The organism is Mesorhizobium sp. CA16, assembly GCF_020165175.1.
Lineage (GTDB): Bacteria > Pseudomonadota > Alphaproteobacteria > Rhizobiales > Rhizobiaceae > Mesorhizobium.
Map to the genome: position 1 here is coordinate 113,247 of NZ_JAIUHP010000005.1, position 56,168 is coordinate 169,414.

Consider the following 56,168-nt stretch of genomic DNA (forward strand, 5'->3'; position numbering starts at 1 on the left):
TCGCCCGCCTCGCCAACACCGACACGCCGAAATTGCGCACCCATGACCGCCAGGGCCGCCGCCTCGATCTTGTCGAATATCATCCGGCCTATCATGCCTTGATGCGCCGCGCGATCGCCGGCGGCCTGCATTCTTCGGTATGGGAAAACGGCGATGCCGAGATCGGCCGCCGCCATCAGGTGAGGGCGGCACGCTTCTACCTGACCGCTGAGCTCGAGACGGGGCATCTTTGCCCCATTACCATGACCAGCGCTTCGCTGGCGGCCTTGATGGCAAGCCCGAAGCTTTTCCGCGAATGGGCGCCGCGCGTGACGACGCGCAAATACGACCAGGCGCAGAAGCCTCCCGTGCAGAAGACCGGGCTGACGCTCGGCATGGGCATGACCGAGAAGCAGGGCGGCACCGATGTGCGCGCCAACACCACCAGAGCGGAGCGAACCGGCAGTGGTTTTTACCGGTTGACCGGCCACAAATGGTTCATGTCGGCGCCGATGTCGGATGCCTTCCTGGTGCTCGGACAGGTTCCGGAGGGGCTGTCCTGTTTCCTCGTGCCGCGCATCCTGGGCGACGGTTCCGGCAACGGCTTCCGCTTCCAGCGGCTGAAGGACAAGCTCGGCAACCGCTCGAACGCCTCGTCGGAGGTGGAGTTTGTCAACGCGATCGGCGAGATGGTCGGCGACCCGGGCGCGGGCGTGAAGACGATCATGGATATGGTGACGCTGACCAGGCTCGACTGCGCGGTCGCTTCGTCGGCGCTGATGCGGGCGGGCCTCTCCGAGGCCGTCCATCACACGCGTCATCGGCAGGTGTTCGGCTCCAACCTGATCGACCAGCCGCTGATGCAGCGGGTTCTGGCCGACATGGCGCTCGACGTCGCCGCGGCCACGGCGCTGTCGTTCCGGCTGGCGCGCTCTTTCGACGAGGCGGCAAGCGATCGCGGCGAGGCGGCCTTTGCCCGCGCCATGACGCCAGTCGTCAAATACTGGGTCTGCAAGATTGCGCCGCAGCTGCTTTACGAGGCGATGGAATGCCTTGGCGGCAACGGCTATGTCGAGGAAGCGCCGCTTGCCCGCTACTACCGGGAGGCGCCGGTCAACGCGATCTGGGAGGGCTCTGGCAATGTCATGGCGCTCGACGTGCTGCGCGTGCTCGGCCGCGCGCCCGGCCTGTTCGAGGAGGTGCTGACCGGCATCGACCGCGATCTCGGCACCGGCGGACGGGGCACCATCGGCGTGCTGAAGGCCGCCATGCAGGTCGCCGCGACCGACCAGGGCTCGGCGCGCCTGCTCACCGAACAGCTGGCGCTTTCGGCCGCCGCGGCGGAGCTGCGCAGGCTGGGGGCAGGGCGGATCGCCGACGCTTTCGTCGAAACGCGGCTCGGCGGCCAGTGGCGCACCACCTACGGCATGCTCGACTCGCGCCACGACGCGCGCATGATCATCGACACGCTCTATCCACCGGTGACCTGATCCGCCTCTAAATCTCTAAACCAAGAGATTGAGCATCACGTCATCCGAAAACCGCTTCACGCTTTTTCGACATCATACCGTAGAGCGCATCGCGCCGAAACGGATTCGGGTGACGCGCTTAAGTCGTTGTTGTGATGAATGTCGTTATCCCAGAACCGCTGCGCACTTCTGGGCGACATGCATCAACGGCAGATTGCCGATCTGTGGATAGCTGTTAACCTTAACAAATGGTTTCCGTTGCGGCGAGCCGATGCAAAGCCCACTCTCCACTTTGCTGGAGTAGGGAAGGGTTAACCATGACCTCCCCGAACTCCGCCAACGGGAAACGTATGCGGCACGTGTTGAGCTCAGTTCTGGCCTTGCATTGGGCGGTGGTTTTCGCCCTGCTTGCCTATATCTGCATGGACGGCAGCCGCGGCATAGCGACGGCGCTTGGCGTGCTTGGCCTCTCAGTCCAGGCCAACGGGCTTCCCGGGCTTGAAAATGTTGCCGTGCTGGCGCCGCTTTCGATCGCGTTGTTGATCGTCGCGGTGTTGTTCTGTTGGGCCTTCGTCGAAACGCTGCTGAACGCGGCGGCAAGGCCGGACGCGGGCGAGAGCGTGGCCCGGATCGCCTTCATCTCGGCATCTTTCCTGCTTTCGCTGATCCTCATCGGCGGCGTGGTTCAAGGCATTAACGGCCTGTTCATGATCGTCGCCATCCAGATGACGGCGCTGCTTGCCTCTTACATCGCCGTGCTGGCTGAACGCCGCTCCACCTTTGCAGCAATGCACTTGCCCGAGGGTGATATCCGCGCCGCCTCGCGCATGGCGATAGGAGCCGCGCACAGCTCGCTTCTTTCCCGCATATCCGGCCGCCCTGAAAACCCTGGAGGCAGGCGCTGATGCGCACGATATTCACGCTCTGGGCTGCTCCGATGGCAATTTTTTGGGGATGGTTCTTCCTGTCGGCCAACGACATGAATTTCGGCTATGCGATGCTGAGCCGACAGGTGCACGATTTCGCTTTCCAGCTCTACGGCCAGATGCTCGGCGTCGATCCGGCGATCATTCCGGGCATGGTGGCGCGGACCTGCGTTTTCGACTTTTTCCTGCTCATGGGGCTTTGGGCCTTCCGCCGCCGGCGCAACATCGCCGAATGGATCAGGCAGCGCCGGCACGGCGGTATCAGCCCCGATCGGCTCGGCCAAGCGACTGAAGCCGGTCCAACGCTCCCTGCAGAATAAAGGCGGCGGCCGCCGAATCGATCTTGCCGGCGCGCTTCTTGCGCGAGAAATCCATCTCGATCAGCGTCCGTTCGGCCGCAACCGTCGATAGCCGCTCGTCCCACAGCACGAAGGGCAGGTCGGAAAGCGGCGCCATGTTGCGGACGAAGGCGCGGGATTTTTGTGCTCGGGGCCCTTCCGAGCCGTCCATGTTGACCGGGAGGCCGAGTACGACGGCGCCGACATTGTCCTTCTGGAGCTGAGCGAGAAGCTGGGCGGCATCCAGCGAAAATTTCTTGCGCAGGATGACCGGGCGCGGATGGGCGAAGGAAAGCCCGCGATCGGAAACCGCCACGCCGATCGTCTTGTCGCCGAGATCGAGCCCGGCGAGCGTCTTGCCGCCGGCAAGCCGCGCCGGCAATTCCTCGATTGAAATAATGCCCAACGACTTCCTCTGATATCCAGGCGTCACATCCTTTTGACGTGTAGGAGGAGGGCGCCACTTTCAATTTGCGACTAGCGTTCTATCTTCCGGCAACGGAGAAATCGAGGAAAGCGCTCATGAAACTTACCTGGTACGGGCATTCGGCATTTCGCGTCGAGACCAAGGACGCCACCATTCTCATCGACCCCTATCTGGTCGGCAATCCATCGTGGACGGGCGGCTGGGAAGGGCCGGCGGAAGGCGTGACCCATGTTCTCCTGACTCATGGCCACAACGACCATGTCAGCGGCGCGGTCGAAGTGCTGAAGAAAAGCGGCGCCATGCTGGTCGCCAATTTCGAGATCTGCATGTACCTCGTCGGCCAGGGCGTCAGCGGCGACAAGATCAATCCGGGCAATATTGGCGGCACCGTCGATTGCGGCCCTTTCACCACGACCTTCGTCCAGGCGCTGCACTCGTCCTCCTTCGGCGGCGAAGGCGGCACGAACACCTATCTCGGCAATCCGGGCGGGCTTGTCCTGCATTTTCCCGAGGACAAGACGCTCTACCATATGGGCGACACCGATATCTTCTCCGACATGGGGCTGATCAACGAATTGCACGAACCGAAGATCGGCATCGTCCCGATCGGCGACCGCTTCACCATGGGCGGCGCCGTGGCGGCCCTTGCCTGCCGCCGCTTCTTCGGCTTCGATACGGTCGTTCCCTGCCATTTCGGCACCTTCTCGATGATCGACCAGACCGCCGACAAGTTCGTCGCCGGCATGGAAGGCTCGGGCGTAAAGGTGGCGCTGCCGGACATCGGCAAGGCGATCACGATCTAGATTTCTCTGCGTCGCAAGAGCTCTGCTCCCGAGCCAGGAAAAGATACACTGCAGACAGGCCGGCAAACCGTGGCAGCCACTATCACTGCGAGGGCGTGGCATTGCCGCGTAAGCGCCCGGGGAACGACCGCGTGGCGATCGAACCGGCATGATCCGTGTTGCACGCTGAGCGCCGCGCCGCTATAGCCCGAACTGGTTTTCCCGAGGCGATAGAACATGTCCGTTGATCTTCAGACCGTGAAGCGCGTCGCGCACCTTGCCCGCATAGCGGTGAGCGAGGAGGACGCCGAGCGCATGACCGGCGAACTGAACGCCATTCTCGGCTTCGTCGAGCAGTTGAACGAGGTCGATGTTTCGGGCGTCGAGCCGATGACCTCGGTCACGCCGATGGAGATGAAGAAGCGCCAGGATGCCGTCACCGACGGCAACAAGGCCGCCGACATCGTCGCCAACGCGCCGGCGACGGACGAGAACTTCTTCCTCGTTCCGAAGGTGGTGGAGTAGAGCGTGGCTGTCGAGATCGCCGTCGAGACGCCTTTGCAGGACGACGTGCGCGCGCTGGTCGCCGAACTCAACGCCGCGCTGCTCGAACTGACGCCGCCCGAGCACTGCTATCATCTCACCGTCGAGCAGATGGCCGACGAGGATACGACGGTGTTCATCGCTCGCGACAACGGCCTTGCTGTCGGCTGCGGCGCGCTCAAGCGCCATGACGATGCGGTCGGCGAGGTCAAGCGTATGTACACGCGGCCTTCGCATCGCGGCCGCAAGATCGGCGCCGAGATCGTCGCACGTGTCGAGGCGCTTGCCCGGCAGGAAGGGCTGAGGCGCTTGGTTCTCGAAACCGGCGATCGGCACCCCGCCGCTTGGACCGTCTACGAGCGCGCCGGATTCTCGCGTTGCGGACCGGTGCTGGATTATCCCGATTCCGAGTGGTCGGTGTTTTACGAAAAGAGCCTTGCCTGATGAGCGATCTCACACATCTCACCATTTCCGAGGCCCGCGCCAAGCTGCGCGGCAAGGAGATCACCGCGGCCGAGATCACCGAGGCCTATCTCGCGGCGATCGAGCGCGCCAATCCGGTGCTCAATGCCTATGTGACTGTGACCGCCGACAAGGCGCGCGACATGGCCAAGGCTTCCGATGCCAAGTTGGCCACGGGCGAGGGCGGCGCGCTGGAAGGCATTCCGCTCGGCATCAAGGACCTGTTCGCCACCGAAGGCATCCACACCCAGGCCTGCAGCCACGTGCTGGACGGCTTCAAGCCGCGCTACGAGTCGACCGTGACCAGCAATCTGTGGGCCGACGGCGCCATCATGCTCGGCAAGCTCAACATGGACGAGTTCGCCATGGGCTCGTCCAACGAGACCTCCTATTACGGCCCGGTGATCAATCCGTGGCGTCGCTCGCGTATCGAAACGGTGGTCGTGCCAACGACGCATCAGGGCGATGGCGGCTTTGTGTCTGCCGGCGGCACGAAGACGGCGCGGACCTTGGACAACGCCCAGCTGGTACCGGGCGGCTCGTCGGGCGGGTCGGCTTCGTCGGTGGCCGCCTTCCTTTGCGCCGGCGCCACCGCCACCGATACCGGCGGCTCGATCCGCCAGCCAGCCGCCTTGACTGGCACGGTCGGCATCAAACCGACTTACGGGCGCTGCTCGCGCTGGGGCATCGTCGCCTTCGCTTCCTCGCTCGACCAGGCCGGGCCGATCGCGCGCGATGTGCGCGACGCCGCGATCCTGCTGAAGTCGATGGCCTCCGTCGACCCGAAAGACACGACCTCGGTCGACCGTCCGGTGCCGGACTATGAGGCGGCGATCGGCAAGCCGATCAAGGGCATGAAGGTCGGCATTCCGAAGGAGTATCGTGTCGAAGGCATGCCGGAAGACATCGAGGCGCTCTGGCAGAAAGGCATCGCATGGCTGAAGGACGCCGGCGCGGAAATCGTCGACATCTCGCTACCGCACACCAAATACGCCTTGCCGGCCTACTATATCGTGGCTCCTGCCGAAGCTTCGTCGAACCTCGCCCGCTATGACGGCGTGCGCTACGGCCTGCGCGTGCCCGGCAAGGACATCGTCGACATGTACGAAAAGACGCGCGCCGCCGGTTTCGGCCGCGAGGTCAAGCGGCGCATCATGATCGGCACCTATGTGCTGTCGGCGGGCTATTACGACGCCTACTATCTGCAGGCGCAGAAGGTGCGCACGCTGATCAAGCGCGACTTCGAGAACGTCTTTGCCGCCGGCGTCGATGTGATCTTGACGCCGGCGACGCCGTCGGCCGCCTTCGGCATCGCCGACGAGGACATGGCCTCCGATCCGGTCAAGATGTATCTCAATGACATCTTCACCGTGACGGTGAACATGGCCGGCCTTCCCGGCATTTCGGTGCCGGCCGGCCTCGACGGCAAAGGCCTGCCGCTCGGCCTGCAGCTGATCGGCCGCCCCTTCGACGAGGAAACGCTGTTCCAGACGGCCAACGTCATCGAGCAGGCGGCGGGCAGGTTCCAGCCGGAGAAGTGGTGGTAGCGTCGTCCCTCATCTGACAAGGGGCGATGCATGTTCTACTATCTTTCCAAGATTCTCTGGTTCTTCATCCAACCGATCAACCTGGCGATCTTCCTGTTGCTTGCCGGCCTGCTGGCAGCGATGCTCGGGCGCCGGCGGCTGGCGGCCGCGGGCAGTGTGCTCGGCATCGCGATCCTGGTCCTTTCGGCCTGGACGTCGGTCGGCGCGATGATGCTCAATCCGCTCGAAGAACGCTTCCCCAAGCCGCCATTGCCCGAGAAGGTCGACGGCATCGTCGTGCTTGGCGGCGGCTTCGAGGGCGCCATCAATCTGGCGCGCGGCGGTTACGAGCTGAACAGCAGCGGCGACCGCATGGTGGAGACAGCGATCCTTGCGAGGCGCTTTCCCCAAGCGAAGGTCGTCGTATCGGGCGGCAACGGCTCGCTTTTTCTCGACGGCGAGGGCGACGCCGACACGGCGCCGCGGCTGCTCGGCGCCTTAGGCGTTTCCGCCGATCGCCTGATCCTAGAGGATAAATCCCGCAACACTTACGAGAATGCGGTGTTCTCGCGAAAATTGGTCGAGCCGAAGCCGGGCGAGACCTGGCTGTTGGTGACCTCGGCTTTCCACATGCCGCGCGCCAAGGCGCTGTTCGACACGGCGGGTTTTGCGACCGTTCCGTGGCCGGTCGACTATCGCACCTCGGGCAGGGAAGGCGTCGGCCTCTACCGCGACAATCCGGTGGATTCGGTGCAGGCGACCACCATCGCATTGCGCGAATGGATCGGGCTTTTCGCCTACAGGCTGTCCGGCAAGATCGATCAGTTCTTTCCCGGGCCGGGCGGCTGACCGAGCACGGCTTGCCGCGCCGCCGAGAAGAACTGGCGCCGCACCAGCACGGCCAGAAGCACCAGCGTCGATATCACGAAGACGACCGGGTCGACGAACCAGCCGAGATAGCCGATCGAGAAGAAGACGGCGCGCAATCCGGAGTTGAAGTGCTTGCCGGCAAGCACGTTCATGCGCGTCGCTCGCCACACCGCCGTTTCGCTGACCGGGTTGCGCGAAGCCGGGCCATGCGGGGTCGGCACCGCGCCGATCAGGATCGAGCAATAGTTGAACAGGCGGTAGGCCCAGCCGAATTTGAAGAAGGCGAAGGCCAGGACAAGCACCAGGCCGAACACCTTGGTTTGGAAGGCTTCGCGCGACGAAGCCGCGCCGAAAGGCAGGTCGGCCAGAACCTCAAGCACTCGGTCGGAGGCGCCGAGCAGGGCAAAGCAGCCGCCGAGCGCGATCAGAGAAGAAGAAGCGAAGAAGGCGGTGCCTTGCTGCAGGCCGCCCATGATGGCGGTGTCGACGATGCGGATTTCACGCTCGGCCATATTGCGCATCCAGGCCTCGCGCTGGGCATTCATCGCCGTGGTCAGCGACATGCGACGGACCAGCTTGCCGTCCGAGGCGAGCGTGTGCGCAACCCAGACGACCAGGAAGAAAGCCAGCGCCGCCAGATCGGCCGCCGAAAGATGAAGTGAATCGCCCATCCAGTGCTTTTAACACAAGGGGTGCCGGCACTTCGACAGGCGGCAAGCGATGTCGCTGGCGGAGCAAACAAGGTCGGCAGCCGCCGCGCCGCGCCATGCAAAACAGCGGAAACATCCTGGGAATTCCTATATGTAAGCTTTGAGCGGTCCTCAGGAGACGACGCCCCAGTGTTCCTTTCGGTTTTCGACCTGTTCAAGATCGGCATCGGCCCATCGAGCTCGCACACGATGGGGCCGATGACGGCCGCGCGTCGCTTTCTCGACGAGATCCTGGCCGGCGACTGGCCCCGGCCCGCCGACGTCAAGGTTGACCGCATCGGCGCCAGCCTGCACGGCTCGCTTGCCTATACCGGCATCGGCCACGGCTCCGACCGCGCCGTCATCCTCGGCCTGGCCGGCCAGACACCGCAGACGGTCGATCCCGACGAAGCCGACGGCATCGTCGCCCGCATAAGCGCGGAGAAGCGGATTTCGCCGCCTGGGCATCCGACATACCACTTCGATCCCGCCAAGGACCTCGTGCTCGACCGCAAGACGCCGCTGGCCGGCCATGCCAACGGCATGGCCTTCTATGCCTATGATGCGTCCGACCGGCTGCTGCTCAAGCGCATCTATTATTCGATCGGCGGCGGCTTCGTCGTCTCCGAGGAAGAGCTGCAGCGCATGAAGACCAAGGGCTCGGTGACGACCGAAGGCAAGAAAGTACCGTACCCCTTCAAGAACGCCGCCGAAATGCTGGCGATGGCGGCCAAGAGCGGGCTTTCGATCGCCGAGATGAAGCGCGCCAACGAGGAAAAGCATATGCCGCGCGAGGAGCTCGACGAAGGCCTCGACGCGATCTGGGGCGCGATGAAGGGCTGCATCGATCGCGGCTTGTCGCAAGACGGCATAATGCCGGGTGGGTTGAAGGTGCGCCGCCGCGCGCGGCAGCTGCACGACAAATTGCAGGAACAGTGGCAGCAGAACCGGCCAAATCCGTTGCTCGCCAATGATTGGCTGTCGATCTACGCCATGGCTGTCAACGAGGAGAACGCCGCCGGCGGTCGCGTGGTGACCGCCCCGACCAATGGCGCTGCCGGCACGCTGCCTGCGGTGCTGCGCTACTGGCTGCATTTCCATCCCGAAGCCGACCAGCCGAGCATCCGCGATTTCCTGCTGACGGCCGCCGCCGTCGGCGGCATCATCAAGTCCAACGCCTCGATCTCGGGCGCCGAAGTCGGTTGCCAGGGCGAGGTGGGTTCCGCTTCGGCGATGGCCGCCGCCGGGCTGTGCGCCGTCATGGGCGGCACGCCCGAGCAGGTGGAGAACGCCGCCGAGATCGCGCTCGAGCATCATCTCGGCATGACATGCGATCCTGTCGGAGGCCTGGTGCAGGTGCCCTGCATCGAGCGCAATGCGCTGGGGGCGGTGAAGGCAGTGACGGCGGCCTCCTTGGCCATCAAGGGCGACGGCACGCATTTCGTGCCGCTCGATGCCGCGATCGAGACCATGCGCCAGACCGGCCTCGACATGAACGAGAAATACAAGGAAACCAGCCTCGGCGGCCTCGCGGTCAATGTGGTGGAGTGCTGAGGTCTTATCGAGACCCCAGGCTGGCCCTGTGGAGAAGTCGCTCAAGGCGTTGACGCGTCAATCCTTGCGGCTAAATCTTGGGGCATGTCACTCAATCTCATCAAACTGTGCGTCGGTTGCGACAGCGTCGAGGACCTCGAAGAGTGGATCGCCTTCCGCCTCGACGAGCGGCGCCGTGCGGGCGAGCCGGCCGAGCACTGGCACACCACCCGCATGGTGCCGACGCGCGGCGATGAGATCACCGACGGCGGCTCGCTCTATTGGGTGATCAAGGGCAGCGTGCAGTGCCGGCAACTGATCACCGAGATCCGGCCCTTCGTCGACGGCGAGGGCATCGGCCGTTGTCATCTGGTGCTCGACCCTGAGGTGGTGCGCACCGACTGGCAGCCGCGCCGCGCCTTCCAGGGCTGGCGTTATCTGAAGCCCGCCGATGCGCCGGCCGATCTCGGCAAGGGCAGGGCGGCACTCGCCGAAATGCCGCCGAAGCTCAGGCTCGAACTCGCCGAGCTCGGCCTGCTGTAGCGCCGCGCCGGCCGGCAAACCCGCCGCTGGCCCTTCGGCTCGTCCGATGTGGGACTTGCAAGCGCCGGACCTTGGTCCCATCCTATTTGTTATGCTCGGTCATCCGTATGGCGGTGCTAATCGATGGGTGTGATCCTCGCTTTGGCAGCGGTGCTTGTGGTGCTTTTCGGCGCCGCCATGCTCTTTGTGCGCGCTGATCCCGCAAGGATGGCCGATAGTCTGAGATCGCTTGGACCGGCTTTTCTGGGACTGGTCGGGGCGCCCATGCTGATCTTTGGCCGCAGCCTTATCGGCGGACTGCTTTTGCTCGCGGCACTGGCCTGGGTCGGCTGGATACGCACGAGGCGGCCTCCGGCGCGCGCCGCCGCTTCCAAACATTCGACGGTGCGCACTGCCGCGCTCGAAATGGACCTCGACCACGACAGCGGCAAGCTCGAGGGGCTCGTCCTGGCCGGGCGTTATGAAGGCAAGATGCTGGGCGCAATGGGGCTGACGGACCTGCGCCAGCTTCACGGCGAGCTCAGCCCGGACATGGAGAGCCGCCAGCTCCTAGAGACGTATCTTGACGGCCGTTTTCCCGTCTGGCGCAAGGACGCGCAGCCGCACGGTGGCGAAGGGCTGGGTGTTGCGCCAGGTGCGGGCTCCATGACTAAGGAGGAGGCCTACAAGGTCCTTGGTCTTGAAGCGGGGGCTGCCGCGGCGGATATCCGCAAGGCGCACCGCCGCCTGATGCAGCGCCTGAACGCCGATGTCGGCGGCACGTCTGTCCTGGCGGCGCGGATCAATGAAGCCAAGGACGTCCTGCTCTCCAATCACGATTAGTCTCCTTCGACGCGGGTACTTTCCCGGAGATTTCAACAGCCGCCTATTGCTCGACGGCGTAGCACGAGATTTTCTTGCGCTTCAGGGCGTCACAGGCCTTCCAGGCGGCGTCCTTCGAGCCGAAGCCGCCGAAACGGGCGCGGTAATAGGTGGTGCCGTCCTTGTCGAAAGCGACCGTGAAGCCCGAAGCGTCCGCCAGGACCCTCGGCGCCTGCTTGCTCGTCTTTTCGAGCAGCGCCTGGGCTCCGGTTTTCGTCGGCGACGATGCAACCTGAACGACCCAGCCGGAGGGCACCGACGATGTCTTGACCGGATCGATCGCCGGTGCTGCGGGCGATGGGTCGGCATAAGCGGTGACGACCTGGGCCGAGGCTTCCTCGGTTTTGGCGGGCGGCGCCATCGCGGCCACGGCAACCGTCTTCACCTTCTTGATCTGGATCACCGGTTTCGTCTCTTCGGCGACCTGCTGGCTGTCGTCCTGGACGTCATCGTCGGCTGAGGCGACGACAGCGTCATCCGTAGCCGGCTTGGCGTCCGGAGTCGGCGCGTCATGCTTGGGCAAAAAGACCTTGGCCAAGGTCTTGATCGGATTGTCGTTGCCCTTGGCGATGAGATCGCCGCCGCCGCGCGTCGAGGCGCGCGGCAGATAAGTGTTGATCAGCGCGGCCATCTGGTTGTCGCGGCTGCGGCCGGAAGCGCCGCCCATCACCACCGCGACGAGGCGGCGGTCGCCATCGGCAACGGAGGAGACGAGGTTGTAGCCCGAAGCGCGGGTATAGCCGGTCTTGATGCCGTCGACGCCCCTGATGCGGCCGAGCAGACGGTTATGGCCATTGATGCGCTGACGGCCATATAGAAACGAGCGCTGCGAGAAATAACCGTAATATTGCGGATAATGCTCACGCAGCGCGATGCCCAGCATCGCCATGTCGCGAGCCGTGGTGAACTGGCCCGGGTCGGGCAGGCCGTTGGCGTTGCGGAAGACGGTGCCGTTCATGCCGAGCTGGCGCGCCTTGGCCGTCATCATGCGGGCGAAATTGTCCTCGCTGCCGCCGAGCATCTCGCCAAGCGCGGTCGCCGAGTCGTTGGCTGATTTCGTCACGATCGACAGAATCGCGGTCTCGACCGGAACCGAGCCGCCGGCGCGCACGCCGAGCTTGGTCGGCGCCTCGGCGGCGGCATGAGCGGAAAACGGAACCGGGGTGTTCTTGCTGATCCTGCCCTTCGCCAGCGCTTCGAAGGTGAGGTAGAGCGTCATCATCTTGGTAAGCGAGGCGGGATAGCGCCGGCCATTGGCGTCAGCGGAGTAGAGCACCTTGCCGGTCTTGGCGTCCACGACGATGGCCGAGGCTCTTGCTGCCATTGCTGACGCTACGTCGGCGACGACAACCGTCATCGCGAGCGCGGCGATCATAATTGCCCTGAGGGAGAAAGATTTGGAGACTAGCCCCGACAACGCCTGACGCACCGTTACTTACCCTGAATTTTCGTTGCCCCGGAGGCGGCAAAGGGAGTGCCGGCCTCACTTCCAGCCAAGCTATCGCGCCCGGCGTTACCAATCCGTTTATGGTAACCGCCGCGTTCACCATTTTTCGGCAAATCGAGCTTCTCTTTAATCGAATTTTACCGGCTGCCGGCGCTGGACCCCCTGCATATCAAGGGGATTCTTGACTTTTGTGCATCGCACAATATATTGAGGTGCATTGCACAAGGGCGCCCGGGGCAAAAAGGGCGTTTCAACCAAAGGGAAGTATGAAATGACCCAGACCTATGAGGACTTCACGAAATACGGCAAGGAATTTGCCGACACCGGGCTGAAGAGCTTCGCCTCGCTCACCAAGGGCGCGCAGGCGATCGCCACCGAAGCCGGCGAATACACCAAGAAGAGCTTCGAAGCCGGCACCGCCGCCTTCGAGAAGCTGTTCGCAGCCAAGTCGATCGAGAAGGCCGTCGAGATCCAGACCGATTACGCTAAGCAGAGCTATGAGAGCTTCGTGGCTGAGGCCAGCAAGATCGGCAATCTCTATGCCGAACTCGCCAAGGAAGCGTACAAGCCCTTCGAATCGGTGGTCGCCAAGGCGAAGTAATTTCGCCCGATCACGCCGGACATGGCCAGCGGGCCAATCAAAAGGACCCGGTCGCGAAAACGCGGCCGGGTTTTTTCATGCGTGATCGCAACCTGACGCACCTTGCCGCATTCACGATTGAGAAATTCGCTGCAGTTTGCCCACCTAGCCATATTGATCGCAACCTGACGCACCTTGCCGCATTCACGATTGAGAAATTCGCTGCAGTTTGCCCACCTAGCCATATTGTCAGCTAAACAGAAGGGCTTAAAATCGTCCATCGAGAACCTACATGTTGAACTCGCATGAGGATTCGAAAAGGCTGGACTACGTGACGATCGGTTTGACTGCCACGGCAGGCGTGGTGCGAATGCAAAGTGACGGAGACCGCAACGATCCCGGTCGCGGCACCGCTGTCATCACGCGCACCAAAACCAAGACCAAGAAGCCCAGTCTCTACCGGGTCCTCATTCTGAACGACGACTACACCCCGATGGAGTTCGTCGTTCACGTCCTGGAACGATTTTTCCAAAAGGACCGCGAAGCCGCCACACGCATCATGCTTCATGTTCACAATCATGGAGTGGGCGAGTGCGGCATCTACACATTCGAGGTGGCCGAGACCAAAGTGTCCCAGGTCATGGATTTCGCCCGACAGAATCAGCATCCGCTGCAATGCGTGATGGAGAAGAAGTGAGGTAACATGCCGGCTTTCTCCCAAGGCCTGGAAAAGGCGCTACATCAGGCGCTGACATTCGCCAACGAGCGGCATCATGAGTATGCGACGCTCGAACATTTGCTGCTCGCGTTGATCGACGATACCGAGGCCGCCGCCGTCATGCGCGCCTGCAACGTCGATCTCGACGAGCTCAAGCATACGGTTCTCACCTATATCGACACCGAGCTCGACAACCTCGTCACCGGTTATGACGAGGATTCGAAGCCGACGGCAGGTTTCCAGCGCGTCATTCAGCGCGCCGTGATCCATGTGCAGTCATCCGGCCGCGAGGAAGTGTCCGGCGCCAACGTGCTCGTCGCCATCTTCGCCGAGCGCGAGAGCCACGCTGCCTATTTCCTGCAGGAACAGCAGATGACCCGCTACGACGCGGTCAATTACATCTCGCATGGCATTGCCAAGCGCCCAGGCGCTTCGGAATCGCGCACGCCGCGCGGCGCCGAGGACGAGCAGGGCGGCCAGAACGGCGCCGAACCGCAGGAAGAGGGCGGCAAGAAGAAGCAGCAGGACGCGCTGACGGCTTACTGCGTCAACCTCAACAACAAGGCGCGCGCCGGCAAGATCGATCCGCTGATCGGCCGCGACAGCGAGATCAACCGCACCATCCAGGTGCTGTGCCGCCGTTCCAAGAACAACCCGCTCTATGTCGGCGATCCGGGCGTCGGCAAGACGGCGATCGCCGAAGGCCTCGCCAAGCGCATCGTCGAAGGCGATGTGCCGGAAGTGCTGCAGGATGCAACCATCTTCGCGCTCGACATGGGCACGCTGTTGGCCGGCACCCGCTATCGCGGCGACTTCGAGGAGCGGCTGAAGCAGGTCGTCAAGGAGCTCGAGGACTATCCGGGCGCGGTGCTGTTCATCGACGAGATCCACACGGTGATCGGGGCCGGCGCCACCTCGGGCGGCGCCATGGATGCATCGAACCTTCTGAAGCCGGCGCTGTCGTCCGGCGCCATCCGCTGCATCGGCTCGACCACCTACAAGGAGTTCCGCCAGTTCTTCGAGAAGGACCGCGCGCTGGTGCGGCGCTTCCAGAAGATCGATGTCAACGAGCCGACCATCGAGGACGCCATCGAGATCATGAAGGGCTTGAAGCCTTATTTCGAGGAGTTCCACAAGGTCCGCTACACGAGCGAAGCGATCAAGGCCTCGGTCGAGCTGTCGGCGCGCTACATCAACGACCGCAAGCTGCCGGACAAGGCGATCGACGTGATCGACGAAACCGGCGCCTCGCAGATGCTGGTGCCGGAAGCCAAGCGCAAGAAGACGATCGGCATCAAGGAGATCGAGGCGACGATCGCCACCATGGCGCGCATCCCGCCGAAGACGGTCTCGGCCGACGACGAGAAGGTGCTGCAGGGGCTCGATATCGAGCTGAAGCGCGTCGTATACGGCCAGGATACGGCCATCACGGCGCTGACCTCGGCGATCAAGCTGGCGCGCGCCGGCCTGCGCGAACCGGAGAAGCCGATCGGCTCCTACCTGTTCTCAGGCCCGACCGGCGTCGGCAAGACGGAAGTCGCCAAGCAACTTGCCGCCTCGCTCGGCGTCGAGCTGATCCGGTTCGACATGTCGGAATACATGGAACGCCACACCGTCTCGCGGCTGATCGGCGCGCCTCCCGGCTATGTCGGCTTCGACCAGGGCGGCCTGCTCACCGACGGCGTCGACCAGCATCCGCATTGTGTGCTGTTGCTCGATGAGGTCGAAAAGGCGCATCCGGACCTGTTCAACATCCTGTTGCAGGTGATGGACCACGGCAAACTGACGGATCACAACGGCAAGCAGATCGACTTCCGCAACGTGATCTTGATCATGACCACCAATGCGGGCGCCTCGGACGCGCAGCGTGCGGCGATCGGCTTCGGCTCGACCAAGCGCGAGGGCGACGACGTCGAGGCGATCAACCGGCTCTTCACGCCGGAGTTCCGCAACCGCCTGGACGCGATCATCCCGTTCGGTTCGCTGCCGGTGCCGGTTATCCATCAGGTGGTGCAGAAGTTCGTCATGCAGCTTGAGGCCCAGCTCTCCGAGCGGGGCGTCACCTTCGACCTGTCGCCGGACGCGATCGCCTGGCTGGCCGATAAGGGCTATGACGAGCGCATGGGCGCGCGTCCGCTCGGCCGCGTTATCCAGGAGCACATCAAGAAGCCCCTGGCCGACGAGGTGCTGTTTGGCAAGCTCAAGAAGGGCGGCACGGTGCGCGTCACCGTCGAGAAGAAGGAAACCGGCGAGTCCGGCCTGAAGCTCGAATCGCTCGCCGACGAGTCGCCCGTGCAGCCGAAGAAGGAAGAGCCGGAAGACTCGCCGAAGCCGAAGAAGGCGGTGGCCAAGAAGCCGGCGCCCAAGAAGGCCGTGGCGCAGAAGCCGGAGCCGAAGGGCAAGGACGGCAATAAACGCAGCCTTGTGCCGCAACTGCCGCGCAAGGGCTGATCGGCCTTCATTTGAAATGCAAAAGAGCCCCGGCAATGGGGCTCTTTTCTTTTGAGCGGTCAGCGCGCAGTCACCGGGTCGAAGGCTGGGTCAGCTTCCCAGCGCCGCGCGGATCTTGCCGGCGTTCTCGGCCAGCACCTCAGGCTTCTCCATCTGACCGGAATGCGGCTTCAACGGCACGCCTTCGAAGCGCGGCACGACGTGGACATGGAGATGGTAGACGGTCTGCCCGGAGGCCGATTCGTTGAACTGCATGAGGGTGACGCCGTCGGCGTCGAATGCCTTTTTCACTGCCACGGCCACCTTCTGGACGACCGCGAACAGCGGACCGAGCGTTGCCGGATCGGCGTCGAGCATGTTGCGGGACGGCGCCTTGGGCATCACCAGCGTGTGGCCCATGCCTTGCGGCATCACATCCATGAAGGCGACGACCGCATCGTCCTCGTAGACGCGGTGCGACGGAATCTCGCCGCGCAGGATTTTCGCAAAGATATTGCCGGGATCATAGGCTTCGGCCATGGGGTGACACTCCCAATTGCATTCACCGTCCGGTGTAGCGAAGCCGCCGACGGGCGGCAAGGCGCTAAGGCGAGATCGCTAAAGCGCGTCGTAAGGAATGGATTCGGGCGACGCGCTTTAAGTCTCTGTTTTCATGTTTTCATCGCAGCGGCATGGCGCGCGGTGAGGCCGGCTATTCCCCAAGATCCTTGCGGAAGGGCGTGTGCTCTTCGAGATATTCGGCCATGCGTTCGACCTCGCGTCGCTCGCGCCTGAGGTAGTCGGCGACGGCGTTGCGCAAGCCGGGATGCGAGAAGTAGTGCGCCGAATGCATGGTCACCGGCCGGTAGCCGCGCGCCAGCTTGTGCTCGCCCTGCGCGCCTGCCTCCACCACCTTGAGCTTGCGCTCGATGGCGAAATCGATCGCCTGATGGTAGCAGACCTCGAAATGCAGGAAGGGGTGATCCTCGATGCAGCCCCAGTTGCGTCCGTAGAGCGCGTCGGAACCGACGAAGTTGATGGCGCCGGCAATGTAGCGGCCGTTCCGCTTTGCCATCACCAGGAGGATGTCGTCGGCCATGCGCTCCCCGATCAGCGAGAAGAACTGTCGGTTGAGGTAGGGCCGGCCCCATTTCCTCCCGCCGGTATCCATGTAGAAGGCGAAGAAATCGTCCCAGGCGCTTTCAGTGATGTCCTTGCCGGTCAGCCAGTCGATCGAGATGCCGTCGGCAAGCGCTTCCCGGCGCTCCTTCTTCATTGCCTTGCGCTTGCGCGAGGCGAGCGTGGCGAGGAAGTCGTCATAGGTCGAAAAGCCTTCGTTGAAGAAATGGAACTGCTGGTCGGTGCGATGCAGGAAGCCCGCCGCTTCCAGTGTCGCCACATCCGGCTCGGTGGCGAAGGTGACATGCGCGGACGAGACGCCGAGCCTGTCGGTCACCAGCTTCAGGCCTTCCGCCAGTCCGGCCTTCACCGCACTTTCATTCTCGCCTTTGCCGACCAGCAGGCGAGGGCCGGTGACTGGTGAAAACGGCACCGAGCATTGCAACTTGGGATAATAGCGGCCGCCGGCGCGCTCGAAGGCGTCCGACCAGCCGTGGTCGAAGACATATTCGCCCTGGCTGTGCGATTTGAGGTAACAAGGGACGGCGCCGAGAAGCCTGCCTTGCGCGGTTTCCAGCCGCAGGTGATGACCCTGCCAGCCAGTGCGCCGGACAGCGCAGCCGGAATCTTCCAGCGCACTTAGAAAAGCGAATGAAACCAGAGGGTTGTAGCCGTTTTCTTGGTCGCCGCGCGTGGTTCCGGCAAAGCCGTTCCATTCCTCGCAGGTGAAGGCGCCGATGCCCGCCGCGATGCGGATCGCATAATCCGCGTTCGCTGCCCGTCCATCGTCTTCGTCGCCCTGATCCATGGGGCTTATTTAAGCTTCGCAGGGGCAGCTACAAGTCACGTTTGAGGCACTCGGCTCAGCCAACTCTCACCAGGCCGGGCTCGAAACCCTCGAAAGTCATCTGGTCGGCATATTTGAAGGTGAGGTCGACAGCCGGCTGGTCATGCACGGTCCAGGTGATGACCGGCATCTTCAGCTTTTCGCGCACGAAGCTGACGAAGGGGTTGGGCAGATCGCCGGCAGCATAGGAGGTGAAGGCGAGATCGTGCGCGAGCATGGCGAAATGCGCCTCGATCAACTGGTTGTCCCTGCCATAGGCGGTCAGCCCGCCGGGGATGCCGGGGGCGTCCTTGGCGAAGTCGCGGATCAGCCAGTGATCGAACGACATGATCGCCACCTTGCCGTTGTAGCGCTTGAGCAACCGGCCGACGCTGGCCACCAGCCCCGCATCGTGGCCGGGAACGCCTTTCAGCTCGACCACCAGCGGCACACGGCCGTCGATCAGGTCGAGCGCCTCCTCGAGCGTCGGCACGTGGTCCTTGGTGCCGCCGATCTTGAGCGTCGCCAGTTCGGCCGCGGTGCGTTGCCACACGAAGCCATCCTGGCCGGTCAGCCGTTTCAGATCGCCGTCATGGATGATGACCGGGACGCCGTCGGACGAGAGATGCACGTCGCATTCGATGGCATAGCCGCGCTCGGCCGCCGCGGCGAAAGCCGACAGCGTGTTTTCCCAGCGCGTCTTGTTCATGTCGTGTAAGCCGCGATGCGCGACGGGCTGCGCAATCAGCCAGGACAGATCGGTCATGTTGAGCCTCACTCGACTTCGAAGATCGCTTCGATCTCAACCGCGGCGTTGAGCGGCAGCGAGGCGGTGCCGACGGCGGAGCGGGCATGCTTGCCGCGCTCGCCGAGTGCTGCGACCAGGAAGTCGGAGGCGCCGTTGGCGACAAGATGCTGCTCGACGAAATCCGGCGCGGAGGCGACGAAGACGGTGATCTTGACCAGGCGCCGGACCTTTTCGAGATCGCCCAGTGCGGCCTTGGCCTGCGCCAGGAGGTTGATGGCGCAGAATTTCGCGCCTTCCTTGCCTGCAGCGGTGTCGATGTCGCGGCCGAGCAACCCGCTTGCCTGCAGCTTGCCGTCCTTCAGCGGCAACTGGCCGGCGGTGAACAGCGTGTTGCCGGTGCGGCAATAGGGCACGTAGTTGGCGGCGGGCGCGGCGGCGGCCGGGAGGGTGACGCCAAGATCGCTTAGCCGCTTTTCGATTGTTTCGCTCATTGGTTTTCCCTATTGCTGGAAGACGCCGCGTTGGCCGGGCCGAAATTGCTATTTTTGCCTCGCTTCCGCCACGACTTTTTTTAAGCTGGACCATCTTTCCCTGCGGTCTGCCTCGCGGCCGCGACGATCGGAGCAACGCATGCGCGCAACGCGCCTTTTTCTCGCCGCCGCCTGTTTCTCGGCGATGCTCCCGATGGCGCCGGCCCTTGCGGTGCCCGCGCTGCAGGCGCATCGCGCCGTCTACGATCTCACGCTCAACAAGGCCTCCGACCGCTCAGGCATTACCGGCATCACCGGCCGCATGGTCTATGAGTTCAATGGTTCCGCCTGCGAAGGCTATACGGTGAAATTTCGCTTCGTCACCCAGATTGCCACCGCCGACGGCACGAAGCTGACGGACCAGCAGACGACCACGTTCGAGGATGCCGAAGGCAAAACTTTTTCGTTCGTGACGAAATCCTTCACCGACCAGAACCTCGACAAGGAAGTGAAAGGCACCGCGACCCGGGAGCAGAAGGGCCTCAAAGTCGAGATCGACAAGCCTGAGAAGAACAGCCTCGAGCTTGCAGCGACGCAGTTCCCGACCCAGCATCTGGTCGAGCTGATCGGCAAGGCCGAAAAGGGCGAGAATTTCTACCAGACCAATCTGTTCGACGGCTCTGAGGACGCCAACAAGGTGATGACCACCACCGTCATCGTCGGCAAGAAGACCGATGTCCAGAAATCCGACCCGGAGGCGCCGGCGCTGGCCAAGCTCGCGACCGACAAATACTGGCCGGTCGACATCGCCTATTTCGACGATACCGATAACAAAGGCGAAGAGGTGCCCGAATACCGGATCAGCTTCAAGCTGCACGAGAACGGCATCACCCGCGACCTCGTCATGGACTATGGCGAATTCTCGATGACCGGCAAGCTGGTGAACCTGTCGCTGTTCGATCAGACCAAGCCTTGCCCGGCGTCGAAATAGCAATTGCTGACGGCAGCCGGCCCGGATTGCAGGCTTGGCCTCCGAATACCATGGGTGAGGCTCACCGAATGCGGTGGGCCTGATGGCAGTCTATGTCGATGCGGCGATCTGGAAATGGGCCGGCCACCGCTGGTGCCATCTGCTGGCCGACAACACCGACGAACTCCATCGCTTTGCAGCCGAGCTGGGCCTTAAGCGTTCGTCCTATCAGGGGCCACCCAAGACATCGGCGCCGCATTACGATATCACTGGCTTCGAGCGTGATCGCGCGGTCAGGCTTGGGGCGATCGAATGCAGCCGCGAGGACATCGTGGCGATCTTCCGCCGCGTGCGGGTTCCGAACGGGAAGGTAAGACGATGACGATGACGGCGTTCCTGGCTTATTGCGTCGCGATCTCATTGGCCGCCGCCACGCCTGGACCGGCGATGTTCGCGGTCATTACCAATGGTCTGTCGCGTGGGTTCTTGCGGGCTTTCATAGCCGGCATGGGGGTCGCCGCGGGCGACGCCGTCCTGGTCACCCTGGCGTTGCTCGGGTTGGTGGCCTTGGCTCAGACCTTCGAGTGGATTTTTCTTTTGCTGAAATACGCCGGCGCCGCTTACCTGGTCTTTCTCGGCATCAGGATGTGGCGGGCGGCCGCCCAGAAGCCGGACGACTCTCGTCAGACACAGGCGCGGCTGTCGCAGTCATTCTTTCTCGGCGCGTCTATTGCGCTCGGCAATCCGAAGGCCATTCTGTTCCACGCATCCATCATGCCGCTGATCCTCAACCTTGACACCATGACCTTCGCCGATGGCCTGCTCGTGGTCCTTGTCGTGGTCAGCGTCAATATCATCACCATGGGCCTCTATGCCGCGATGGCGGGGCGGGCAGCCGGATGGTTCAAGACCCCGAAGCGCATGCGCCTCATGAACAGGCTCGCTGGCGGCGCGATGATCGGTACCGGTGCGCTGATTGCCGCACGTTGATGCGCGAAGTGACACCCAGCTTGCGTTTGTGACGCTTCCCCTCTATATGCGCGCTCATTCCACACACGGACTTTGGTGTCTGCCCGGGAGAAATCCGGCTGAGACCTCCGGTGGCATCAGGACATAAGTCCGAAATGCCTGTGTCCGTGGAGGCCAACCGGAAAGGAACTAAAGAATGGCTCTGCCAGATTTCAGCATGCGCCAGCTTTTGGAAGCTGGTGTTCACTTCGGCCACCAGACCCACCGCTGGAACCCGAAGATGGCGCCCTACATCTACGGCGCCCGCAACAACATCCACATCATCGACCTGTCGCAGACGGTGCCGCTGCTGCACCAGGCCCTGAAGCAGGTGTCCGACACCGTCGCCAAGGGCGGCCGCGTGCTGTTCGTCGGCACCAAGCGCCAGGCGTCCGACATCGTCGCCGACGCGGCGCAGCGTTCGGCCCAGTATTATGTCAACTCGCGTTGGCTGGGCGGCATGCTCACCAACTGGAAGACGATCTCGAACTCGATCCAGCGCCTGCGCAAGCTCGACGAGACGCTCTCCGGCGAGGCCCAGGGCCTCACCAAGAAGGAGCGCCTGAACCTCGACCGCGAGCGCGAGAAGCTCAACAAGGCTCTCGGCGGCATCAAGGACATGGGCTCGACGCCGGACCTGATGTTCGTCATCGACACCAACAAGGAAGCGATCGCCATCCTCGAGGCCAAGCGCCTCGGCATCCCGGTCGTGGCCATCATCGATTCGAACTGCGACCCGGACAAGATCGACTTCCCGATCCCCGGCAATGACGACGCGGCCCGCGCCATTCAGCTCTATTGCGATCTGATCGCCAAGGCCGCCATCGACGGCATCGCCCGTCAGCAGGGCGCGCTCGGCGTCGACATCGGTGCTTCGGCGGAGGCTCCGGTCGAGCCGGCGCTCGACGCTCCGGCTGCAGAAGCTCCGGAAGCTTGATAAGGAAGGCCGGATCCCGGCCTTCATCTTTCCAATAAGTTGGCGCGCTAAAGCGCTTTTGCCGAGCGCATCACCCGAGTCCCGGTTGGTGCGTCGGCGCATTTGAGACAAAGAGGCGACAATGAGCATTTCGGCTGCACAGGTCAAAGAACTCCGCGACTTGACCGGCGCGGGCATGATGGACTGCAAGGCGGCGTTGAACGAGACCAACGGCGACATGGAAGCGGCCGTCGACTGGCTGCGCAAGAAGGGTATCTCCAAAGCCGACAAGAAGGCCGGGCGCACTGCCGCCGAGGGCCTGATCGGCGTTGACGCCGGCGTGCGTGAAGCCGCCATCGTCGAGGTCAATTCCGAGACCGACTTCGTCGCCCGCAACGAGCAGTTCCAGCAACTGGTCCGCAATGTCGCGAAGGTCGCGCTCGCCTATGGCGCAACCGAAGCGGTTGCCGCCGCCAAGTATCCAGGCTCCGACAAGACGGTCACCGAGACCGTCAAGGACGCGGTCGGCACCATCGGCGAGAACATCAATTTCCGCCGTTCGGCCAAGCTCACCGTGCCGCATGGCGTGGTGGCGACCTATGTCCACAACGCGGTTGCCGATGGGCTGGGCAAGCTCGGCGTGCTGGTCGCGATCGAGACCACCGGCAACGAGCATGCCGCGAACGCCTTTGCCCGCCAGGTTGCCATGCACGTCGCCGCCACCAACCCGGTGGCGCTGACAGCCGAAGAGGTCGACCCGGCGCTGATCGAGCGCGAGAAGGCGATCTTCTCCGACCAGGCGCGCCAGTCGGGCAAGCCGGAAGCCATCATCGAGAAGATGGTCGAGGGCCGCCTGCGCAAGTTCTACGAAGAGGTGGTGCTTCTGAAGCAGGCCTTCGTGCTCAATCCCGACATCACCGTCGAGAAGGCGCTGAAGGATGCCGAGAAGGAGATCGGCGCTCCGGCGAAGATCACCTCCTATCTGCGCTTCGCGCTGGGCGAAGGCATCGAGAAGGAAACGACCGATTTCGCGGCGGAAGTCGCGGCCGCGGTCAAGAAATAGCTCCGATCCGAGGGGAGCGCGCGGCGTTTCCTTAAGGTGACGAGCTCACGAGCTCAGGCGACTCGGCCGGGTGTCCGCATGGACGCCCGGCCGATTTCTTGTGCGGTATCGATAAAGGCCCTGAGCTTCGGCGCCATCGACGCGCGGCGCGGGAAATAAAGGAAGAGCCCGGGCTCTTCGATCGCTGTCTTCGGCAGGATCTGGACGAGGCGCCCGGCGGCAAGGTCGGCGCGCACCAGCGGCTCGAAGACGTAGGCGAGCCCGACGCCGGCCAGCGCCAGATCGACGGCGCCAAGCGAATCTGTGACGACGGTCGTGCCGCGCGTCTCGACAACGACATCCTTGCCGTTGTCGTTCAGGTCCCAGCGGTAAAGCGCGCCTGACCGAACCAGCCGGTAGCCGATGCAGTTGTGATTGGCGAGATCGGCCACGTCGCGCGGACGCCCGCGCTTTGCGACATAGGCGGGAGAAGCAACAATCACGGCTTTGAACGGTGGCGTCATCCTGACGGTGACCATGTCCTGCGCGATCATTTCACCCAGCCGGATGCCGGCGTCAAACCCTTCCCCGACGATATCGATAAGTCCCTGATCGGCAACGATCTCGACCGTCACGTCGGGATAGCGTTCCGCCATCGCCGCGACCACCGGCGTCACCGCCAGGGGGATCGCTATGTTGGAGGCGTTGATCCTGAGCAGGCCGGCGGGCCTTCCCTTCACGCCTCGAATGCGGTCCATCCGCTCGGCGATGTCCTGCAGGGCAGGGCCCGCAGTCTCCACCAGCGCTTTGCCTGCCTCGGTCAGCGAGACGCTGCGCGTCGTGCGCGCAAAGAGCGGCTGGCCGATGCGCTCCTCCACCAGCCGCACCGCATGGCTGACGGCAGACGGGCTCATGCCGAGTTCAGCCGCGGCAAGCGCGAAGCCGCCGCGTCGGGCCACGACGACAATGACCGGAAGGTGTGTGAGCAGATCGCGATTCATTCATGAATGATATCGCACAGTCTTTGCGAACAATGCAATCTTATCGATGCCCCTGAGCCGGCTCATATTGGCTTCAACACATCGGCGGCGGGCTGATGGCCAAGGAGAGACCAAATGAACGCGTTGAGACATGTAACTTTTGCCGCAGGAATGGTGCTGGCGCCGGTCGATGCCGGCGGTGCCGAACCGGCCGGCTGGCAGGCCCTTGCCGACGAGCGCGCCGTCATCCGCATTGCCGACGCCATCGACCGCGCGGTGGATGCACAGGACTGGAAGCTGGCGCGCAGCTATTTCGCCGAGCGTGTCACCGCCGATTTCAGCAGCCTGTCCGGCCAGCCCGCGGCCAACATCGCGTCCGACGACCTGATCGGCGCCTGGGCGGGCAACCTCAAGGGCAGCAAGACCAGCCTGCATCTGCGAACCAACCATCAGGTCGTGCTCGAAGCCGATGCCGCGACTGTCCGCTCCAATGGCTATGCCTGGAACCGGATGGAAGGCAATGGCGATCCGCTCTGGGAAGTCTGGGGCACCTATGAGCACCACCTGACACGCTCAGCCTCCGGCTGGAAGGTCGACGGCTTCACCTTCCGCATGACGCATGAGCGCGGCAATCCCTGGGTCAAGGCCACCCCCGGCCAGTGACCGGCAGGAATCAGTTCAGAATCGGGAGACCACCACCATGACCATGACCTATTACACGCTTGGCAACAGCGGCCTGCGCGTTAGCCGGCTGGCGCTCGGCACCATGACCTTCGGCACCGAATGGGGCTGGGGCGCGGACAGGGACACAGCCCGCGCGATGTTCGACGCCTATGTCGAAGCGGGCGGCAACTTCTTCGACACGGCCGACCTCTATACCGGCGGTACCGCCGAGACTTGGCTCGGCGAGTTCGTCGCCGAGCGCGGCCTGCGCGATAAGGCGGTGATCGCCACAAAATTCACCATGAATTCCGAGGCCGGCAATCCGAATGCCGGCGGCAACGGCCGCAAGAACATCATGCGGGCCCTGGACGCCTCGCTGAAACGGCTCGGCACTGACTATATCGACCTTTACCTTCTGCATGTCTGGGACAGGATTACTCCGGCCGAGGAGGTGCTGCGCACGCTGGACGACCTCGTTCGCGCTGGCAAGGTGCGCCATACCGGCCTCTCCGACGTGCCGGCCTGGTATGCCGGCCGCGCCCAGGCGATCGCCGAACTGCGCGGCTACGAGCCGGTCTCGGCGCTGCAGCTCGAATATTCGCTGGCCGAGCGCGCCATCGAACATGAATATGTGCCTTTCGGCACCCGTCATGGTGCCGGCATCATGGTGTGGAGCCCGCTGGCCAGCGGGCTCCTCAGCGGCAAATACAAGCCGACGCAAGCCGGAAGGGCTGGGCGGCTCGACGGTTTCCGCAACACCACGCATCCCGGCTTCCAGAAGTTCAGCGACCGCAACTGGGCGATCGTGGCGGAACTCGAGAAGGTGGCGGCCGAGCTCGGCCGCAGCATGGCCCAGGTTGCGCTCAACTGGGTGGCGACGCAGCCAGGCATCGCTTCCGTCATCCTTGGAGCGACGAAGCTCACTCAGCTGCAGGACAATCTCGGCGCGCTCGATTTTTCGATTCCCGCCGAGCTTCGGGCGCGGCTGGAAAAGGTCAGCGCCATGCCGGCGCCGTTCCCGCATTCCTATTTCGGCTCCGAGATCCAGGTCCGGGTGACCGGCGGCGCCGTGACCGGCGACAAGCCGGCCGGTTATTCGCCCGCGGTCATGATCGAAGGCGAGGCGGTCAGCGTCTCCAGCCGTTGATCAAAGAGGCGGCAACTGACCGAAAAAGCCTGGAATTTTGCACGAGGGCGCGGCGTGACATCGCCGCGCCCTTCGTGTATCGGGTCAACCCGTCATGACAGCATCGCCGGACGAAGCGGGGGCGGTTTTGCCTCCAAAATTGCCGCGCCGAGATATTCGAGGAATGAGATGACGGTGAAGCCCCTCTATCGACGTGTCGTGCTGAAGGCTTCCGGCGAAGCGTTGATGGGCGAGCAGCATTTCGGCATCGATGTCTCCGTTGTCGACCGCATCGCCGCCGACATTGCCGAGGCGCGCGCACTGGGCGTCGAAGTGGGTGTCGTCATCGGCGGCGGCAACATTTTTCGCGGCGTGGCTGTAGCTTCCAAAGGCGGCGACCGGGTCACCGGCGATCACATGGGCATGCTCGCCACCGTCATCAACTCGCTGGCGCTGCGCACCTCGCTCAACAAGATCGGCGTCGATGCCGTCGTGCTTTCGGCGATCGCCATGCCGGAACTTTGCGAGAGTTTTTCCCAACGCCAGGCGACAGCCTATATGAACCAGGGCAAGGTAGTCATATTCGCCGGCGGCACCGGCAATCCGTTCTTCACCACCGATTCGGCCGCGGCCCTGCGCGCCGCCGAGATCGGCGCCGATGCGCTGTTCAAGGGCACGCAGGTCGACGGGGTCTATTCGGCCGACCCCAAGAAGGACCCGAACGCCGTCCGTTTCGACCGCATCAGCCACGCCGAAGTCATCAAACGCGGGCTTGCGATCATGGACACAGCCGCGATTGCACTTGCGCGTGAAAACAACATTCCGATAATCGTCTATTCGATCCACGAAAAAGGTGGTTTCGGCGATATTCTAAGGGGCGGCGGCCATTGCACGGTCGTCGCGGACAAATAACCGAAGCCGGGATCCGTTGAACGGTACCGCGGACGGGACGACGGCATAAGCAGTGAACCCGGCGAACGGGTCGAGGAGATGATCATGAGTGGCGAGTTCGAAGATCTGAAGCGACGCATGGACGGGGCGATCGCCGCCTTCAAGCACGACTTGGCGTCGCTGCGCACCGGCCGAGCCTCCAGCAACCTGCTCGACGCCGTCCAGGTCCAGGCCTACGGCACGACGATGCCGATCAACCAGGTGGCCAACGTGACGGTGCCGGAGCCGCGCATGATTTCGGTCTCGGTCTGGGACAAGTCGATGGTCAGCGCGGTCGACCGCGCTATCCGCGAAGCCAATCTGGGCTTCAATCCGATCGTCGACGGCACCAATCTCAGGATCCCGCTGCCGGAGCTCAACGAGCAGCGCCGCAAGGAACTGGTCAAGATCTCGCATGGCTATGCCGAGAACGCACGCGTCGCGGTGCGCCATGTCCGCCGCGACGGCATGGATTTCCTCAAGAAGGCTGAGAAGGACGGCACCATCAGCGAGGACGATCAGCGCAAGCGGTCCGACCAGGTCCAGAAGCTGACCGACGAGATGATCAGCACCATCGATCACCTGCTTTCCGATAAGGAAGCTGAAATCATGCAGGTTTAGGGTCGGGGTTTTCCGGCTCGAAAGCGAGACCATGGCAACCCCCGCGCATGTCGCGATCATCATGGATGGAAACGGACGCTGGGCCAAGGCGCGCGGCCTGCCGCGCCTTGCCGGACACCGCGCCGGCGTCGAGGCCTTGCGCAAGACGGTGCGCGCCGCACCCGAGCTCGGCATCTCCTACCTGACCGTTTACGCCTTTTCCTCCGAGAACTGGTCGCGGCCGAAATCCGAGGTCAGCGACCTCATGGGACTTTTGAAGCTGTTCATCCGCCGCGATCTTGCCGAACTGCATCAGAACGGCGTGCGGGTGAGGGTGATCGGCGACAAAGAGGGGCTGCAGCCCGATATCCGGGGGCTGCTGCAGGAGGCCGAATCGCTGACTGCCGGCAATGAGGCGCTGACACTGGTCATCGCCTTCAATTACGGCGGCCGCGACGAGATCGTGCGCACAGCGCGCAAGCTGGCGGAGGCCGTCGCACGCGGCGACATGACGAGCGAGGCGATCACGGCCGAAAGCTTTGCCGCATCGCTCGACACAAAGGGCATTCCCGATCCCGAGCTGGTGATCAGGACCAGCGGCGAGCTCAGGCTGTCGAACTTCCTTCTCTGGCAGGCTGCCTATAGCGAGCTCGTTTTCCTGCCTTGCTATTGGCCGGACTTCAGCCGCGAGCACCTGGCCGACGCCTTGCGCGACTTTGCCGGCCGCGAACGACGCTTTGGCGGGCTCGCCGCCCGCGATGTCGCGCTTTAGGCGCCGCCACGCATGAGCAACCTCCAGCAGCGCGTCATCTCGGCAATCGTGATGGCGGCTCTGACGCTTGGGCTCACCTGGCTCGGCGGATTGCCGTTCCGGCTGTTCTGCGCCGCAATAGCGGCGCTGATCTTCTATGAATGGACGCGCATGGCGCGCGCCGGGAGCGGCGCGGCGCTCGGCTTCCTGCCCGAAGCACTGATTCTGATCTTCGTCGGCGCCCTGATCGCCGGCCTGCCGGCCTTGTGGCTGCTGCTCCTCGTCGCGATCCTGGTGGCGGTCGCGGCCATTGTCGCTCGGACCAAGGGGGCCGCGCCGTGGGAAGCCTCGGGGGTGGCCTACGCAGCACTATCCGGCTTTTCGCTCGCCTATCTCCGTGACGACAATCATTCCGGGCTGATTGCGATTCTCTTCCTGTTCGCCGTGGTCTGGGCAACCGACATAGCTGCCTATTTCGTCGGCCGCGCGGTCGGCGGCCCGAAGCTCGCGCCGTCAATCTCGCCCGGCAAGACGCAGAGCGGCGCGCTGGGCGGCGCCGTCGGCGGCGTTATCGCCGGAGTTTTGCTCTCAATCGCAGCCGGCGCCGGCAATCTCGTTCAGCTTGGCCTGGTGGCGCTTGCTCTGTCGATCGTTTCGCAAGCCGGCGACCTGTTCGAATCATGGGTCAAGCGCCGGCACGGCGCCAAGGATTCGAGCAATCTCATTCCCGGCCATGGCGGGGTCATGGACAGGGTGGACGGGCTTGTCGCGGCCGCGTTCGCACTGTACGTCATGGGCTGGGTCGCGGCGGGCGCCGAGCATCCGGCATTGGGGCTTTTTCCAAACTGAACGACACAGCAGTAAGGCGAAAAATGGCGCGCGCCACCGATTCGCCCGGATTGATGCCACAGTCGCGGTGGAATGTCGTGTGCGGGCGAATTTGAGGGCATGACTTGAACGACATCTTTCACGCGGTTTTCAGCACGCAAGGCTTCGTCCTTGGCACGCTCGTGCCGTTTTTGTTCGTGCTGACCGTCGTCGTGTTCGTCCACGAGATGGGCCACTATCTGATCGGCCGCTGGTGCGGCATCGGCGTGAAGGCTTTTTCCATCGGCTTCGGCCCCGAGCTCTTCGGCTTTTACGACCGCCGCGGCACGCGCTGGAAGCTTTGCGCCATTCCGCTTGGCGGCTACGTCAAATTCGTCGGCGACATGAATGCGACGTCGAGCCAGCCGAGCACGGAGGAGATCGAATCGCTGACGGATGCCGAGCGCGAGGTCGCCTTCCACACGCAACCGATTTGGAAGCGCGCCGCTACCGTCGTTGCGGGGCCGCTGTTCAATTTCCTGCTGACGATCGCCGTATTCGCGGTGCTGTTTTCCCTCTATGGCCGTCCGGTCCTGGAGCCGATGGTGGCCGAGGTGACCGCCGGCAGCCCGGCGGAAAAAGCCGGAATCCGGCCGGGCGACCGATTCGTCAAAGTCGATGGCAGCAAGGTAGAGACCTTCGCCGACGTGCAGCGGCTGGTTTCAGGCCGGGCTGGCGACGCCATCACCTTCACCATGCTGCGCGACGGCAAGGAAATCGACGTTACGGCCGCGCCGGAGCCCATGGAGCAACAGGATGCGCTGGGCAACAAGGTCAAGGTCGCGGTCATCGGCGTCGTCAACAACGCCGAGCTCGGCCAGCCGCGGCTGATCTCCTACACGCCGGCCGGCGCCGTGGTGGCGGCGGTCGAGGAAACCGGGCACGTGATCGAGCGCACCGGCCAGTTCCTGCAACGCTTTGCGCTTGGACGCGAGGACAAATGCCAGTTGGGCGGTCCGATCAAGATCGCGAAGATGTCGGGCCAGGCAGCCAAGCTCGGCTTCGAGTGGCTGGTGCAGCTTGTTGCATTTCTGTCAGTCGGAATAGGATTTCTCAATCTGCTGCCGATTCCCCCCCTCGACGGCGGCCACCTGTTGTTCTACGGCGTGGAGGCCGTCATCAGGCGGCCCGTTTCGGAGCGAACGATGGAGATGGCCTACCGGACCGGGTTGTTCCTGGTGCTCGGATTCATGGGCTTCGTATTTTGGAACGATCTGTTTGGATGCTGAAATCATGAAGAAATTTGGCTTCAGCTTCGGTCATATTGAGATGCCGTTTACCATGCGTGGGGATATGCGTGACGCGAAAGCCACGCGGTACGGTTAAGTAAATACAAATTAACCGGGAGCCTTGCGTGTAGGGAAAATCCGGTTAATACGGTAAGGGAAAATACCGCACGTCCGGTTTTCTCGCCGTGGGGACTACGAGAAAAAGGTACAAAAGCCCGATGAAGGCAGCATCCAAGTTTCTGAGCGCCGCTTCCGCGGCGGCTTTGTCCGCCGCTCTGGTCGTGCCAGGCGCGCTCGCAGTGCAGTTCGCCGCCACGTCGGTGGCCGAGGCCGCGGTCATTTCGCGTGTCGAGGTCAGCGGCAACCAGCGCGTCGATGCGGAAACCATCCGCAATTACATTTCGATCAAGCCGGGCAAGCCTTTCTCCAGCTCCGATATCGACGACGCCGTCAAGGCGCTGTTCGGCACAGGTCTGTTCTCGGACGTTCAGATCAACCAGGTCGGTTCGAGCCTGGTCGTCAAGGTTTCCGAATACAAGGTCGTCAACCAGGTCCTGTTCCAGGGCAACAAGAAGATCAAGGACAACGCGCTTCAGATGGGTATCCAGCTGAAGCCGCGTGCAACCTTCTCGCAGCAGGCGCTGGACGCCGATGTCGAGGCGATCAAGACGGCTTACAAGCGCATTGGCCGCGACGACGCCGCGGTGACCACGCAGGTCATGGATCTCGGCGACAATCGCGTGAACGTTGTCTTCAACATCAACGAAGGCGGCCGCACCCAGATCGCGGCGATCAACTTCGTCGGCAACCACGCTTATTCCAGCCGCCGCCTGTCGGACGTCATCAACACCAAGCGCTCGTCCTGGCTGTCCTTCGTGCTGCGCGACGACGTCTATGACGAGGACAAGCTGCGCGCCGACCAGGAGCTGCTGCGCCGCTTCTACTACAATCACGGCTATGCCGACTTCCAGGTCGTCTCGGCCGTCGGCGAGCTTGACGACGCCACCAACAAATACACGGTCACCATCACCGTGCAGGAAGGCGATCGCTATACGTTCGGCGACGTCAGCGTGGAAAGCACTATCCCGGAGGTCGATTCGAAGTCGCTGGAATCGGCGGTCGAAACCCACAAGGGCGACGTCTACAATGCCAAGGACGTCGAGGATTCGATCGTCGCGCTGACCGAGAAGGTCGCGGGTTCGGGCTACGCCTTCGCCCAGGTGACGCCGCGCGGCGACCGCAATTTCGAGAACCACACCATTTCGGTCGTCTACACCATCGACCAGGGCACCAAGGCCTATGTCGAGCGCATCGAAATCCGCGGCAACGACCGCACGCGCGACTATGTCATCCGTCGCGAATTCGACGTCAGTGAAGGCGATGCCTTCAACCAGGTTCTCATCCAGCGCGCGAAGAAGCGGCTGGAAGCCCTTGATTATTTCCAGTCTGTCGACATTTCGACCGTCCCCGGCTCGGCGCCGGACCAGGTCGTGCTGGTGGTCACCGTGGTCGAGAAGTCGACCGGCGAATTCTCAGTCGGCGCTGGTTATTCCACTGGCGGCGACACGCCCGGCCCGTCGATCGAAGGTTCGATCACGGAGCGTAACTTCCTCGGGCGCGGCCAGTACATCAAGCTGTCGGCTGGCGGCGGCAAGCATTCGCGCGACTTTGCTGTTTCCTTCACTGAGCCGTATTTTCTCGGACGGCGCATCGCGGCCGGCTTCGACATCTACAAGTCGACCCGGGAATACAGCCACTACGATACAGACGTTACTGGGGCGACCGTCCGCTTCGGCCTGCCGATCACTGGCAGCGTCTCGACGCAGCTGGCTTATAACATCTCCCAGGAAAAGTATTCCTATCCGGACAATTGCTTAACCGGCGGCGCGCTGGACCCTGCAAAATGCGACGTGTCTCCGGCAATCCAGGCTGGCATTGCCGAGAGTCCGTGGCTCAAGTCCTCGGTCAGCCTTGGATTGGTTTACAACACCATCGACGACATGAAAAACCCGCATGAGGGTCTGTACGTCACCGGCACGACCGAGTTTGCCGGTCTTGGCGGCGATGCCAAGTGGGTGAAGGTGACCGGGCGCGCCAGTGTTTACCAGACCTTGTCAGAGCAGCTTGATCTGGTCGGTCTGGTTTCGGGCGGCGCGGGCTATCTTGCGGCCTATGGCAGCAACGATCTGCGTGTCTTTGACTATTTCCAGAGCAACGACCGCATGATCCGTGGTTTCGAGTATGGCGGTATTGGCCCCGTGGCTAGCGGAGGCAGCGGCGACCATCTCGGTGGCACGACCTACTTCAATGCCTCGGCTGAAGCGCAGTTCCCGCTGCCCGTAATTCCGGAGAGCTTCGGCCTGCGGGGCGCTGTCTTTGCGGATGCAGCGACGCTTTATGGCAACAAGCTTGTCGGTGTCGACTCGTCCTCAACCGGCATGAAGCTTCGTGCTTCTGTCGGTCTCGGCCTAATGTGGGCTTCGCCGTTCGGCCCGATTCGTATCGACTATGCGATCCCGGTCAAGAAAGAGTCGACTGACAACGTTCAGGAATTCAACTTCGGTATCGCGACCCGCTTCTAACTTTGTGGTTGCGATGGTTCCGGGCCGGATGACGGCCCGGAGTGGACCGATCCAACCCAGCTGGATATTACTTCTGGAATGACCGATCCGGTGTTCTTCGCGCCTTCACGCCGGTACACGGCTGGCGAGGTCGCGAATCTGACCGGCGCCAGCCTGTTCGATTCCGATCAGGCCGAAATTGCCATCGAGGCGCTGGCTCCCGCCAACGAGGGTGGCAACGGCGCGCTCGTCTTTGTCGACGGCAAGCGCAATTTCGCCTTGATGCCGTCGCTCAGGGCGGCCGCGGTGCTATGCCCCGCCGATTTCGCTAGCAAGGCGCCGCCGGGCATCGCGGTGCTGATGCATCCGCGCCCGCAACAAGCTTTCGCGATGGTCGGGCGCCTGTTGTTTCCGCAGGCTGCGACTCCGGGGCCATTGACCGGAGAAACCGGCATATCGCCCCATGCGTTTATCGATCCATCCGCGCATATCGAGGACGGGGCGATCGTAGAGGCAGGCGCCGTGATCGGTGCCGGCGTATCCATCGGCAGCGGCACGGTCGTTGCGCCCCACGCCGTTGTCGGCCGTTCCTGCCAGATCGGCCGCGACGGCTTCATCGGCCCCGGCGTCAGCATTCAATATGCGCTTATCGGCAACCGCGTCATCATCCATGGCGGCGCCAGGATCGGCCAGGATGGTTTCGGCTTTGTCGGCGGCGCCAAAGGGCCTGAACGCGTGCCGCAGATCGGCCGCGTCATCATCCAGGACGATGTCGAGATCGGCTCCAATTCGACTGTCGACCGCGGCGCGATGTCCGACACCGTCATCGGCCAGGGCACCAAGATCGACAATCTGGTGCAGATCGCCCACAATGTTCGCATCGGCCGCAATTGCATTATAGCTGGGCTTTCGGGTATTTCCGGTTCCGTCGTCGTCGGCGACAATGTCACCATGGGCGGCGGTGTCGGCCTCGCCGATCATCTGACCATCGGGCCAGGAGCCAAGCTTGCTGCGAGAAGTGGATTCATGAACAACGTGCCGGCAGGCGAGGTCTGGGGAGGTTACCCGGCGCAACCCATGGCGGAAGCCATGCGCGAGATAGCGATGCTGCGCAGGATGGCCAGGACGCGCAAGCAAGGCGACGGAAATGGCTGATACGGTGGCAACTTCACTCGACGCGGTCGACATCATGGGGCTTATGAAGCTCCTGCCGCACCGCTATCCGTTCCTGCTGATCGATCGCATCGTCGACATAGACGGCGACGAGTCCGCAGTCGGCATCAAGAACGTGACCATCAACGAGCCGCATTTCCAGGGCCACTTTCCCCAGCAGCCAGTCATGCCCGGCGTGCTCATCATCGAGGCGATGGCCCAGACCGCAGGCGCGATCTGCATTCGCAGCCTCAACACCGAGAAGCCGTCGCTGGTTTATTTCATGACCATCGACAACGCGAAATTCCGCAAGCCGGTCGTTCCAGGCGATCAGCTCAGGATCCACGTCAAGAAGATCAAAAAACGCGGCAACCTGCTGAAATTCGCCTGCGAGGCGATGGTTGACGGCGCGAAAGCCGCCGAAGCCGAGGTTTCGGCCATGATGGTTACCGGCTGACGGTTCGAAATGCTCATGAAAGTCGCGACATCCATCCATCCTTCCTCGGTCGTCGAAGAAGGAGCCAAGCTCGGCGAAGGCGTCCGTATCGGACCCTTCTGCCATGTCAGCGCCGATTCGATCCTCGGCGACCGCGTCGAACTGGTCAGCCATGTGTCGGTGATGGGCGCCACGTCCATCGGGGCGGGGACAAAGGTCTATCCGATGGCGACGCTCGGCGCGCCGCCGCAAAACACCAAGCACAAGGGCGGTCGCACTACTCTGGTCATCGGAGCGAACTGCACCATTCGTGAAGGCGTCACAATGCATGTCGGCACCGACACCAGCCGTGGCGAGACGACTGTCGGCGACAACGGCAACTTCCTCGCCTATGCCCACATCGCCCATGATTGCGTCGTCGGCAAGAACGCCACCTTCGCCAATGGCGCGACGCTGGGCGGACATTGCGAGATCGGCGACAACGTCTATATCGGCGGCCTGACCGCCGTTCATCAATTCGTGCGCCTCGGCGATAATGTGTTCATCGGCGGCTGCGCGGCGGTCGTTGGCGACGTCATTCCTTATGCCATCGCCGCCGGCAACCGCGCCAAGCTGCGTGGGCTGAACATCATAGGTCTCAAGCGCTCCGGCCTGCCGCGTTCCGAAATCTACCTGCTGCGCAAGGCTTATAGGACGATCTTCGATCGTTCCCGCACCGTCGGCGAGAATGTGGAACTCGCCAAGGCCGAGTTCGCCGGGTCGCCAACGGCCATGAAGATCATCGATTTCATCACAAGTCGCGGCAAACGGCACTTTGCCGTCCCATCGCTCAAGGGCGACGGCGACGACGACAGCGGCGATGACGAGGGCTGAGCCGGCCAAGGCAGGGCTCGTACTCGCGCCGGGCTCCAGGGTCGGCATCATCGCCGGTGGGGGCAGCCTGCCCGTCGAAGTTGCCGATGGTCTGCTCAAGCAAGGTTTTGTGCCCTTCGTGATCATCGCCGAGGGTGAGGTCGACCGCGAGGCGGACTTTTCCGCCTACGAGCGGCAGACGCTGGCACTGGAAGATATCGGCCTGCTGCTTCCCTTGTTGAAGCGCAATGGGATCACGCATCTCGTTCTTGCCGGCGAAATCAAGCGCAGGCCGCGTTTGAGCAAGATTCGACCGACACTTGGCTTGCTGGCCATAATACGTTCCGTGATCAGAGCGCTGAGACGCGGCGACGACGGCTTGCTGAAAGTGTTGACCCGAAGCCTTGAAGATCGGGGCATTGCGGTGGTCGGCGCGCATGAGGTCGTTCCCGAACTGACGGCCGGCGAAGGCACGTTGACGGCGGCTCGTCCAAACCAATCCGACTGGCGCGACATCAAAGCCGGGCGCGCCGCCGCCAAAGCCATTGGCGCGCTCGATATCGGCCAGGCGGCGATTGCGATAGGAGGTCGAGCCATCGCGCTGGAAGGCATCGAGGGCACTGCCGGCCTGCTCGACAGAACGCGGGAATTGCGCAGCCACGGCAGGCTGGCCGGCAAGGCGCGCGGCGTACTGGTCAAATGCGCCAAGCCTGGGCAGGAGCTGCGCGCCGACTTGCCCTCCATCGGCCCGCAGACGATCGAAGCCGCACACGCCGCCGGGCTGGCCGGCATTGCGCTGGAAGCCGGCCACGCCCTAATTCTCGAAGGTCCGGAAACGCTGGCGCGCGCCAATGCTCTCGGCCTGTTCATCATCGGCCTGCCCGCCATGGAGGCGTCCAATGGGGAGCCGGCTAATGGTCGCTGACAAGCCGCTCAAGCTCGCGATCGTCGCCGGCGAGGAATCCGGCGATCTGCTTGGCGCCGACATCGTGCGGGCGCTCGAGCGCACGACGGGCCGCAAGGTGCAGCTCGTCGGCATTGGTGGCCGCCACCTGCAGCAACTGGGGCTGACCCCACTCTTCGATGGCGGCGAGATCGCGCTGATGGGCTTCAGCGCGGTGCTGCGCGACCTGCCGCGGCTGATGCGCCGCATCAGCCAGACGGCGGCGATGATCGCGGCCGAGCGGCCCGATTGCCTGATCACCATCGACAGTCCGGACTTTTCGCTGCGTGTCGCAAAGAAGATCCGCGCAACGGCACCGGCCATTCCGATCGTCCATTATGTCTGCCCGAGCGTATGGGCCTGGCGGCCGGGCAGGGCGGTGGCGATGAAGCCCTATGTCGATCACATCCTCTGTATCCTGCCGTTCGAGGTGAAGGCGCTCGCTCGTCTTGGCGGACCGCCGGGCACTTATGTCGGCCACCGGTTGACGCAGGATCCGGGCGTGCTTGGCGCCGCCAAGGCGCAGAGCCAGCCGCGCGATCTCGCCGACGACCGCGTCAAGACGGTGCTGGTGCTGCCCGGCTCGCGCCGCGGCGAGGTGCGGCGGCTGATCGAGCCCTTCGGCAAGGCGATGTCGGCGCTGCGCCAGCGCGGCCACCGCCTGCGCTTGCTGTTGCCGACGGTGCCGCATGTCGCCGAGCTGGTGAAGGCCTCGGTCGCGAGCTGGGACGACAAGCCGGAAATCATCACCGAGCCGGACCGCAAATGGCAGGCCTTCGGCAAGGCCGACGCGGCGTTGATCGCGTCTGGGACGGTTTCGCTGGAACTGGCGCTCGCGGGCGTTCCGATGGTTTCCTGCTACAAGCTCGACCCGATCGCGCGCCAGCTTCTGCAGCATATGGTGACGACGTGGTCGGCGCTGCTGCCCAATTTGATATCCGATCGCGCGCTGGTGCCGGAATTCTACGATCAGTATGTCCGGCCGGAGAACCTGGCGCGGCAGCTGGAAGCCCTGTTTGCCGACACCGGCATGCGCGCCTGGCAAAAGGCGGGCTTTGCCGAGATTGCCCGGCGCATGGCGACCGATCGGCCCTCGGGCGAGATCGCCGCCGAGGTGGTGATGGGGTGCATAAAGAGAGTGAATAGGGAGTAGCGAATAGCGAATAGGGCTGTGTCGGCTTCGCCCGTTTCCCCTATTCGCTACTTGCTATTTCGCTATTCGCTCAATTACCTTTTCGCAATCGGCACGTAATCGCGTTCCGTAGCGCCGGTGTAGAGCTGGCGCGGCCGGCCGATCTTCTGGTGCGGATCCTCGATCATTTCCTTCCACTGCGCGATCCAGCCGACGGTGCGGGCGACCGCGAACAGCACGGTGAACATCGTGGTGGGGAAGCCCAGCGCCTTCAGCGTGATGCCGGAATAGAAGTCGACATTCGGGTAGAGCTTCTTTTCGATGAAATACTCGTCGGTCAGCGCGATCTTTTCCAGCTCCATCGCGATGTCGAGCAGAGGATCGTCCTTGATGCCGAGCTCGCCCAGCACCTCATGCGCGGTCTTCTGCATGATCTTGGCGCGCGGATCATAGTTCTTGTAGACGCGGTGCCCGAAGCCCATCAGCCGGAACGGGTCGTTCTTGTCCTTGGCGCGGGCGATGAACTCGGGGATGTGATCGACATGGCCGATCTCGCCCAGCATGTTGAGGGCCGCTTCGTTGGCGCCGCCATGCGCCGGACCCCACAGGCAGGCGATGCCGGCGGCGATGCAGGCGAACGGGTTGGCGCCCGACGAGCCGGCCAGGCGCACGGTCGAGGTCGAAGCGTTCTGCTCGTGGTCGGCGTGCAGGATGAAGATGCGGTCCATGGCGCGCGCCAGCACCGGATTGATCTTGTATTCCTCGCACGGCACGGCAAAGCACATGTGCAGGAAGTTGGCCGCGAAGCCGAGATCGTTCTTCGGGTAAATGAAGGGTTGGCCAATATGGTACTTATAGGCCATCGCCGCGATCGTCGGCATCTTGGCGATCAGGCGCATCGAGGCGACCATGCGCTGATAGGGGTCCGAGATGTCGGTCGAGTCGTGATAGAAGGCCGACAGCGCGCCGACCACGCCGCACATCACCGCCATCGGATGCGCGTCGCGGCGGAAGCCGGTGAAGAAGCGCGACATCTGCTCATGCACCATCGTGTGGCGCGTCACGCGATAATCGAAGTCGTCCTTCTGCGCCTTGGTCGGCAACTCGCCGTAGAGCAGCAGATAGCAGACCTCGAGGAAGTCGCCGTGCTCGGCGAGCTGATCGATCGGGAAGCCGCGATGCAGCAGGATGCCGGCATCGCCGTCGATGAAGGTGATCCCCGATTCGCAGCTCGCGGTGGAGGTGAAGCCGGGATCGTAAGTGAAGGCGCCGGTGGTGCTGTAGAGCGAACCGATGTCGATGACGTCCGGCCCGACCGTTCCGCTTCGCACCTTTAGTTCGTGCATCTTGCCGGCGAGCTCAAGCCTGGCGGCCGACTCGCGCTTTTTGCTGCCCGGTTCCGGTTTTGTCGCAGCTTCGCTCATTCTCAACTCCTTTTGTTCCTCATGCCGGCAAGGCAATTCCTGCAAACGACACGTCGAAGTCACCGGAATGCGCGAACTCGCCACCGCATTTTAGGAGGTGCGTGCCAGATTGGGCCAAGCCCAATGTTGCACTGCGAAACATACCTTTCAATGCCAATCTTCTTGGGCCAGCTCGCTCCTAATCGATTTGATCTCCAATGCGCGCCAGGCTTTCCTGACGGCCCAGCACGGCAAGCACGTCGAACACGCCGGGCGAGGTGGTGCGGCCGGTCAGCGCGGCTCTCAGGGGCTGCGCCACGGCGCCCAGCTTGTGCCCGCCGGCCTGCGCGAAGTCGCGGATCGAAGCCTCGGCCGAGGCGGCGTTCCAGTCGCCCTGAACAGAAGACAATGCACCATGCGCGCCGCGCAGAATCGCGCGCGCATCCGCGTTGAGCAAGCCCGCCGCCTTCTCGTCCAACGGCAACGGCCGCTCGACGAACAGGAACGCCGCGCCGTCGACCAGTTCCACAAGCGTCTTTGCCCGCTCCTTGAGGCCGGGCATGGCGGCAAGCAGTTGCGCCTTGCGCCGGTCATCGAGCTTTGCCGCGAGCGCCGGGCCGCCTTCGAGATAGGGCAAGGTGGCGACGAAGATGTCGAACAGCGCCCGGTCGTCCATCTTGCGCATATGGATGCCGTTCAGCGCCTCGAGCTTGGCGAAGTCGAAGCGGGCCGCGCCCTTGTTGACGTCGCCGATGTCGAACCAGGCGATCATGTCCTTAATCGACATCACCTCGTCGTCGCCATGGCTCCAGCCGAGCCTGGCCAGATAGTTGAGCAGAGCCTCGGGCAGGTAGCCCATGGCGCGATATGCCTCGACGCCGAGCGCGCCGTGCCGCTTCGACAGCTTGGCGCCGTCGGCGCCGTGGATCAGCGGGATGTGCGACATCGACGGCACATCCCAGCCCATGGCGTTGTAGATCACTGTCTGGCGCGCGGCATTGGTCAGGTGATCGTCGCCGCGGATGATGTGGGTGACGCCCATGTCGTGATCGTCGACGACGACGGCATGCATGTAGGTTGGGACGCCATCGGAGCGCAGGATGATGAAGTCGTCGAGATCCTTGTTGGGGAAGCGCACCTCGCCCTGCACGCGGTCGTTGACGATCGTCACGCCCTCGGTCGGTGCCTTGATGCGGATCGCGCCCTTGACGCCTGCGGGCGCCTCGGATGGGCCGCGGTCGCGCCAATGGCCGTTGTAACGCGGCGGCAGGCCCTTGGCACGTGCGGCCTCGCGCATCGCCTCCAGCTCCGCCGGCGTCTCATAGCTGTAATAAGCCTTGCCCATGCGCACGAGCTGCTCCGCCACTTCGCGGTGACGCGGCGCGCGCTCGAACTGCGAGACGGCTTCGCCATCCCAGGAGAGGCCAAGCCAGGTCAGCCCGTCGAGAATGGCAGCCGTAGCGGCTTCGGTGGAGCGCTCGCGATCGGTATCCTCGATGCGCAGCAGCATCGTGCCGCCGGTGTGCTTGGCATAGAGCCAGTTGAACAGCGCCGTGCGCGCCCCGCCGATATGCAGGTAGCCTGTAGGCGAGGGGGCAAAACGGGTGACGACCTTGTCGGACATGGAACTCTCGAGGAAGCGCTGAAAAATGCATGTTTCGCGCAGACTTCCACGCGACCGGCGTTCATGTAGCATAGGCGGTCTGGGGCGCAAGGGGCAGACCCGATGGCTGGACGTGGCCGGGGCGTGAGGGAGGGCGGGGAAACGACAGCTGGCGTCAGCGAGCGCCTGATGTTTGCCCATGCCGCGCCTGCGGAAGAAGCGCCGGTTTCGCTTCCGGAACTCCGTCTACCAGCCGGGCTTCTGCCGCCCGGTGCCGGTGCGCTTCAGCCAGCCTCGTCAATAGACACCGTAGGCCGAATCCGCAAACAGCTTGGCCGCGCTTCGCTTCCTGCGTTGCGCCGAGGCATCGCCGTCGCCATGGAGATCGAGCTTGACCGTGGCGTGGGCTTCCTGCTGGTGCCGGTGTTCCTGGCAGCCGGCGTGATCTGTTACTTCTCGCTGAGCGCCGAGCCGGACCTCTACAGGCCGCTTGCGGCGGTCGCCCTGATGGCGGTCTGCGCGGCGGTCTCGCGTTCCCGGCACAGAACGCACCTTGTCTTCATGGCGGCGTTTTTCTGCGCCTTGGGCTTTCTTGCGGCCAAGGTGGAGACCTGGCGGATGGCGACCCCGATGCTGGGTTCCGAAATCCAGACACGGCTGACGGGCCGCCTCGTCACCGCCGAGGCGATGGCCAACGGCCGTGTCCGGCTCACCATAGATCTGATATCCACGGAGCGTCCGAAGCTGCGCTACGCGCCGGACCGCATCAGGCTGTCGGCGCGCAGGATCCCGTCCGACATGTCGGCCGGGTCGATGCTGACCGGCTATGCCAAGCTGCTGCCGCCGACAGGTCCTGTTCGGCCGGACAGCTACGACTTTTCCTTCGACAGCTATTTTGCCGGCATAGGCGCCAGCGGCTTTTTCCTGGGCTATCCGAAACTTGTCGCGCCGACCCCGAGTGCGCCAACGGAGGTGCCGTTTGGCGCGCGCGTGGCATCGGCCATAGAAAATGCTCGCGAGGGGATTGCCGACCACATCAGGAGCAGCATCGGCGGTTCCGAGGGCGAGATCGCGGCGGCGCTGATCGTCGGCGTTCGTGCTGGCATTCCGGAAGCCATCAACGAGTCGATGCGACGGACCGGCATCTACCACATCATTTCGATCTCCGGCCTGCATATGGCGCTGGTCGCCGGCACGATCATGGTGCTTTTGCGCGGCGCCTTCGCGCTGTTTCCGGACTTCTCGTCGCGCCGGCCGGTGAAGAAATATGCCGCTGGCATCGCGCTGGCGTCGATCGCCGCCTATCTCGTGATCTCCGGCATCGTGGTGGCGGCCGAGCGAAGCTTCATCATGCTTGGCGTGATGCTGGTCGCCGTGCTTTTCGACCGCGCGGCGCTGACCATGCGCAACCTGGCGATCTCTGCCATCGCCGTCATCCTGGTCTCGCCGCATGAAGTGGTCGGCCCGAGCTTCCAGATGTCCTTCGCCGCCACCGCCGCCCTGGTCGGCGCCTATGCCGGCTTTGCCGACTATCGCGCCGGCAAAACGACCGCGCCGCCGGCAAAGCGTTCGTTTCTCGGGTTCTTATCGCGAAAACTGGCGATTGGAGCGGGTGGCGCCGCCGTGACGTCGCTCATCGCGGGCAGCGCAACATTGTTGTTTGCCATCTGGCACTTCCAGCGGGTGTCGCCGCTCAGCCTGCTGGCCAATCTGGCGGTCATGCCGATCGTCTCATTGGTCGTCATGCCGTTCGCCGTGCTGAGCGCGCTGGCCATGCCCTTCGGCTTAGACGGTCCCTTCCTCTTTGTCATGGGCAAAGGCCTGACGGCGATGATCGCCATTTCGGCATGGATTTCCGAGCGCTCACCGGTCGACGCCGTGGGGCTGATCTCGATCCAGTCGGTGCTGCTGGCGACGGTCGCGCTGGTCATCGCGACCATGGCTACCACTTGGCTGAGGCTTGCCGCCGTACCTTTCGCGCTCGCTGCGCTGCTGGCCATTCCGCACGTCCGCACACCGGACGTGCTTATCTCGGAGGATGCGCATCTGGTGGCGATGCCGATCGGCGGCGGCGAGCTTGCCGTCAATCGCGAACGCTCCAACGAGTTCACCACCGACAACTGGAAACGGGCGCTGAAAGCCGAGGAGATCGTGCCGCCAGAAAGGTTCGCCAAAGATACGCTGGACATTGCCGATCCCGCCGACCTGCCGCCCGGCTCGCCCTTCTATTGCAGCGGCGATCTCTGCATCGGTCGGCATCCTTCCGGCGCGATCGTCGCGCTCGCCGAGACCCGCGACACCGCCCGGCCGGCCTGCGGCTTCGCCGACCTCATCGTCATCAACGACGCCACGGCCTATAACCCGTGCCGCGATCCGCGTGTGCTCGTCGTCACCAAGCGGCAGCTGGCGCGCGACGGCAGCGCCGCCGTTTTCTTCGATCCGCAATCGGCAACCGCGCGGCCAACCGTCCGCTACGCGGTCGTAGAACCATACCGACCCTGGCACGAGCAGCGGAAATACACGCGCGAGGCGAGGGGACTGGCGCCCTATAAGCAGCCGGAAAAACCAGCCGCCGCACCGGCCCAATAGATTGTCGTTCGGGCGAAGAAGGCCGGGCAGTTCTGCTCAGTAGCGGCGGATAAGTCCGACGAGCTTGCCCTGAACCTTGACCCGATCCGGTCCGAAGATCCGGGTCTCATAGGCCGGGTTGGCGGCCTCGAGCGCGATCGAGGCACCCTTGCGGCGGAAACGCTTAAGCGTCGCCTCCTCATCGTCGACCAGCGCCACCACGATCTCACCCGGGCTTGCCGTGTTCGCATTGCGGATGATGACGGTGTCGCCGTCGAAGATGCCGGCCTCGATCATCGAGTCGCCCTTGACCTCCAACGCGTAATGCTCGCCGCCCATGATCATGTCCGGCGGCACCGAGATCGAATGCGTCTGGTGCTGGATGGCGTCAATCGGCACGCCGGCGGCGATGCGGCCCATCACCGGAATGGATACGGCCGCCGCGGCCTCGTCGTCATTGCTTGGCGTCGGGGTGCGTGATGGAGTCGTCGGCTTGATCTGGCGACTGAGATTGCCTTGGCCGCCCTGGATGACGCTCGGCGAAAACTTCTTCGCGGCATTCAGGCCAGGCGCGATCGAGTCGGGCAGGCGCAGCACTTCCAGCGCGCGCGCCCGATTCGGCAGCCGGCGAATGAAGCCGCGTTCTTCCAGCGCCGTGATCAGCCGGTGGATGCCGGACTTGGAGGCAAGGTCGAGCGCCTCCTTCATCTCATCGAATGATGGAGGAATCCCGCTCTCCTTCAGGCGTTCATGGATGAACATCAGGAGTTCATGTTGTTTGCGCGTCAGCATCGGCGGCCCCCACGGGTTCTGAAACCAGAATCAGAAAAACAAACCCAGAACAAACACTATCTGTTCCAGTTGTGTTCCGCAACCGTTTAAAGTTTAGTGAATTTGTTAAGGCTGCCGAAACAATGTCGCATCCGGTGACGGCCGGCTGCCCCTCCTGGGGCAGCGGCATTGATTCCGCTCGATTTTGGAGTTCCCCTTAAGCTGAAATACAACGCGACACGATCACGAAGCCGTGGTTGGGATCACGTCGGCTCGTACCGTAAGCGCGTGGCACCGTGAACGAAACGAACCCAAAATGCCAACCTTGGCGAAGTTCCGATCCGCAGTCTTCGCCGTCTATGGACCAGCTAACATAGGACCAAAGGTTCTTGCCCTGTCGCCGAGGGTGGTGAGACAACCCCCTTGGCCAGATCGAAATGGAGGCGGCAGCACAATGAGGGGAATTCCTGATCTCGCCGAAGTCGAGGCGATGGATGCCGCGGATCCGCTGCGCGCGACGCGCGATCGCTTCGTCTTGCCGGAAGGCGTCCTATATCTCGACGGCAATTCGCTGGGCGCTGCTTCGATCGACGCCTTCAGCGAGATCGAGACTGCCACGAGGCAGGAATGGGCGCGGGATCTCATCCGCGCCTGGAACACCGCCGGCTGGTTCGATATGCCCATCGAGCTAGGTGACCAGCTAGGACGGCTGATCGGCGCGAAACCCGGCCAGACGGTCGTTTGCGACACGACTTCGATCAATATCTACAAGGTCCTGCATGCGGCACTTGCAATGCGGCCCGAGCGTTCGGTGATTGTTGCCGAGGGCGACAGCTTTCCGACCGACCTCTACATGGCGGAAGGGGTCGCATCGACGCGGTCCGGCACGGTGCTGCGGCTCGAATGCGCAGATGCCCCGACGATTGAGGAACTGGTTGACGATCGCGTCGCGGTCATCCTGGTCAACCACGTCAACTACAAATCCGGCCGGCTGCGCGACATGGCGGCGCTCACCCGCAAGGCTCATGAAGCCGGTGCGCTGATCGTCTGGGACCTCTGCCACACGGCGGGTGCGCTGCCGGTGGATCTCGACGGCTCGAATGCCGATTTCGCCATCGGCTGCACCTACAAGTATCTCAATGGCGGGCCGGGCTCGCCAGCCTTCATCTACGCCGCGAACCGCCATCACCGCGACATTCGCCAGCCGCTCAGCGGCTGGTGGGGCCATGCCCGGCCTTTCGCGTTCGAGCAGGGCTACGCTGCGGGCACGGGCATCCGGCGGTTCCTGTGCGGAACGCAGCCGGTGCTGTCGATGCGCGCGCTGAAAGGGGCGCTGGATCTCTGGAACGATGTCGACATGAGGGCCGTGCGGAGAAAAAGCGTCGCGCTGACGGACCTGTTCATCCGGCTTGTCGAGGCCAGATGCGGCGGCTTCGGTCTTGAGCTGGAGAGCCCGCGCTCAGGCGCCGAGCGCGGCAGCCAGGTCTCGTTCGCACATCCGCATGGCTACCAGGTGATGCGTGCCTTAATCGAGCGCGGCGTGATCGGCGATTTCCGCGCGCCATCCACCATTCGTTTCGGCTTCACGCCGCTTTATGTCGGCTACCGCGATGTCTGGAATGCAGTCGAGGTGCTGCAGGACATCCTGCGCACTGGCGTCTGGCAAGACGCGCGCTTTGCCGTCAAAACAACCGTTACCTGACTTTAAATCGGCGATGCCGAACAAATGATCTGATCGCGGAGATACCGTTGCTGGGACATCGTATTGTCGACTGGGATGACGCTTATGCAAATGGCGCCAATATCGCCGGCGGCGACCGCTGGCCGGCGGCGTGGGATGGGCCGGCGCGGGCATTCCGCGAAAGGCTGCAGTCAGAGGGCAGGGCGCGGCTCGATGTTATCTACGGCGAAGCGCCGCGCAATCGCTTCGACCTGTTTCTCCCGTCTGCGGCGCCAAAGGGGCTCGTTGTGTTCATCCACGGCGGCTATTGGATGGAGTCGGACAAGAGCTCCTGGTCGCATCTGGCTGGAGGCGCGCTCGGCCGCGGCTTTGCCGTCGCCATGCCCTCCTACACGCTGTGCCCGCAGACCAGGATCAGCGGCATAGTCGGCGAGGCCGCGGCAGCGATCGAGAAGGCGGCGGCCATGGTCGATGGTCCGCTGATGCTGACCGGGCACTCGGCCGGCGGGCATCTCGCGAGCCGAATGGTGACCACGGTCTCACCGCTATCATCCGATGTGGCGCGGCGCATACGCAAGGTCGTTTCGATTTCAGGCCTGCACGACCTTCGGCCGCTGATGTTCACAGCGCTGAACGAGACCCTGAACATCGACGAGCCGGAAGCGCGGAGCGAAAGCCCGGCATTGTTGCGGCCTCGACAGGGAGCCTGCATCACCTGCTGGGCCGGCGGCGGCGAGCGTGCGGAATTCCTGCGCCAGAGCGCGTTGCTCGCCAACATCTGGACCGGGCTCGGCGCCTCCACCCGTTCAGTGGTCGAGCCGGACCGACATCATTTCAACATTGTCGATGGCCTCGCCGACCCGGATCATCCCCTGACCCGTACGCTGGTGGACGAATAAGGGTTACGATCGACTTCGTCGACGTATCAGGATCGACTTCGTCGACGCCTAGCGCAGCATGAGCACGCTGCATTCAGCGCCGGCTTCCGCCGCCGGCGCAAAGGGCTCGCGCACGATCAGGCCGTTGGCGTCGGCGAGCATCCGCAGCATCGAGGAGTCCTGGATTCCGAAAGGTATCGCGACCAAGGTGCCGGCGTCCTCGCGCACGACGGCGCGCACATAGTCCTGCCTAAGGTCGTTGGCCCGCATCGCGGTGCCAAGCCGGGCCGTTCGCATATCCTGATGGTGATCGCGGCCACCGAGCCGGGCAAGCAGCGGTTTCAGGAAGAGTTGCGAGCAGACAATGCTTGCCACCGGATTGCCGGGCAGGCCGATGCAGCGGATATGGCCAAGCCGGCCAAACATCAGTGGTTTGCCGGGGCGCATGGCGATTTTCCAGAAATCGAGCTGCATGCCTTCGCCGGTCAGCACGCTATGGACGAGGTCGTGGTCGCCGACCGAGGCGCCGCCGAGCGTGACGATGACATCGGCGTCCGCCTCGACCGCTTTCCGGACCAGCGCGGCAATCGCCTCCTGGCGGTCGGCGGCGATGCCGAGATCGAGCGCGAGCGCGCCGACCGACTGGGCGGCGGCTCCAACGCCGTAGGCATTCGACGAAATGATCTGGCCGGGGCCGAGCGCGCTGCCCGGGGGCAGCAATTCGTCGCCGGTGGCGATGATCGCGACCAGCGGCCGGCGCACGACGTTCAGGGCTGGGTGGTTGGCCGAGGCCGCCAGCGAAAGGGCCGCCGCATCGAGAACGCGGCCCTTTTCGAGCAGCACGTCGCCCTGGCCGAAGTCGAGCCCGCGGCGACGCACATTGCGTCCTTCCGCGGTCGGCTCCGTCACTTCGATCCTGCCATTGCAGAGATCGCGGACGTTTTCCTGGATGACGACCGTGTCGGCGCCCTCCGGCAACGGCGCTCCGGTGAAGATGCGCACGGCCTGGCCTTCCCCGACGGTTCCGGAGAAACCGCGCCCGGCAGGCGCCATGCCGATGACCTCGAGTAGCGCCGGCGCCGAGGCGACATCGGAGAAGCGCGCGGCATAGCCGTCCATCGCGGAGGCATCGAAAGGTGGCTGCGTGCGCAGCGCGACCACCGGCTCGGCCAGCACCCGGCCCGCCGCGTCAGCCAGCGGAACGCGCTCGCCCGGCAGAGCCGTCACGCCGTCGAGCAGGCGTTCGAGCGCCTCGGTGACCGGGAGCAAGGCCATTATGAACCTGCCTTGTAGTCGCCTGATTTGCCGCCGGTCTTCTCGACCAGCCGGACGCCGGAAATCACCATCCCGCGGTCCGCTGCCTTGGCCATGTCGTAGATGGTGAGGCAGGCTACCGAAGCGGCGGTCAGCGCCTCCATCTCCACGCCCGTCTTGCCGGTGACGCGGGCGAGCGCGGTGACCTTGAGACCTGGCAAGGAATGGTCCGGCTCGATCTCGACGCCAACTTTGGTCAGAAGCAGCGGATGGCAGAGCGGGATCAGTTCGTGCGTCTTCTTTGCGGCCATGATGCCGGCGATACGGGCAGTCCCCAATACGTCGCCTTTCTTGGCGTCGCCGGCCAGGATCATCTCCAGCGTTTCCGGCTGCATGGAGACGAACCCTTCAGCGACTGCCGTGCGCGTCGTCTCGGCCTTGTCGCCGACGTCGACCATATTAGCTTCGCCTTTAGCGCCAAGATGAGTAAGGGAGGCCATCCTCAAATGGCCTCGGCACGCGCCTTGCCGGTGAGCAGCAGTTGCGTGGCGGCGGCCACGTCGGCCTGCCGCATCAGGCTCTCGCCGACCAGGAAGGTGCCGATCTTGCTCTTCTCCAGCCGGCGGCAGTCCTGATGCGTGAAGATGCCGCTCTCGCTGACCAGCAGCCGATCCGCCGGCACCATGGCCGCCAGCCGCTCCGAAACGTCGAGGCTGGTTTCAAAGGTTCTGAGATCGCGGTTGTTGATGCCGATCAGCCTCGACGAAAGGCGAAGCGCGCGTTGCATTTCCTTTTCGTCATGCACTTCGACCAGAGCGTCCATGCCGAGCTCGAAGGCGGTCGCTTCAAGGTCCCTGGCAAGCGCGTCGTCGACGCTCGCCATGATGATCAGGATCGCGTCGGCGCCCCAGGCGCGTGCTTCGTAGACCTGGTAGGGATCGAACAGGAAATCCTTGCGCAGAGCCGGCAGGCGCACCGCTGCCCGAGCGGCCGTCAGGAATTCGGGAGCGCCCTGGAAAGACGGGGCGTCGGTAAGCACCGAAAGGCAGGCGGCGCCACCTTTCTGGTAGGCCTGTGCCAATGACGGCGGATCGAAATCGGCCCGGATCAGGCCCCTGGAAGGGCTGGCCTTCTTGATTTCGGCGATCAGCGCGAAACCGCCGTCTCGGCGCTTGGCTTCCAGCGCGGCAAGGAAGCCGCGCGGCGGCTCGGCGTCCCCGGCTTTCGTCTTGATCTCGGCGAACGACACGGCGAGCTTCGCCGCGGCAATCTCTTCACGCTTGTAGGCTTCGATCTTGCGCAGGATATCGGACAAGGGGTCTATCCGTTCGAAATCTCGATGAGCTTGTCGAGCACCGCAAGCGCGCGGCCGCTGTCGATCGCTTGCGCCGCCGCCGCGATGCCGTCGGCCAGCGTCGTCACCTTGCCGGCCACAACCAGCCCGGCGCCGGCATTCATCAGCACCGTATCGCGATAAGCGCCGGCGGCTCCGCCAAGCATATCGCGCAATTCCTTGGCGTTGTAGGCCGCGTCGCCGCCGCGCAGCTCTTCTTTTGTGTGCCGCTTCAGGCCAACGGCTTCCGGCGTCAAGGTAAAGCTGCGAATCTCGCCGCCGGCGAGCTCCGCCACCTGGGTCTCGCCGGTGGTGGTTATCTCGTCATAGCCGTCGCCATGGACGACCCAGGCGTGATCGGCGCCCAGCGCCTTGAGCGTCTCGGCCACGGGCATGATCCACTCCGGCAGGAAGACGCCAACCATCTGGCGGCTGACGCCGGCGGGGTTCGACAGCGGTCCGAGCAGGTTGAAGATGGTGCGCGTGCCGAGCTCGACGCGGGTCGGCCCGACATGCTTCATCGCCGGATGATGCGCCGGCGCGAACATGAAGCCGACGCCGGCCTCATGGATGCAGCGTCCGATCGTCTCCGGCGGGATATCTATTCTAACGCCCAGCGCCGTCAGCACATCGGCGGAGCCGGTCAGCGACGACAGGCCGCGATTGCCATGCTTGGCGACCGGCACGCCGGCCGCGGCAATGACGAAGGCCGAAGCGGTCGAGATGTTGACCGAATGCGAATTGTCGCCGCCGGTGCCGACGATGTCGATCGCGCCTTGCGGCGCCTCGACGCGCAGCATCTTGGCGCGCATCGTGGCGACCGCGCCGGAAATCTCGCCCACCGTCTCGCCGCGCACGCGCAGCGCCATCAGGAAGCCGCCGATCTGGCCGGGCGTCGCGTCGCCCGACATGATGATGTCGAACGCCTCGCGCGCCTCCTCGAAGGAAAGCGCGGTGCCCGATGCGACCTTGGCTATGTGTGTCTTGAGAGCGCTCATCGTGTCTGTGCTTGCGAAACCGCGTTCGGATCGATGCGAACGTCATATTGCGACTGCAACTGCGCCACCAGCTGGTCGAGCAGATCGTCGGACATGCCGGCGCCGAAGGATTTCTGCGCGTCGTCCGGCACCGCGCTGCCATCGGCGCCCGCCGGCTCGAAGACCTCGGCGACCTTGAACAGGATCTGGCCGTCGCCGGTGGGCGAGGGGATCAAACCGGTACCGCCTTCACCGACGCCGAACATGGCCGCGGCGCCTTCCTTGCCGAAATCGGCATCGTCGGCTTCGCGCTTCAGGCCGCGCTTGGTCTGCTTGTCGAGCTTGAGCTCGCCGGCGATGACGTCGAGCGCGGTGCCTGCCTTGAGGCGCTTCTCCAGCTCCTGAGCCTTGGCGTCGAGCCGCTTGTCGGTCTCGGCCTCCGTCCAGTCGGCGACGACCTTCTTGCGGACTTCATCCAGCGTGCGGTCGCGCGCCGGCGTGACCGACTGCACTTCGTAGAAGACGAAACCGTTGCCGGCAGTCGTCAGGCCTTCGTTCTCGGTATTGGGCTCCGCCGCGAACACCGACTTGATCAGCTCGGCCGATTCCGGCAGGTCGTTGACGATCGTGCCGTCCGGCCGCTGGCCGGTACGGTCGATGGCATCGATGGTGACGACCTTGAGCTTCAACTTCTCGGCGGCCTGGGCCAGCGAGGCGCCCGATGCGCGGGTGTCCTCGTAGCTGTCATGCACATCGAGCAGGATGCGGCTTGCCTCGCCGAGCGCCAGGTCCTTGCGGATCTGGCCGGACACTTCCGACAGCGGCTTCACCACCTGCGGCTTGATCTCGGTGACGCGCAACAGCACGGGACCGAAGGCGCCCTGGACGACCTGGCTCACCTCGTTGGCATTGAGCGAGAAGGCGGCATCGGCCACCGCCTTGTCGGCGATCTTGTCCTTGGCCAGCGTGCCGAGCAGCGTGTCGGCCTGCGTCTTGCCTTCGGCGGTGACGAGCTTGTCGAAGGTCGCGCCGGCCTTCAACGAATCCAAAGCGGCCTTGGCCGCATCCGGCGTCTTGAACACCAGCTGCTCGATGGTGCGCATCTCGGGCGTCGTGTAGCGCGCGATGTTCTTGTTGTAGTCCTCGCTGATCTGCTGGTCTGTCACCGCGGACGGATCCATGATGTCTTGCGGCTCCAGCCGGACATAGGAGAACTTGCGGTATTCCGGCGCGGCATAGTTCTTCTTGTTGGCGTCGAAATAGGTTTTGAGGGCGCTGTCGGACGGCGCCTCGATCGGCTGCACCAGCGTCTTGGGCAGCACGACATAGTCGATCGTGCGATCCTCGCCGCGATAGAGAGAAACCGCCTTCAGGAAAGTCTGCGGAACCTTGAGGCCGTCGGAGATCGCCTCGACGATCTGCTGGCGCACGGCCACCTGCGAGCGGTTTCTGAGATAGTCCTCGGGCCGCATGCCGAGCTGGCGCAGCAGATACTCGAAGGTGCGGCGATCGAACTGGCCGCCGGGGCCTTTGAAGGCCGGATCCTCGCGCGTCAGTTCGGCCAGCCGATCCTTGGAGAGGCCGAGCCCCAGCTTGCGCGCCTGTTCGTCGAGCACTGCGCCCGAAACGAGTTGCGCCAGCACCTGATTGTCGACACCGAGCAGCTTGGCCTGTTCGTGGGTGACGCGCTGGCCATATTGCTGCGACAGAAGGCTGAGCTGGCGGTCGTAAGCGAGGCGGTACTCGTTGATCGAGACCTCCGTGCCGCCGGCCGTGATCACCGCGTGATGGCCGCCCAGCACACCACCCACCATGCGCGTAGTCGCGCCCCAGGCGAGGAAACTCACCACCAGCAAGGACAGCAACGCCTTCGCGACCCAGGTGCCTGCCGCGCTTCTCAATATACCAAGCATGCATACTTCCGATTTTTGCGCATTTTCGCGTGCGCCGAGTCTGAAACAAGCGCAATAGCGCCCTTCCGGCCCACTGTCGATTGCTTTGTGACCTGATTTTGGTAGTGAGGGCGCTGCTTAATGTCGCTCGGAGAACGCGCCCCATGACCCCTGGAATCCGCCCGCTTGTCGCCGGCAATTGGAAAATGAACGGCACCAGCGCCTCGCTCAACGAGCTGCGGTCGATAGGCAACGGGTTCATGAGCGGGCTCGACGCGGAGACCGAAGCGGTCGTGTGCGTGCCGGCGACCTTGCTGCAGCGCGCCGCCGAGATCCTGTCGCGCACGCCGGTGCGTGCCGGTGGAGAGGATTGCCATCCCAAGGAGAGCGGCGCCTTCACGGGCGAGATTTCGGCCGAGATGCTCAAGGATGCCGGCGCAAGCCACGTCATCGTCGGTCATTCCGAGCGCCGCGAGCTGTTCGGCGACGACGATGCAATGGTCCATGCCAAGGCGTCGGCAGCCTGGCGGGCTGGGCTGGTGGCCATCATCTGCATCGGCGAGACGCGCGCCGAGCGGGAGGCGGGCGCCACCCTTGACGTCCTGTCGCGCCAGCTTGACGGTTCCGTGCCGGCGAGCGCCACCGCCGCCAACACCATTATCGCCTACGAGCCGGTCTGGGCGATCGGCACCGGCCTGACGCCGACCGCCGCCGATGTCGCCGAGGCGCATGCGCATATCCGGGGCAAGCTGACCGCGCTGCTCGGCGATGCCGCGGCCAGGACGCGCATTCTTTACGGCGGCTCGGTCAAGCCTTCCAACGCGGTGGAACTGCTCGGCGTCGACAATGTCGACGGCGCGCTGGTCGGCGGCGCCAGCCTGAAGGCAGCCGACTTCCTGGCCATAGCGGAAGCTTATATGAACATGGCTTAGCCTGCGTTGATATTCAGGTGATGCCGGCCTGCGAACGATGGTTTCCTGCGCTTCCGGTGCTCACGTACTTTAGTACGCTCCGCTCCGGTTCTCGGAAACCACCGTTCTCGGCTCGGCCTGACCTGAATCTCAACACACCCTAGCCGTCTCCCGGGCTCGCGTGGGCTAAATCGTTGTAATGGCCGCATTGGTTCCCATATTCCCGGCCACGGGCTTGGAAATGCCGCCAAAGCATTGTAAGGAGCCGCCTCCAAATCATCGGTCGTATGCGCGCTCGCGCAAGGCCTCGCCAGGATAAATTATGGAAACCGTACTGATCGTCGTCCACCTCATGGTCGTGCTCGCCCTCGTCGGCGTGGTGCTGCTGCAGCGCTCCGAAGGCGGCGGCCTGGGCATCGGCGGCGGTTCCGGTTTCATGACCGCTCGTGGCGCCGCTAACGCGTTGACGCGCGCCACCGCGATCCTGGCGGCAGCCTTCTTCGTGACGTCGCTGGCGCTGTCGATCCTTGCCCGCTATGGCGAAAAGCCGATCGACATCCTCGACCGCCCGGCAACGTCCAGCCAGGGCAACGGCGTGCTCAACCAGCTGCCGGGATCGAACGGACCGGTGGGCAGCTCGCAGCCCGCAGCCCCGGCCGGCGGCTCTGCTCCCGCGGCTCCGGCTGGCGGTGCGACGAGCACCACGCCGCTTGCCAACGGCGCCACAGCGCCGGCTCCGGCCACAACGCCTGCTCCGGCGCCCGCGAATCCGAGCACCGCGCCGGCGACCAACGGCGTCACCTTGCCGGTCACCCCTCAGGTTCCGAACCAGTAGCCGGACAAGCACTGCCGCGATCTGTTGTTCTTTGAACACAGTCGCGGCAAATGCGCGCCCGATCACCAAGATTCAACCGGGCGTAGCGCCTGCCTCAGCTTGAGGCGATGACAGCTAATCGATTATAGATTGCGCGCGGCACTTTTGGCGTCCTTGGGGGACGCCGGGCGACGCCGTGGGCAACACGCATTGAACGATCGGATCTTCGCCATGCAGCTTCGCAGCTTCATCATTTTGGGAGTCTGTGCCGTCCTCGGCATGGGTTCCGCGGCCCTTGCCGGACCGGCAACTAAGGTCTCCTCCCCGTCGGTAGAGAAAACCGACGCCATTCCCGTTGCCGCCGCCAAGAGCGACGCATCGCAGCTGAGGCTTCTCAAGAAGAAGAAAAATCCGACCTCGGACGATCTCGCGCAGATCGGCAAGCTCGAGGCCAAGATCGCTGCCGACAAACAGGCGGCAAACGATAAGGCGCTCGAGGCTCGCAAGATGGCGATGCGCGAGGCCGCCAAGGCCAAGGCTGACGCGGCGCGCCAGGAATGGCTCGCCAAGAAGGGCACTGCCGCGCCGGCTGAGGTCGCCGACGCCAAGCCGGCCAAGAAGACCACCAAGATCATCGCGCCGCTGGACCCGGTCGCGCAGATCATGCCGGTCAAGGCCGAGGAGCCTATCCCGGCTGAAGTCATGAACATCACCGCTACCGGCAACAATGGCGAGTTACGCAGTGAGCAGCCCGGCCAGAAGCAGACGAGCAGCGGCGGGCTGTTTGCCGGCCTCTTCGGCGGCTCGTCGGTGAGCTCGATCAGTTACCTGCCCGAGACCCGTGCGCTTGATTCGGCGCTGGCCAAGAAGGCCGCCAAGCGGCCGTTCAAGGTGAAGCCGGAATTCGTGCCGCAGGACGTCACGTTCACCGGTTATGAGCCGGGCACCATCGTCATCGACACCAGCGCGCGCCGCCTCTACCTCGTCGAGTCGTTTTCCACGGCACGCCGCTATGCCATCGCGGTCGGCCGCGAAGGCCTGCAGTTCAAGGGCACGGTAGCCGTCGGCGACAAGCAGGAATGGCCGCGCTGGATACCGACGCTCGACATGCAGAAGCGCGAGCCGAAGCATTACGGCCAATACAAGGACGGCATGCCCGGCGGCGGCGAGAACCCGCTCGGCGCGCGCGCCATCTATCTCTATGACGGCAAGAAGGACACGCATCTGCGCATCCACGGCACAATCGCGCCGCAGTCGATCGGAACCAGCGCCTCCAATGGCTGCTTCCGCATGATCAACGAGCACGTCATGGACCTCTACAGCCGCGTCAAGATCGGCACGAAGGTTGTTATTATCTAAGGCTTTCCGTCAAACTGCCGAAAGGGCCGGCATCGCCGGCCCTTTTGTTTTGACTGAATCCAAGCCCGTGCGGGCCCCGTCGCCATTTTGGGAAAAAGCCTTCGCGGCGGTTTTTTCTCTGGCGGAATCAATCAGGCCGCGTTAAGCGATGACTCCCATGGCGCGATATGTATTCATCACAGGCGGCGTGGTTTCCTCACTCGGAAAAGGCATCGCCGCAGCAGCTCTTGGGGCTCTTCTGCAAGCGCGAGGCTATCGCGCGCGGATCAAAAAGCTCGATCCTTATCTCAATGTCGATCCCGGGACGATGTCGCCGTATCAGCACGGCGAAGTGTTCGTGACCGATGACGGCGCCGAGACCGACCTCGATCTCGGCCATTACGAGCGATTCACCGGGCGCTCGGCGAACCAGCAGGACAACATCACCACCGGCCGCATCTACAAGAACATCATCGAGCGCGAGCGGCGCGGCGACTATCTCGGCGCGACCGTGCAGGTGATCCCGCACGTCACCGACGAGATCAAGCATTTCGTACTGGACGGCAATGACGACTACGATTTTGTGCTGTGCGAAATCGGCGGCACGGTCGGCGACATCGAGGCGATGCCGTTCCTGGAAGCGATCCGACAGCTCGGCAACGACCTGCCGCGCAACAACGCCGTCTATGTGCATCTGACCCTGATGCCCTACATCCCGACGGCCGGCGAACTGAAGACCAAGCCGACGCAGCATTCGGTCAAGGAACTGCGCGGCATCGGCATCGCGCCCGACATCCTTTTGGTGCGCGCCGACCGGCCGATCCCGAAGGAGGAGCGCCGGAAACTTTCGCTGTTCTGCAACGTGCGCGAAAGCGCCGTCATCCAGGCGCTGGACGTGCCGCATATCTATGACGTGCCTTTGGCCTATCACCAGGAGGGCCTCGATTCGGAAGTGCTGGCGGCCTTCGGTATCGACCCGGCGCCGAAGCCCCGCATGGAGCCGTGGCAGAAGCTTTCCAACCACATCCACAATCCGGAAGGCGAGGTGACGATCGCCATCGTCGGCAAATACACCGGTCTCAAGGATGCCTATAAATCGCTGATCGAGGCGCTGTCGCATGGCGGCCTCGCCAATCGCGTCAAGGTCAAGCTCGACTGGATCGAAAGCGAGATCTTCGAGAAGGAAGACCCGGCGCCGTGGCTGGAGAAGGTGCATGGCATCCTCGTTCCCGGCGGCTTCGGCGAGCGCGGTTCGGAAGGCAAGATCCTGGCGGCAAAGTTCGCCCGCGAGCGCAAGGTGC

The 56,168-nt window shown here is 63.7% G+C and carries 55 protein-coding genes (2 of these 55 cut by a window edge); 39 read left to right on the top strand and 16 right to left on the bottom strand.

Features of this window, described 5'->3' with window-relative positions; genetic code table 11:
• The 3 genes from LB525_RS09815 to LB525_RS09825 form a co-directional block, all read left to right on the top strand.
• A protein-coding gene (locus tag LB525_RS09815; protein WP_224544459.1) for a DNA alkylation response protein crosses the window boundary here: on the top strand, positions 1-1,469 show its 3' portion. 160 nt of this gene lie to the left of the window's left edge; 1,469 of the gene's 1,629 nt are visible here — the last part of the coding sequence; its start codon lies beyond the left edge, outside the window; the stop codon is at positions 1,467-1,469.
• 329 nt (positions 1,470-1,798) lie between these two features.
• Positions 1,799-2,353 (top strand): hypothetical protein, encoded by a 555-nt coding sequence (locus LB525_RS09820; protein ID WP_224528986.1) that lies wholly within the window; start codon positions 1,799-1,801, stop codon positions 2,351-2,353.
• On the top strand, positions 2,353-2,694 hold the full coding sequence (locus LB525_RS09825) for a DUF6105 family protein (RefSeq protein ID WP_224528892.1): 342 nt from the start codon (positions 2,353-2,355) through the stop codon (positions 2,692-2,694). The genes LB525_RS09820 and LB525_RS09825 overlap by 1 nt, the downstream gene beginning before the upstream one ends.
• Here the strand turns inward: LB525_RS09825 and ruvX are convergent.
• Positions 2,636-3,118: a Holliday junction resolvase RuvX gene (gene ruvX, locus LB525_RS09830; RefSeq protein ID WP_224528889.1), complete on the bottom strand. Its 483-nt coding sequence runs from the start codon at positions 3,116-3,118 to the stop codon at positions 2,636-2,638. The two genes, LB525_RS09825 and ruvX, sit on opposite strands and share 59 nt — an antisense overlap.
• A gap of 116 nt (positions 3,119-3,234) precedes the next feature.
• Between ruvX and LB525_RS09835 the strand changes: the two genes are divergently transcribed.
• From LB525_RS09835 to LB525_RS09855, 5 genes are all read left to right on the top strand, one after another.
• Positions 3,235-3,942: a metal-dependent hydrolase gene (locus LB525_RS09835; protein ID WP_224528848.1), complete on the top strand. Its 708-nt coding sequence runs from the start codon at positions 3,235-3,237 to the stop codon at positions 3,940-3,942.
• 216 nt (positions 3,943-4,158) lie between these two features.
• Positions 4,159-4,446 carry an Asp-tRNA(Asn)/Glu-tRNA(Gln) amidotransferase subunit GatC gene (gatC, locus tag LB525_RS09840; RefSeq protein ID WP_095765337.1) on the top strand — a complete coding sequence of 96 codons (288 nt, stop codon included), beginning with the start codon at positions 4,159-4,161 and terminating at the stop codon, positions 4,444-4,446.
• A 3-nt stretch (positions 4,447-4,449) separates the two neighbouring features.
• Positions 4,450-4,908 carry a GNAT family N-acetyltransferase gene (locus LB525_RS09845; protein ID WP_224528845.1) on the top strand — a complete coding sequence of 153 codons (459 nt, stop codon included), beginning with the start codon at positions 4,450-4,452 and terminating at the stop codon, positions 4,906-4,908.
• Positions 4,908-6,473 (top strand): amidase, encoded by a 1,566-nt coding sequence (locus LB525_RS09850; protein ID WP_224544460.1) that lies wholly within the window; start codon positions 4,908-4,910, stop codon positions 6,471-6,473. Before LB525_RS09845 ends, LB525_RS09850 begins: the two co-directional genes overlap by 1 nt.
• Before the next feature lie 30 nt (positions 6,474-6,503).
• Positions 6,504-7,301, top strand: a complete 798-nt coding sequence (locus tag LB525_RS09855) for a YdcF family protein (protein ID WP_224544461.1) — start codon at positions 6,504-6,506, stop codon at positions 7,299-7,301.
• Here LB525_RS09855 and LB525_RS09860 read toward each other — a convergent pair.
• Positions 7,274-7,993, bottom strand: coding sequence for a DUF599 domain-containing protein (locus LB525_RS09860; RefSeq protein WP_140841255.1), 720 nt, complete (start codon positions 7,991-7,993; stop codon positions 7,274-7,276). The two genes, LB525_RS09855 and LB525_RS09860, sit on opposite strands and share 28 nt — an antisense overlap.
• 168 nt (positions 7,994-8,161) lie before the next feature.
• On the opposite strand from LB525_RS09860, the gene LB525_RS09865 reads away from it, so the two are divergent.
• The 3 genes from LB525_RS09865 to LB525_RS09875 all read left to right on the top strand — a co-directional run bounded on the left by LB525_RS09865 (position 8,162) and on the right by LB525_RS09875 (position 10,909).
• Complete coding sequence (locus LB525_RS09865; RefSeq protein WP_224544462.1) at positions 8,162-9,565, top strand: L-serine ammonia-lyase; 1,404 nt, start codon at positions 8,162-8,164, stop codon at positions 9,563-9,565.
• A gap of 84 nt (positions 9,566-9,649) precedes the next feature.
• Positions 9,650-10,087 (top strand): DUF1489 family protein, encoded by a 438-nt coding sequence (locus LB525_RS09870; RefSeq protein ID WP_095765343.1) that lies wholly within the window; start codon positions 9,650-9,652, stop codon positions 10,085-10,087.
• Between the two features lie 123 nt (positions 10,088-10,210).
• The gene (locus LB525_RS09875; protein WP_095765344.1) at positions 10,211-10,909 is read left to right on the top strand and encodes a molecular chaperone DnaJ; all 699 of its coding nucleotides are present in this window, start codon (positions 10,211-10,213) and stop codon (positions 10,907-10,909) included.
• A 43-nt stretch (positions 10,910-10,952) separates the two neighbouring features.
• Here the strand turns inward: LB525_RS09875 and LB525_RS09880 are convergent, their stop codons facing one another.
• On the bottom strand, positions 10,953-12,377 hold the full coding sequence (locus LB525_RS09880) for an SPOR domain-containing protein (protein WP_224544463.1): 1,425 nt from the start codon (positions 12,375-12,377) through the stop codon (positions 10,953-10,955).
• A 289-nt stretch (positions 12,378-12,666) separates the two neighbouring features.
• On the opposite strand from LB525_RS09880, the gene LB525_RS09885 reads away from it, so the two are divergent.
• From LB525_RS09885 to clpA, 3 genes are all read left to right on the top strand, one after another.
• Complete coding sequence (locus tag LB525_RS09885; RefSeq protein WP_095765346.1) at positions 12,667-12,996, top strand: phasin family protein; 330 nt, start codon at positions 12,667-12,669, stop codon at positions 12,994-12,996.
• Between the two features lie 349 nt (positions 12,997-13,345).
• Positions 13,346-13,672 carry an ATP-dependent Clp protease adapter ClpS gene (clpS, locus tag LB525_RS09890; protein WP_036258315.1) on the top strand — a complete coding sequence of 109 codons (327 nt, stop codon included), beginning with the start codon at positions 13,346-13,348 and terminating at the stop codon, positions 13,670-13,672.
• Positions 13,673-13,678: 6 nt separating this feature from the next.
• Positions 13,679-16,144, top strand: a complete 2,466-nt coding sequence (gene clpA, locus LB525_RS09895; RefSeq protein WP_095765347.1) for an ATP-dependent Clp protease ATP-binding subunit ClpA — start codon at positions 13,679-13,681, stop codon at positions 16,142-16,144.
• A gap of 90 nt (positions 16,145-16,234) precedes the next feature.
• On the opposite strand, the gene LB525_RS09900 is transcribed toward clpA, so the two are convergent.
• From LB525_RS09900 to LB525_RS09915, 4 genes are all read right to left on the bottom strand, one after another.
• On the bottom strand, positions 16,235-16,663 hold the full coding sequence (locus LB525_RS09900; RefSeq protein WP_140627829.1) for an HIT family protein: 429 nt from the start codon (positions 16,661-16,663) through the stop codon (positions 16,235-16,237).
• Positions 16,664-16,835: 172 nt separating this feature from the next.
• A complete protein-coding gene (locus tag LB525_RS09905; RefSeq protein WP_224544464.1) occupies positions 16,836-18,050 on the bottom strand; it encodes a GNAT family N-acetyltransferase in 1,215 nt (404 codons plus the stop codon).
• A gap of 55 nt (positions 18,051-18,105) precedes the next feature.
• On the bottom strand, positions 18,106-18,834 hold the full coding sequence (locus LB525_RS09910) for a glycerophosphodiester phosphodiesterase (RefSeq protein WP_224544465.1): 729 nt from the start codon (positions 18,832-18,834) through the stop codon (positions 18,106-18,108).
• Positions 18,835-18,842: 8 nt separating this feature from the next.
• Positions 18,843-19,307 carry a RidA family protein gene (locus LB525_RS09915; RefSeq protein WP_224544466.1) on the bottom strand — a complete coding sequence of 155 codons (465 nt, stop codon included), beginning with the start codon at positions 19,305-19,307 and terminating at the stop codon, positions 18,843-18,845.
• Between the two features lie 139 nt (positions 19,308-19,446).
• On the opposite strand from LB525_RS09915, the gene LB525_RS09920 reads away from it, so the two are divergent.
• The 5 genes from LB525_RS09920 to tsf all read left to right on the top strand — a co-directional run bounded on the left by LB525_RS09920 (position 19,447) and on the right by tsf (position 23,243).
• Positions 19,447-20,277, top strand: a complete 831-nt coding sequence (locus tag LB525_RS09920; protein WP_095765616.1) for a cell envelope integrity EipB family protein — start codon at positions 19,447-19,449, stop codon at positions 20,275-20,277.
• 82 nt (positions 20,278-20,359) lie between these two features.
• Positions 20,360-20,638, top strand: coding sequence for a DUF4031 domain-containing protein (locus LB525_RS09925; protein ID WP_140841277.1), 279 nt, complete (start codon positions 20,360-20,362; stop codon positions 20,636-20,638).
• The gene (locus tag LB525_RS09930; RefSeq protein ID WP_224544467.1) at positions 20,635-21,246 is read left to right on the top strand and encodes a LysE family translocator; all 612 of its coding nucleotides are present in this window, start codon (positions 20,635-20,637) and stop codon (positions 21,244-21,246) included. Before LB525_RS09925 ends, LB525_RS09930 begins: the two co-directional genes overlap by 4 nt.
• A gap of 175 nt (positions 21,247-21,421) precedes the next feature.
• Positions 21,422-22,201, top strand: a complete 780-nt coding sequence (rpsB, locus tag LB525_RS09935; protein WP_095765354.1) for a 30S ribosomal protein S2 — start codon at positions 21,422-21,424, stop codon at positions 22,199-22,201.
• A gap of 121 nt (positions 22,202-22,322) precedes the next feature.
• Entirely contained in the window at positions 22,323-23,243 is a 921-nt protein-coding gene (gene tsf / locus LB525_RS09940) for a translation elongation factor Ts (protein ID WP_140841281.1), read from the top strand.
• Between the two features lie 53 nt (positions 23,244-23,296).
• Here tsf and LB525_RS09945 read toward each other — a convergent pair whose 3' ends face one another.
• Positions 23,297-24,223, bottom strand: coding sequence for a LysR family transcriptional regulator (locus LB525_RS09945; RefSeq protein WP_224544468.1), 927 nt, complete (start codon positions 24,221-24,223; stop codon positions 23,297-23,299).
• A gap of 114 nt (positions 24,224-24,337) precedes the next feature.
• Here LB525_RS09945 and LB525_RS09950 point away from each other — a divergent pair, with 114 nt between their 5' ends.
• The 13 genes from LB525_RS09950 to lpxB all read left to right on the top strand — a co-directional run bounded on the left by LB525_RS09950 (position 24,338) and on the right by lpxB (position 37,465).
• Positions 24,338-24,865, top strand: coding sequence for a nuclear transport factor 2 family protein (locus LB525_RS09950; RefSeq protein WP_224544469.1), 528 nt, complete (start codon positions 24,338-24,340; stop codon positions 24,863-24,865).
• 37 nt (positions 24,866-24,902) lie between these two features.
• The gene (locus LB525_RS09955; protein WP_224544470.1) at positions 24,903-26,012 is read left to right on the top strand and encodes an aldo/keto reductase; all 1,110 of its coding nucleotides are present in this window, start codon (positions 24,903-24,905) and stop codon (positions 26,010-26,012) included.
• 168 nt (positions 26,013-26,180) lie between these two features.
• On the top strand, positions 26,181-26,903 hold the full coding sequence (gene pyrH, locus LB525_RS09960; protein WP_095765617.1) for a UMP kinase: 723 nt from the start codon (positions 26,181-26,183) through the stop codon (positions 26,901-26,903).
• Positions 26,904-26,987: 84 nt separating this feature from the next.
• Positions 26,988-27,542 carry a ribosome recycling factor gene (frr, locus tag LB525_RS09965; protein ID WP_095765618.1) on the top strand — a complete coding sequence of 185 codons (555 nt, stop codon included), beginning with the start codon at positions 26,988-26,990 and terminating at the stop codon, positions 27,540-27,542.
• A gap of 31 nt (positions 27,543-27,573) precedes the next feature.
• Complete coding sequence (locus LB525_RS09970; RefSeq protein ID WP_224544471.1) at positions 27,574-28,293, top strand: isoprenyl transferase; 720 nt, start codon at positions 27,574-27,576, stop codon at positions 28,291-28,293.
• 12 nt (positions 28,294-28,305) lie between these two features.
• On the top strand, positions 28,306-29,121 hold the full coding sequence (locus LB525_RS09975; RefSeq protein WP_224544472.1) for a phosphatidate cytidylyltransferase: 816 nt from the start codon (positions 28,306-28,308) through the stop codon (positions 29,119-29,121).
• Between the two features lie 104 nt (positions 29,122-29,225).
• Positions 29,226-30,368, top strand: coding sequence for an RIP metalloprotease RseP (rseP, locus tag LB525_RS09980; protein WP_140841291.1), 1,143 nt, complete (start codon positions 29,226-29,228; stop codon positions 30,366-30,368).
• A gap of 218 nt (positions 30,369-30,586) precedes the next feature.
• Positions 30,587-32,950, top strand: coding sequence for an outer membrane protein assembly factor BamA (bamA, locus tag LB525_RS09985; protein WP_224544473.1), 2,364 nt, complete (start codon positions 30,587-30,589; stop codon positions 32,948-32,950).
• Positions 32,951-33,028: 78 nt separating this feature from the next.
• Positions 33,029-34,084 (top strand): UDP-3-O-(3-hydroxymyristoyl)glucosamine N-acyltransferase, encoded by a 1,056-nt coding sequence (lpxD, locus tag LB525_RS09990; RefSeq protein WP_224528731.1) that lies wholly within the window; start codon positions 33,029-33,031, stop codon positions 34,082-34,084.
• Positions 34,077-34,538: a 3-hydroxyacyl-ACP dehydratase FabZ gene (fabZ, locus tag LB525_RS09995; protein WP_095765364.1), complete on the top strand. Its 462-nt coding sequence runs from the start codon at positions 34,077-34,079 to the stop codon at positions 34,536-34,538. Before lpxD ends, fabZ begins: the two co-directional genes overlap by 8 nt.
• A gap of 15 nt (positions 34,539-34,553) precedes the next feature.
• Positions 34,554-35,390, top strand: coding sequence for an acyl-ACP--UDP-N-acetylglucosamine O-acyltransferase (gene lpxA, locus LB525_RS10000; protein ID WP_140841295.1), 837 nt, complete (start codon positions 34,554-34,556; stop codon positions 35,388-35,390).
• Entirely contained in the window at positions 35,377-36,294 is a 918-nt protein-coding gene (locus LB525_RS10005) for an LpxI family protein (RefSeq protein ID WP_224528725.1), read from the top strand. The genes lpxA and LB525_RS10005 overlap by 14 nt, the downstream gene beginning before the upstream one ends.
• The gene (lpxB, locus tag LB525_RS10010; protein WP_224528716.1) at positions 36,284-37,465 is read left to right on the top strand and encodes a lipid-A-disaccharide synthase; all 1,182 of its coding nucleotides are present in this window, start codon (positions 36,284-36,286) and stop codon (positions 37,463-37,465) included. The genes LB525_RS10005 and lpxB overlap by 11 nt, the downstream gene beginning before the upstream one ends.
• A 74-nt stretch (positions 37,466-37,539) precedes the next feature.
• Here lpxB and gltA read toward each other — a convergent pair whose 3' ends face one another.
• Positions 37,540-38,868 (bottom strand): citrate synthase, encoded by a 1,329-nt coding sequence (gene gltA, locus LB525_RS10015; RefSeq protein ID WP_224528714.1) that lies wholly within the window; start codon positions 38,866-38,868, stop codon positions 37,540-37,542.
• Between the two features lie 178 nt (positions 38,869-39,046).
• The gene (gene gltX, locus LB525_RS10020; protein ID WP_224528713.1) at positions 39,047-40,471 is read right to left on the bottom strand and encodes a glutamate--tRNA ligase; all 1,425 of its coding nucleotides are present in this window, start codon (positions 40,469-40,471) and stop codon (positions 39,047-39,049) included.
• Positions 40,472-40,573: 102 nt separating this feature from the next.
• Here gltX and LB525_RS10025 point away from each other — a divergent pair, with 102 nt between their 5' ends.
• Positions 40,574-43,039, top strand: a complete 2,466-nt coding sequence (locus tag LB525_RS10025; RefSeq protein ID WP_224544474.1) for a ComEC/Rec2 family competence protein — start codon at positions 40,574-40,576, stop codon at positions 43,037-43,039.
• Between the two features lie 36 nt (positions 43,040-43,075).
• On the opposite strand, the gene lexA is transcribed toward LB525_RS10025, so the two are convergent.
• A complete protein-coding gene (gene lexA / locus LB525_RS10030; protein WP_224544475.1) occupies positions 43,076-43,810 on the bottom strand; it encodes a transcriptional repressor LexA in 735 nt (244 codons plus the stop codon).
• A 433-nt stretch (positions 43,811-44,243) separates the two neighbouring features.
• On the opposite strand from lexA, the gene kynU reads away from it, so the two are divergent.
• Entirely contained in the window at positions 44,244-45,491 is a 1,248-nt protein-coding gene (kynU, locus tag LB525_RS10035; protein ID WP_224544476.1) for a kynureninase, read from the top strand.
• 47 nt (positions 45,492-45,538) lie between these two features.
• Complete coding sequence (locus tag LB525_RS10040; RefSeq protein WP_224544477.1) at positions 45,539-46,369, top strand: alpha/beta hydrolase; 831 nt, start codon at positions 45,539-45,541, stop codon at positions 46,367-46,369.
• 48 nt (positions 46,370-46,417) lie between these two features.
• Here LB525_RS10040 and glp read toward each other — a convergent pair whose 3' ends face one another.
• Genes glp through LB525_RS10065 form a run of 5 tightly spaced genes read right to left on the bottom strand, consistent with a single transcriptional unit; the run spans position 46,418 to position 51,825 of the window.
• Positions 46,418-47,623: a gephyrin-like molybdotransferase Glp gene (gene glp / locus LB525_RS10045; RefSeq protein ID WP_224544478.1), complete on the bottom strand. Its 1,206-nt coding sequence runs from the start codon at positions 47,621-47,623 to the stop codon at positions 46,418-46,420.
• The gene (moaC, locus tag LB525_RS10050; protein ID WP_095765374.1) at positions 47,623-48,102 is read right to left on the bottom strand and encodes a cyclic pyranopterin monophosphate synthase MoaC; all 480 of its coding nucleotides are present in this window, start codon (positions 48,100-48,102) and stop codon (positions 47,623-47,625) included. Before moaC ends, glp begins: the two co-directional genes overlap by 1 nt.
• 2 nt (positions 48,103-48,104) lie before the next feature.
• Positions 48,105-48,917 carry an indole-3-glycerol phosphate synthase TrpC gene (gene trpC, locus LB525_RS10055; RefSeq protein ID WP_224544479.1) on the bottom strand — a complete coding sequence of 271 codons (813 nt, stop codon included), beginning with the start codon at positions 48,915-48,917 and terminating at the stop codon, positions 48,105-48,107.
• Between the two features lie 5 nt (positions 48,918-48,922).
• Positions 48,923-49,933: an anthranilate phosphoribosyltransferase gene (gene trpD / locus LB525_RS10060; RefSeq protein WP_095765376.1), complete on the bottom strand. Its 1,011-nt coding sequence runs from the start codon at positions 49,931-49,933 to the stop codon at positions 48,923-48,925.
• The gene (locus tag LB525_RS10065; protein WP_224544480.1) at positions 49,930-51,825 is read right to left on the bottom strand and encodes a peptidylprolyl isomerase; all 1,896 of its coding nucleotides are present in this window, start codon (positions 51,823-51,825) and stop codon (positions 49,930-49,932) included. The genes trpD and LB525_RS10065 overlap by 4 nt, the downstream gene beginning before the upstream one ends.
• A 143-nt stretch (positions 51,826-51,968) precedes the next feature.
• On the opposite strand from LB525_RS10065, the gene tpiA reads away from it, so the two are divergent.
• The 4 genes from tpiA to LB525_RS10085 all read left to right on the top strand — a co-directional run.
• On the top strand, positions 51,969-52,736 hold the full coding sequence (tpiA, locus tag LB525_RS10070; RefSeq protein WP_224544481.1) for a triose-phosphate isomerase: 768 nt from the start codon (positions 51,969-51,971) through the stop codon (positions 52,734-52,736).
• 301 nt (positions 52,737-53,037) lie between these two features.
• Positions 53,038-53,550: a preprotein translocase subunit SecG gene (secG, locus tag LB525_RS10075; RefSeq protein ID WP_095765379.1), complete on the top strand. Its 513-nt coding sequence runs from the start codon at positions 53,038-53,040 to the stop codon at positions 53,548-53,550.
• 210 nt (positions 53,551-53,760) lie between these two features.
• Positions 53,761-54,888, top strand: a complete 1,128-nt coding sequence (locus LB525_RS10080; RefSeq protein ID WP_224544482.1) for a L,D-transpeptidase — start codon at positions 53,761-53,763, stop codon at positions 54,886-54,888.
• Between the two features lie 148 nt (positions 54,889-55,036).
• Positions 55,037-56,168, top strand: the 5' portion of a protein-coding gene (locus LB525_RS10085; RefSeq protein WP_140542386.1) for a CTP synthase. 506 nt of this gene lie beyond the right edge of the window; the window shows 1,132 of its 1,638 coding nt (coding positions 1-1,132); its start codon is at positions 55,037-55,039; the stop codon falls past the right edge of the window.

Bases quoted from the DNA above. Each gene is read 5' to 3' on its own strand.
- LB525_RS09820 (WP_224528986.1), top strand. From the start codon at position 1,799: ATGCGGCACGTGTTGAGCTCAGTTCTGGCCTTGCATTGGGCGGTGGTT.
- LB525_RS09825 (WP_224528892.1), top strand. From the start codon at position 2,353: ATGCGCACGATATTCACGCTCTGGGCTGCTCCGATGGCAATTTTTTGG.
- LB525_RS09835 (WP_224528848.1), top strand. From the start codon at position 3,235: ATGAAACTTACCTGGTACGGGCATTCGGCATTTCGCGTCGAGACCAAG.
- gatC (WP_095765337.1), top strand. From the start codon at position 4,159: ATGTCCGTTGATCTTCAGACCGTGAAGCGCGTCGCGCACCTTGCCCGC.
- LB525_RS09850 (WP_224544460.1), top strand. From the start codon at position 4,908: ATGAGCGATCTCACACATCTCACCATTTCCGAGGCCCGCGCCAAGCTG.
- LB525_RS09855 (WP_224544461.1), top strand. From the start codon at position 6,504: ATGTTCTACTATCTTTCCAAGATTCTCTGGTTCTTCATCCAACCGATC.
- LB525_RS09860 (WP_140841255.1), bottom strand. From the start codon at position 7,993: ATGGGCGATTCACTTCATCTTTCGGCGGCCGATCTGGCGGCGCTGGCT.
- LB525_RS09870 (WP_095765343.1), top strand. From the start codon at position 9,650: ATGTCACTCAATCTCATCAAACTGTGCGTCGGTTGCGACAGCGTCGAG.
- LB525_RS09875 (WP_095765344.1), top strand. From the start codon at position 10,211: ATGGGTGTGATCCTCGCTTTGGCAGCGGTGCTTGTGGTGCTTTTCGGC.
- LB525_RS09885 (WP_095765346.1), top strand. From the start codon at position 12,667: ATGACCCAGACCTATGAGGACTTCACGAAATACGGCAAGGAATTTGCC.
- clpS (WP_036258315.1), top strand. From the start codon at position 13,346: ATGCAAAGTGACGGAGACCGCAACGATCCCGGTCGCGGCACCGCTGTC.
- clpA (WP_095765347.1), top strand. From the start codon at position 13,679: ATGCCGGCTTTCTCCCAAGGCCTGGAAAAGGCGCTACATCAGGCGCTG.
- LB525_RS09900 (WP_140627829.1), bottom strand. From the start codon at position 16,663: ATGGCCGAAGCCTATGATCCCGGCAATATCTTTGCGAAAATCCTGCGC.
- LB525_RS09905 (WP_224544464.1), bottom strand. From the start codon at position 18,050: ATGGATCAGGGCGACGAAGACGATGGACGGGCAGCGAACGCGGATTAT.
- LB525_RS09910 (WP_224544465.1), bottom strand. From the start codon at position 18,834: ATGACCGATCTGTCCTGGCTGATTGCGCAGCCCGTCGCGCATCGCGGC.
- LB525_RS09915 (WP_224544466.1), bottom strand. From the start codon at position 19,307: ATGAGCGAAACAATCGAAAAGCGGCTAAGCGATCTTGGCGTCACCCTC.
- LB525_RS09920 (WP_095765616.1), top strand. From the start codon at position 19,447: ATGCGCGCAACGCGCCTTTTTCTCGCCGCCGCCTGTTTCTCGGCGATG.
- LB525_RS09925 (WP_140841277.1), top strand. From the start codon at position 20,360: ATGGCAGTCTATGTCGATGCGGCGATCTGGAAATGGGCCGGCCACCGC.
- LB525_RS09930 (WP_224544467.1), top strand. From the start codon at position 20,635: ATGACGATGACGGCGTTCCTGGCTTATTGCGTCGCGATCTCATTGGCC.
- rpsB (WP_095765354.1), top strand. From the start codon at position 21,422: ATGGCTCTGCCAGATTTCAGCATGCGCCAGCTTTTGGAAGCTGGTGTT.
- tsf (WP_140841281.1), top strand. From the start codon at position 22,323: ATGAGCATTTCGGCTGCACAGGTCAAAGAACTCCGCGACTTGACCGGC.
- LB525_RS09945 (WP_224544468.1), bottom strand. From the start codon at position 24,223: ATGAATCGCGATCTGCTCACACACCTTCCGGTCATTGTCGTCGTGGCC.
- LB525_RS09950 (WP_224544469.1), top strand. From the start codon at position 24,338: ATGAACGCGTTGAGACATGTAACTTTTGCCGCAGGAATGGTGCTGGCG.
- LB525_RS09955 (WP_224544470.1), top strand. From the start codon at position 24,903: ATGACCATGACCTATTACACGCTTGGCAACAGCGGCCTGCGCGTTAGC.
- pyrH (WP_095765617.1), top strand. From the start codon at position 26,181: ATGACGGTGAAGCCCCTCTATCGACGTGTCGTGCTGAAGGCTTCCGGC.
- frr (WP_095765618.1), top strand. From the start codon at position 26,988: ATGAGTGGCGAGTTCGAAGATCTGAAGCGACGCATGGACGGGGCGATC.
- LB525_RS09970 (WP_224544471.1), top strand. From the start codon at position 27,574: ATGGCAACCCCCGCGCATGTCGCGATCATCATGGATGGAAACGGACGC.
- LB525_RS09975 (WP_224544472.1), top strand. From the start codon at position 28,306: ATGAGCAACCTCCAGCAGCGCGTCATCTCGGCAATCGTGATGGCGGCT.
- bamA (WP_224544473.1), top strand. From the start codon at position 30,587: ATGAAGGCAGCATCCAAGTTTCTGAGCGCCGCTTCCGCGGCGGCTTTG.
- lpxD (WP_224528731.1), top strand. From the start codon at position 33,029: ATGACCGATCCGGTGTTCTTCGCGCCTTCACGCCGGTACACGGCTGGC.
- fabZ (WP_095765364.1), top strand. From the start codon at position 34,077: ATGGCTGATACGGTGGCAACTTCACTCGACGCGGTCGACATCATGGGG.
- lpxA (WP_140841295.1), top strand. From the start codon at position 34,554: ATGAAAGTCGCGACATCCATCCATCCTTCCTCGGTCGTCGAAGAAGGA.
- LB525_RS10005 (WP_224528725.1), top strand. From the start codon at position 35,377: ATGACGAGGGCTGAGCCGGCCAAGGCAGGGCTCGTACTCGCGCCGGGC.
- lpxB (WP_224528716.1), top strand. From the start codon at position 36,284: ATGGTCGCTGACAAGCCGCTCAAGCTCGCGATCGTCGCCGGCGAGGAA.
- gltA (WP_224528714.1), bottom strand. From the start codon at position 38,868: ATGAGCGAAGCTGCGACAAAACCGGAACCGGGCAGCAAAAAGCGCGAG.
- gltX (WP_224528713.1), bottom strand. From the start codon at position 40,471: ATGTCCGACAAGGTCGTCACCCGTTTTGCCCCCTCGCCTACAGGCTAC.
- LB525_RS10025 (WP_224544474.1), top strand. From the start codon at position 40,574: ATGGCTGGACGTGGCCGGGGCGTGAGGGAGGGCGGGGAAACGACAGCT.
- lexA (WP_224544475.1), bottom strand. From the start codon at position 43,810: ATGCTGACGCGCAAACAACATGAACTCCTGATGTTCATCCATGAACGC.
- kynU (WP_224544476.1), top strand. From the start codon at position 44,244: ATGAGGGGAATTCCTGATCTCGCCGAAGTCGAGGCGATGGATGCCGCG.
- glp (WP_224544478.1), bottom strand. From the start codon at position 47,623: ATGGCCTTGCTCCCGGTCACCGAGGCGCTCGAACGCCTGCTCGACGGC.
- moaC (WP_095765374.1), bottom strand. From the start codon at position 48,102: ATGGCCTCCCTTACTCATCTTGGCGCTAAAGGCGAAGCTAATATGGTC.
- trpD (WP_095765376.1), bottom strand. From the start codon at position 49,933: ATGAGCGCTCTCAAGACACACATAGCCAAGGTCGCATCGGGCACCGCG.
- LB525_RS10065 (WP_224544480.1), bottom strand. From the start codon at position 51,825: ATGCTTGGTATATTGAGAAGCGCGGCAGGCACCTGGGTCGCGAAGGCG.
- tpiA (WP_224544481.1), top strand. From the start codon at position 51,969: ATGACCCCTGGAATCCGCCCGCTTGTCGCCGGCAATTGGAAAATGAAC.
- secG (WP_095765379.1), top strand. From the start codon at position 53,038: ATGGAAACCGTACTGATCGTCGTCCACCTCATGGTCGTGCTCGCCCTC.
- LB525_RS10080 (WP_224544482.1), top strand. From the start codon at position 53,761: ATGCAGCTTCGCAGCTTCATCATTTTGGGAGTCTGTGCCGTCCTCGGC.